This window comes from Octadecabacter sp. R77987, assembly GCF_042466115.1.
Taxonomy (GTDB): domain Bacteria; phylum Pseudomonadota; class Alphaproteobacteria; order Rhodobacterales; family Rhodobacteraceae; genus SW4.
Window position 1 is genome coordinate 452,685 of record NZ_JAXHBQ010000001.1, and the last position, 55,181, is coordinate 507,865.

The 55,181-nt window shown below is 61.2% G+C and carries 59 protein-coding genes and 1 tRNA gene (2 of these 60 cut by a window edge); 28 read left to right on the forward strand and 32 right to left on the reverse strand.

Features of this window, described 5'->3' with window-relative positions:
* The 4 genes from SJY21_RS02250 to SJY21_RS02265 form a co-directional block, all read left to right on the forward strand.
* Positions 1-200 carry the final stretch of a porin gene (locus tag SJY21_RS02250; RefSeq protein WP_377505580.1) on the forward strand. 706 nt of this gene lie to the left of the window's left edge, so 200 of the gene's 906 nt are visible here — the last part of the coding sequence; its start codon lies beyond the left edge, outside the window; its stop codon occupies positions 198-200.
* A gap of 111 nt (positions 201-311) precedes the next feature.
* Positions 312-467: a hypothetical protein gene (locus SJY21_RS02255; RefSeq protein ID WP_377505583.1), complete on the forward strand. Its 156-nt coding sequence runs from the start codon at positions 312-314 to the stop codon at positions 465-467.
* Positions 468-577: 110 nt separating this feature from the next.
* Positions 578-1,048, forward strand: coding sequence for a c-type cytochrome (locus SJY21_RS02260; protein WP_377505586.1), 471 nt, complete (start codon positions 578-580; stop codon positions 1,046-1,048).
* Between the two features lie 3 nt (positions 1,049-1,051).
* Positions 1,052-1,942 (forward strand): c-type cytochrome, encoded by an 891-nt coding sequence (locus SJY21_RS02265; RefSeq protein WP_377505588.1) that lies wholly within the window; start codon positions 1,052-1,054, stop codon positions 1,940-1,942.
* Here the strand turns inward: SJY21_RS02265 and lipA are convergent, their stop codons facing one another.
* Positions 1,943-2,893, reverse strand: a complete 951-nt coding sequence (lipA, locus tag SJY21_RS02270) for a lipoyl synthase (RefSeq protein ID WP_377505591.1) — start codon at positions 2,891-2,893, stop codon at positions 1,943-1,945. It lies immediately after the preceding gene.
* 147 nt (positions 2,894-3,040) lie between these two features.
* Between lipA and SJY21_RS02275 the strand changes: the two genes are divergently transcribed.
* Entirely contained in the window at positions 3,041-3,772 is a 732-nt protein-coding gene (locus tag SJY21_RS02275) for a VIT1/CCC1 transporter family protein (protein WP_377505594.1), read from the forward strand.
* On the opposite strand, the gene SJY21_RS02280 is transcribed toward SJY21_RS02275, so the two are convergent.
* The gene (locus tag SJY21_RS02280) at positions 3,769-4,824 is read right to left on the reverse strand and encodes a DUF6456 domain-containing protein (protein ID WP_377505597.1); all 1,056 of its coding nucleotides are present in this window, start codon (positions 4,822-4,824) and stop codon (positions 3,769-3,771) included. The two genes, SJY21_RS02275 and SJY21_RS02280, sit on opposite strands and share 4 nt — an antisense overlap.
* Before the next feature lie 221 nt (positions 4,825-5,045).
* On the opposite strand from SJY21_RS02280, the gene SJY21_RS02285 reads away from it, so the two are divergent.
* Positions 5,046-5,351, forward strand: coding sequence for a DUF6477 family protein (locus tag SJY21_RS02285; RefSeq protein ID WP_377505600.1), 306 nt, complete (start codon positions 5,046-5,048; stop codon positions 5,349-5,351).
* On the opposite strand, the gene SJY21_RS02290 is transcribed toward SJY21_RS02285, so the two are convergent.
* Positions 5,344-6,903: a trimethylamine methyltransferase family protein gene (locus SJY21_RS02290; RefSeq protein WP_377505603.1), complete on the reverse strand. Its 1,560-nt coding sequence runs from the start codon at positions 6,901-6,903 to the stop codon at positions 5,344-5,346. The two genes, SJY21_RS02285 and SJY21_RS02290, sit on opposite strands and share 8 nt — an antisense overlap.
* Before the next feature lie 150 nt (positions 6,904-7,053).
* Between SJY21_RS02290 and guaA the strand changes: the two genes are divergently transcribed.
* The 9 genes from guaA to SJY21_RS02335 all read left to right on the forward strand — a co-directional run bounded on the left by guaA (position 7,054) and on the right by SJY21_RS02335 (position 15,829).
* A complete protein-coding gene (guaA, locus tag SJY21_RS02295) occupies positions 7,054-8,619 on the forward strand; it encodes a glutamine-hydrolyzing GMP synthase (RefSeq protein ID WP_377505605.1) in 1,566 nt (521 codons plus the stop codon).
* Entirely contained in the window at positions 8,610-9,290 is a 681-nt protein-coding gene (locus SJY21_RS02300; RefSeq protein WP_377505608.1) for a YdcF family protein, read from the forward strand. The genes guaA and SJY21_RS02300 overlap by 10 nt, the downstream gene beginning before the upstream one ends.
* 129 nt (positions 9,291-9,419) lie before the next feature.
* Positions 9,420-10,298, forward strand: coding sequence for a DMT family transporter (locus SJY21_RS02305; RefSeq protein ID WP_377505610.1), 879 nt, complete (start codon positions 9,420-9,422; stop codon positions 10,296-10,298).
* A 124-nt stretch (positions 10,299-10,422) separates the two neighbouring features.
* On the forward strand, positions 10,423-11,451 hold the full coding sequence (locus SJY21_RS02310) for a transporter (protein WP_377505613.1): 1,029 nt from the start codon (positions 10,423-10,425) through the stop codon (positions 11,449-11,451).
* A 91-nt stretch (positions 11,452-11,542) separates the two neighbouring features.
* Complete coding sequence (locus tag SJY21_RS02315; RefSeq protein ID WP_377505616.1) at positions 11,543-12,385, forward strand: ATPase; 843 nt, start codon at positions 11,543-11,545, stop codon at positions 12,383-12,385.
* A 30-nt stretch (positions 12,386-12,415) separates the two neighbouring features.
* Entirely contained in the window at positions 12,416-13,333 is a 918-nt protein-coding gene (metA, locus tag SJY21_RS02320; protein WP_377505619.1) for a homoserine O-succinyltransferase, read from the forward strand.
* Positions 13,317-14,300 carry an alpha/beta fold hydrolase gene (locus SJY21_RS02325; protein WP_377505622.1) on the forward strand — a complete coding sequence of 328 codons (984 nt, stop codon included), beginning with the start codon at positions 13,317-13,319 and terminating at the stop codon, positions 14,298-14,300. The genes metA and SJY21_RS02325 overlap by 17 nt, the downstream gene beginning before the upstream one ends.
* Before the next feature lie 42 nt (positions 14,301-14,342).
* A complete protein-coding gene (ppk2, locus tag SJY21_RS02330; protein WP_377505625.1) occupies positions 14,343-15,215 on the forward strand; it encodes a polyphosphate kinase 2 in 873 nt (290 codons plus the stop codon).
* On the forward strand, positions 15,212-15,829 hold the full coding sequence (locus SJY21_RS02335) for a TetR/AcrR family transcriptional regulator (RefSeq protein WP_377505628.1): 618 nt from the start codon (positions 15,212-15,214) through the stop codon (positions 15,827-15,829). Before ppk2 ends, SJY21_RS02335 begins: the two co-directional genes overlap by 4 nt.
* Positions 15,830-15,964: 135 nt before the next feature.
* On the opposite strand, the gene rpsI is transcribed toward SJY21_RS02335, so the two are convergent.
* The 4 genes from rpsI to SJY21_RS02355 all read right to left on the reverse strand — a co-directional run bounded on the left by rpsI (position 15,965) and on the right by SJY21_RS02355 (position 18,479).
* Positions 15,965-16,456: a 30S ribosomal protein S9 gene (rpsI, locus tag SJY21_RS02340; RefSeq protein WP_377505631.1), complete on the reverse strand. Its 492-nt coding sequence runs from the start codon at positions 16,454-16,456 to the stop codon at positions 15,965-15,967.
* Entirely contained in the window at positions 16,456-16,917 is a 462-nt protein-coding gene (gene rplM, locus SJY21_RS02345) for a 50S ribosomal protein L13 (protein WP_377505634.1), read from the reverse strand. The genes rpsI and rplM overlap by 1 nt, the downstream gene beginning before the upstream one ends.
* A 145-nt stretch (positions 16,918-17,062) precedes the next feature.
* Positions 17,063-18,019, reverse strand: a complete 957-nt coding sequence (locus SJY21_RS02350) for an SLAC1 anion channel family protein (RefSeq protein WP_377505637.1) — start codon at positions 18,017-18,019, stop codon at positions 17,063-17,065.
* 40 nt (positions 18,020-18,059) lie between these two features.
* Complete coding sequence (locus SJY21_RS02355) at positions 18,060-18,479, reverse strand: PaaI family thioesterase (protein ID WP_377505640.1); 420 nt, start codon at positions 18,477-18,479, stop codon at positions 18,060-18,062.
* Between the two features lie 50 nt (positions 18,480-18,529).
* Between SJY21_RS02355 and SJY21_RS02360 the strand changes: the two genes are divergently transcribed.
* Entirely contained in the window at positions 18,530-19,330 is an 801-nt protein-coding gene (locus tag SJY21_RS02360; RefSeq protein WP_377513116.1) for an enoyl-CoA hydratase, read from the forward strand.
* 18 nt (positions 19,331-19,348) lie between these two features.
* On the opposite strand, the gene SJY21_RS02365 is transcribed toward SJY21_RS02360, so the two are convergent.
* From SJY21_RS02365 to SJY21_RS02380, 4 genes are all read right to left on the reverse strand, one after another.
* The gene (locus tag SJY21_RS02365; RefSeq protein ID WP_377505643.1) at positions 19,349-20,539 is read right to left on the reverse strand and encodes an MFS transporter; all 1,191 of its coding nucleotides are present in this window, start codon (positions 20,537-20,539) and stop codon (positions 19,349-19,351) included.
* Entirely contained in the window at positions 20,536-22,005 is a 1,470-nt protein-coding gene (locus SJY21_RS02370; RefSeq protein WP_377505646.1) for a carboxypeptidase M32, read from the reverse strand. The genes SJY21_RS02365 and SJY21_RS02370 overlap by 4 nt, the downstream gene beginning before the upstream one ends.
* A 2-nt stretch (positions 22,006-22,007) precedes the next feature.
* The gene (ctaA, locus tag SJY21_RS02375; RefSeq protein ID WP_377505650.1) at positions 22,008-23,147 is read right to left on the reverse strand and encodes a heme A synthase; all 1,140 of its coding nucleotides are present in this window, start codon (positions 23,145-23,147) and stop codon (positions 22,008-22,010) included.
* Positions 23,148-23,263: 116 nt separating this feature from the next.
* Positions 23,264-24,010: an RNA methyltransferase gene (locus SJY21_RS02380; protein ID WP_377505653.1), complete on the reverse strand. Its 747-nt coding sequence runs from the start codon at positions 24,008-24,010 to the stop codon at positions 23,264-23,266.
* Between the two features lie 115 nt (positions 24,011-24,125).
* On the opposite strand from SJY21_RS02380, the gene SJY21_RS02385 reads away from it, so the two are divergent.
* Positions 24,126-24,752, forward strand: coding sequence for a thiamine phosphate synthase (locus tag SJY21_RS02385; RefSeq protein WP_377505656.1), 627 nt, complete (start codon positions 24,126-24,128; stop codon positions 24,750-24,752).
* On the opposite strand, the gene SJY21_RS02390 is transcribed toward SJY21_RS02385, so the two are convergent.
* The 3 genes from SJY21_RS02390 to SJY21_RS02400 all read right to left on the reverse strand — a co-directional run bounded on the left by SJY21_RS02390 (position 24,733) and on the right by SJY21_RS02400 (position 26,638).
* On the reverse strand, positions 24,733-25,563 hold the full coding sequence (locus SJY21_RS02390; RefSeq protein ID WP_377505659.1) for a lysophospholipid acyltransferase family protein: 831 nt from the start codon (positions 25,561-25,563) through the stop codon (positions 24,733-24,735). The genes SJY21_RS02385 and SJY21_RS02390 overlap by 20 nt on opposite strands.
* Positions 25,560-26,330: a GNAT family N-acetyltransferase gene (locus SJY21_RS02395; RefSeq protein WP_377505662.1), complete on the reverse strand. Its 771-nt coding sequence runs from the start codon at positions 26,328-26,330 to the stop codon at positions 25,560-25,562. The genes SJY21_RS02390 and SJY21_RS02395 overlap by 4 nt, the downstream gene beginning before the upstream one ends.
* Before the next feature lie 110 nt (positions 26,331-26,440).
* Positions 26,441-26,638, reverse strand: coding sequence for a DUF3553 domain-containing protein (locus SJY21_RS02400; protein WP_377505665.1), 198 nt, complete (start codon positions 26,636-26,638; stop codon positions 26,441-26,443).
* A gap of 21 nt (positions 26,639-26,659) precedes the next feature.
* Here SJY21_RS02400 and SJY21_RS02405 point away from each other — a divergent pair, with 21 nt between their 5' ends.
* On the forward strand, positions 26,660-27,256 hold the full coding sequence (locus tag SJY21_RS02405; protein WP_377505668.1) for a histidine phosphotransferase family protein: 597 nt from the start codon (positions 26,660-26,662) through the stop codon (positions 27,254-27,256).
* Here SJY21_RS02405 and SJY21_RS02410 read toward each other — a convergent pair.
* The 9 genes from SJY21_RS02410 to SJY21_RS02450 all read right to left on the reverse strand — a co-directional run bounded on the left by SJY21_RS02410 (position 27,253) and on the right by SJY21_RS02450 (position 33,892).
* Positions 27,253-28,494: a glutamate-5-semialdehyde dehydrogenase gene (locus SJY21_RS02410; RefSeq protein ID WP_377505671.1), complete on the reverse strand. Its 1,242-nt coding sequence runs from the start codon at positions 28,492-28,494 to the stop codon at positions 27,253-27,255. The two genes, SJY21_RS02405 and SJY21_RS02410, sit on opposite strands and share 4 nt — an antisense overlap.
* The gene (gene proB / locus SJY21_RS02415) at positions 28,495-29,601 is read right to left on the reverse strand and encodes a glutamate 5-kinase (protein WP_377505674.1); all 1,107 of its coding nucleotides are present in this window, start codon (positions 29,599-29,601) and stop codon (positions 28,495-28,497) included.
* Positions 29,589-30,635, reverse strand: a complete 1,047-nt coding sequence (gene obgE, locus SJY21_RS02420; RefSeq protein WP_377505676.1) for a GTPase ObgE — start codon at positions 30,633-30,635, stop codon at positions 29,589-29,591. Before obgE ends, proB begins: the two co-directional genes overlap by 13 nt.
* A gap of 3 nt (positions 30,636-30,638) precedes the next feature.
* Complete coding sequence (locus tag SJY21_RS02425) at positions 30,639-31,181, reverse strand: GNAT family N-acetyltransferase (protein ID WP_377505679.1); 543 nt, start codon at positions 31,179-31,181, stop codon at positions 30,639-30,641.
* Complete coding sequence (locus tag SJY21_RS02430; RefSeq protein WP_377505682.1) at positions 31,178-31,669, reverse strand: GNAT family N-acetyltransferase; 492 nt, start codon at positions 31,667-31,669, stop codon at positions 31,178-31,180. Before SJY21_RS02430 ends, SJY21_RS02425 begins: the two co-directional genes overlap by 4 nt.
* Positions 31,666-32,208, reverse strand: a complete 543-nt coding sequence (locus SJY21_RS02435) for a GNAT family N-acetyltransferase (RefSeq protein ID WP_377505685.1) — start codon at positions 32,206-32,208, stop codon at positions 31,666-31,668. The genes SJY21_RS02430 and SJY21_RS02435 overlap by 4 nt, the downstream gene beginning before the upstream one ends.
* On the reverse strand, positions 32,205-32,813 hold the full coding sequence (locus SJY21_RS02440) for a LysE family translocator (RefSeq protein WP_377505688.1): 609 nt from the start codon (positions 32,811-32,813) through the stop codon (positions 32,205-32,207). The genes SJY21_RS02435 and SJY21_RS02440 overlap by 4 nt, the downstream gene beginning before the upstream one ends.
* Before the next feature lie 74 nt (positions 32,814-32,887).
* Positions 32,888-33,157, reverse strand: coding sequence for a 50S ribosomal protein L27 (rpmA, locus tag SJY21_RS02445; protein ID WP_148055458.1), 270 nt, complete (start codon positions 33,155-33,157; stop codon positions 32,888-32,890).
* A gap of 12 nt (positions 33,158-33,169) precedes the next feature.
* Entirely contained in the window at positions 33,170-33,892 is a 723-nt protein-coding gene (locus SJY21_RS02450; protein WP_377505691.1) for a 50S ribosomal protein L21, read from the reverse strand.
* A 183-nt stretch (positions 33,893-34,075) separates the two neighbouring features.
* On the opposite strand from SJY21_RS02450, the gene SJY21_RS02455 reads away from it, so the two are divergent.
* A complete protein-coding gene (locus tag SJY21_RS02455; RefSeq protein ID WP_377505694.1) occupies positions 34,076-34,426 on the forward strand; it encodes a hypothetical protein in 351 nt (116 codons plus the stop codon).
* A 302-nt stretch (positions 34,427-34,728) separates the two neighbouring features.
* On the opposite strand, the gene SJY21_RS02460 is transcribed toward SJY21_RS02455, so the two are convergent.
* Positions 34,729-35,553 carry a hypothetical protein gene (locus SJY21_RS02460; RefSeq protein ID WP_377505697.1) on the reverse strand — a complete coding sequence of 275 codons (825 nt, stop codon included), beginning with the start codon at positions 35,551-35,553 and terminating at the stop codon, positions 34,729-34,731.
* A gap of 157 nt (positions 35,554-35,710) precedes the next feature.
* Between SJY21_RS02460 and SJY21_RS02465 the strand changes: the two genes are divergently transcribed.
* Positions 35,711-35,801 (forward strand) — tRNA-Ser (locus tag SJY21_RS02465).
* A 69-nt stretch (positions 35,802-35,870) separates the two neighbouring features.
* Here SJY21_RS02465 and SJY21_RS02470 read toward each other — a convergent pair.
* Positions 35,871-37,499, reverse strand: a complete 1,629-nt coding sequence (locus SJY21_RS02470; protein ID WP_377505699.1) for a beta strand repeat-containing protein — start codon at positions 37,497-37,499, stop codon at positions 35,871-35,873.
* A 284-nt stretch (positions 37,500-37,783) separates the two neighbouring features.
* Here SJY21_RS02470 and SJY21_RS02475 point away from each other — a divergent pair, with 284 nt between their 5' ends.
* The 3 genes from SJY21_RS02475 to SJY21_RS02485 all read left to right on the forward strand — a co-directional run bounded on the left by SJY21_RS02475 (position 37,784) and on the right by SJY21_RS02485 (position 39,772).
* Positions 37,784-39,097, forward strand: a complete 1,314-nt coding sequence (locus SJY21_RS02475; protein WP_377505701.1) for an NAD(P)/FAD-dependent oxidoreductase — start codon at positions 37,784-37,786, stop codon at positions 39,095-39,097.
* Positions 39,098-39,109: 12 nt separating this feature from the next.
* On the forward strand, positions 39,110-39,460 hold the full coding sequence (locus SJY21_RS02480; RefSeq protein ID WP_377505704.1) for a DUF5368 domain-containing protein: 351 nt from the start codon (positions 39,110-39,112) through the stop codon (positions 39,458-39,460).
* A 114-nt stretch (positions 39,461-39,574) separates the two neighbouring features.
* Positions 39,575-39,772 carry a hypothetical protein gene (locus SJY21_RS02485; RefSeq protein WP_377505707.1) on the forward strand — a complete coding sequence of 66 codons (198 nt, stop codon included), beginning with the start codon at positions 39,575-39,577 and terminating at the stop codon, positions 39,770-39,772.
* On the opposite strand, the gene glpK is transcribed toward SJY21_RS02485, so the two are convergent.
* Both glpK and glpD read right to left on the reverse strand, forming a co-directional pair.
* The gene (gene glpK / locus SJY21_RS02490; protein WP_377505710.1) at positions 39,769-41,256 is read right to left on the reverse strand and encodes a glycerol kinase GlpK; all 1,488 of its coding nucleotides are present in this window, start codon (positions 41,254-41,256) and stop codon (positions 39,769-39,771) included. The genes SJY21_RS02485 and glpK overlap by 4 nt on opposite strands.
* Positions 41,253-42,815 (reverse strand): glycerol-3-phosphate dehydrogenase, encoded by a 1,563-nt coding sequence (gene glpD, locus SJY21_RS02495; RefSeq protein WP_377505713.1) that lies wholly within the window; start codon positions 42,813-42,815, stop codon positions 41,253-41,255. The genes glpK and glpD overlap by 4 nt, the downstream gene beginning before the upstream one ends.
* 151 nt (positions 42,816-42,966) lie before the next feature.
* On the opposite strand from glpD, the gene SJY21_RS02500 reads away from it, so the two are divergent.
* Positions 42,967-43,731, forward strand: a complete 765-nt coding sequence (locus tag SJY21_RS02500; RefSeq protein WP_377505716.1) for a DeoR/GlpR family DNA-binding transcription regulator — start codon at positions 42,967-42,969, stop codon at positions 43,729-43,731.
* Here SJY21_RS02500 and SJY21_RS02505 read toward each other — a convergent pair.
* Together SJY21_RS02505 and SJY21_RS02510 are read right to left on the reverse strand one after the other, a co-directional pair.
* A complete protein-coding gene (locus tag SJY21_RS02505; RefSeq protein ID WP_377505719.1) occupies positions 43,728-44,453 on the reverse strand; it encodes a DUF805 domain-containing protein in 726 nt (241 codons plus the stop codon). The genes SJY21_RS02500 and SJY21_RS02505 overlap by 4 nt on opposite strands.
* Before the next feature lie 61 nt (positions 44,454-44,514).
* Entirely contained in the window at positions 44,515-45,228 is a 714-nt protein-coding gene (locus tag SJY21_RS02510; protein WP_377513118.1) for an RlmE family RNA methyltransferase, read from the reverse strand.
* 159 nt (positions 45,229-45,387) lie between these two features.
* Between SJY21_RS02510 and SJY21_RS02515 the strand changes: the two genes are divergently transcribed.
* Entirely contained in the window at positions 45,388-46,362 is a 975-nt protein-coding gene (locus tag SJY21_RS02515) for a glucokinase (protein ID WP_377505722.1), read from the forward strand.
* Positions 46,363-46,628: 266 nt separating this feature from the next.
* Here the strand turns inward: SJY21_RS02515 and SJY21_RS02520 are convergent, their stop codons facing one another.
* The 3 genes from SJY21_RS02520 to guaB all read right to left on the reverse strand — a co-directional run bounded on the left by SJY21_RS02520 (position 46,629) and on the right by guaB (position 51,732).
* The gene (locus tag SJY21_RS02520) at positions 46,629-48,869 is read right to left on the reverse strand and encodes an ATP-binding protein (RefSeq protein ID WP_377513120.1); all 2,241 of its coding nucleotides are present in this window, start codon (positions 48,867-48,869) and stop codon (positions 46,629-46,631) included.
* Positions 48,870-49,077: 208 nt separating this feature from the next.
* Positions 49,078-50,244: an RsmB/NOP family class I SAM-dependent RNA methyltransferase gene (locus tag SJY21_RS02525; RefSeq protein ID WP_377505724.1), complete on the reverse strand. Its 1,167-nt coding sequence runs from the start codon at positions 50,242-50,244 to the stop codon at positions 49,078-49,080.
* Between the two features lie 39 nt (positions 50,245-50,283).
* Positions 50,284-51,732, reverse strand: a complete 1,449-nt coding sequence (guaB, locus tag SJY21_RS02530) for an IMP dehydrogenase (RefSeq protein ID WP_377505727.1) — start codon at positions 51,730-51,732, stop codon at positions 50,284-50,286.
* A gap of 161 nt (positions 51,733-51,893) precedes the next feature.
* Here guaB and SJY21_RS02535 point away from each other — a divergent pair, with 161 nt between their 5' ends.
* The 3 genes in view from SJY21_RS02535 to SJY21_RS02545 are tightly spaced (each overlapping or abutting the next) and all read left to right on the forward strand, a layout consistent with a single transcriptional unit that may run on beyond the window.
* The gene (locus tag SJY21_RS02535) at positions 51,894-53,924 is read left to right on the forward strand and encodes an ASKHA domain-containing protein (RefSeq protein WP_377505730.1); all 2,031 of its coding nucleotides are present in this window, start codon (positions 51,894-51,896) and stop codon (positions 53,922-53,924) included.
* Entirely contained in the window at positions 53,924-54,451 is a 528-nt protein-coding gene (locus SJY21_RS02540) for a GNAT family N-acetyltransferase (protein WP_377505733.1), read from the forward strand. Before SJY21_RS02535 ends, SJY21_RS02540 begins: the two co-directional genes overlap by 1 nt.
* Positions 54,448-55,181, forward strand: partial view of an urea carboxylase-associated family protein gene (locus tag SJY21_RS02545; RefSeq protein ID WP_377505736.1) — the 5' portion only. 133 nt of this gene lie beyond the right edge of the window; 734 of the gene's 867 nt are visible here — the first part of the coding sequence; the start codon lies at positions 54,448-54,450; the stop codon falls past the right edge of the window. Before SJY21_RS02540 ends, SJY21_RS02545 begins: the two co-directional genes overlap by 4 nt.

The following is a 55,181-nucleotide window of genomic DNA, read 5'->3' on the forward strand; positions in this document are numbered from 1 at the left end:
CAGGCGAATATCAGGTGAACGACGAATTCGCGGCTGGTCTGACCTATCTGCACATTGGCGACGGTGTTACCTCGCAAGAGGTTTACGGGATCGGCGGGCAATACACCTTTGATGTCGGTGCCTTCGTGCGGGCCGATATCACGCAGTTCAGTGGTGGCGGCGATCCGCTTTACAACTTTGAAGTCGGTTACACCTTCTAGGACGCGACGCACCCGTTTTGGATGACTGGGCGCAGGGCAACTTGCGCCCTTTTGCTTTGTGCCCGTGTCTGCCATTCTGCCCACATGCGTGAAGTCCGCCACCTTTTGCGAATGGCCCGCTGGGCCAAACGCCCGCCCAGCCAGCAACGTGTGATCCTAGTGATCGCAGTGATCGTGATCTGCCTTGTGATCGCGGGGATTGAACGCTGGATCGGCTTTCCCGACTGGATGGCGGTGGAAAGCAGCCGTCCTAGGGTCGTGCGCTAGGCCGACCATCTGCGTTTTTGTGCGTCCATGCACCAAACCTGTTCGCAAATACTTGATTGGTTGGGTTAGGCCTGTGTTACGCTGGGTCACGTTCAACCAAGGAGGCTGCCATGACCAGATTTTCGCTGTTCCTTGCCACATCGACGCTTGCGCTTGCGGGCTTTGCGGTGGCCGAGAGCCATATCGCCCCCGAAGTCGCAAGTGCGATGAAGGCGCGACAGGCGCATATGACCTTGTATTCCCACAACCTTGGCACGCTGGGTGGCATGGCACAGGACAAGATCCGCTATGACGCCGAGGCGGCGATGATCGCGGCCAGCAACCTGGTGGCGCTCGCCGGCGTGAACAACGCGGGCTATTGGGTGGACGGGTCCGACACGTCTGTCGAAGGCAGCCGCGCCCTGCCCGCGATCTGGGATGACATGGATGGGTTCATGGCCGATCAGGCTGATCTGCTGGCCGCCGCGCAGGGGTTGGAAGGAGTCGCCGGTGATGGGCTGGACGCGCTCAAGGCGGCGTTCGGGCCGGTTGGTGGTGCCTGTGGTGCCTGCCACCGCGAATACCGCCAGCGCAACGAATAGACCATGCGGCGGTTGATCCGCACCGGTGTGGTGCTTGCGGTTCTGGGCGGTGTGGTCGCGTGGTTCCTGACGCGCCCCACCCCGCTTGATCCCGCCGTGATTGCGGGGCGTGAGGGGGACGCCGCGCACGGCGCGCTGGTCTTTGCCGCGGCCGGTTGCGCATCCTGCCACACCGCACCCGACAGTGAACCAACTGACATGCCCGTCCTGTCCGGTGGTCGTGCGTTCCCCAGCGACTTTGGCAGTTTTATCGCCCCAAATATTTCGCCCGATCCGGCGGCAGGTATCGGCGGGTGGAGCGATTATGATCTGGCAAATGCCATCATGCGCGGCGTCAGCCCTGCTGGCGCGCATTACTATCCGGCCTTTCCCTATACCGCCTATGCCAAGGCCGATCCGCAGGACATCGTTGATTTGATCGCCCATCTGCGCAGCCTGCCCGCAAGTGATGTGGCCAGCCAGCCGCATGATGTGGGGTTCCCGTTCAATATCCGGCGGTCGTTGGGAGGATGGAAACTGCTGTTCGCATCTGATGCATGGGTCTTGGCGGGTGAGCAGACAGCAGAGGTGACGCGCGGCCGCTATCTGGTCGAAGCCTTGGGCCATTGCGGCGAATGTCACACGCCGCGCAACGCCTTGGGCGGATTGCAGCGCGGGCAATGGCTGGCCGGTGCGCCCCACCCCGGCGGCGAAGGCACCATTCCCAACATCACCGCGGGTGAACTGGCATGGAGCGAGGGCGAGATTGTGGAATACCTGACCAGCGGCTTCACCCCAGACTTTGACACAGCGGGCGGTGAAATGGTCGATGTCATCGCCAACACGTCCCGCCTGCCCGAAAGCGACCGCGCGGCGATTGCCGCCTACCTCAAGGCCGTGCCTGCGGTGGAGTGATCACGCCCCCAGTTTCGCTATCCGCGCCGCGCGAAGGCGCGCAAAATCATCGCCCGCGTGATAGCTGGAGCGCGTCAGCGGCGTGGCCGAAACCATCAAGAACCCCTTGTTATAGGCAGTCTTTTCATAAGACTTGAATTCGTCAGGCGTCACGAACCGGTCAACCGCGTGGTGTTTCGGGGTCGGTTGCAGGTATTGGCCGATGGTCAGGAAGTCGATGTCGGCGGCGCGCATGTCTTCCATGACTTGCACAACGGCCTGCTTGTCCTCGCCCAAGCCCACCATGATACCCGATTTGGTGAACATCGTCGGGTCCAGTTCCTTGACCCGCTGCAACAGGCGCAGCGAATGGAAATAGCGCGCGCCGGGGCGCACTTCGGGGTAAAGGCCGGGCACGGTTTCAAGGTTGTGGTTGAATACGTCCGGGCGCGCCTCGACGACGATTTCCAGCACCGAAGGATCGCAGCGAATAAAGTCCGGCGTCAGGATTTCGATCGTGGTGTCGGGCGCTTGTTTGCGAATGGCGCGGATCGTCTGGGCGAAATGCTCGGCCCCGCCGTCCTCGATATCGTCGCGGTCCACGGAGGTGATCACAACGTGGTTCAGCCCCAGCTTTTTCACGGCATCAGCCACGCGACCGGGTTCAAAGATATCCAGATCCTCGGGCGGCTTGCCCGTGGCGATATTGCAGAAGGTGCAGGCGCGGGTGCAAACCTCGCCCATGATCATCATCGTGGCATGGCCCTGGGACCAGCATTCGCCCACATTGGGACAGCCCGCTTCCTCGCAGACGGTTGTCAGCTTGTTGTCGCGCATGATGCGCGCGGTATCGGCATAGCCCGCACCACCGGGTGCTTTCACGCGAATCCAGTCAGGTTTCTTGGGCTGGGCACTATCGGGGCGGCGCTGCTTTTCAGGGTGGCGCTGTGCCGGAATTTTCAGATCGCGCATCTTGTGGCTCCTCCCACACGTGAACGTTCGCTTTGATTTACACTAGGGGATTTGCGCGGCAAGCCCAAGAGGGACATTGCCGCCATGCGCCATGTGCATTCGTCGCGCGCCACGCTATAATTGGCGCACTATAAAAGGATGCCACGAATGGCCATCAACTGGACGACCCACCGCCGCGATATCCATCGCCAAACAGCTGTGCAGGAATATCTGCGCCAGATCGTCTATGGCGGCAATGACGGGATCGTCACGACCTTTGCGATTGTCGCGGGTTTTGCCGGGGCCGCCGCCGAAGGCGTTGCGCAGATCGGTGGGCTGGCGGTGCTGGTCTTTGGGCTTGCCAACCTTTTTGCCGATGGGGTGTCGATGGGGCTTGGTGAATTTTTGTCAGGGCGCGCGGCGCGCGATATGTATCACGCGCGCCGCAGCGCCGAAATGCGCGCATTGCAGGACGACCCGGAACAGGAACTGCGCGAATTGCAACAGATATTGCAGGAACGCGGCTTACCCGAACACACTGCCGCGCAAACTGCCTCTGCCCTTGGCGACCACCCCGAAGCCGTGGCGGACCTGATGATGACCTATGAGTTTGGCCAAGCCGATCCGCGTGACGATACCCCTGCCATTAATGGCAGCTTCACATTTGTCGCGTTTCTTGCCTTTGGTGTGATCCCGCTTGTGCCCTATTTCGTGCTGCCTCCGACAGATACCACGTTCTGGATATCGGTCGGGGCAACGCTGTCGGCCCTTGCCGCCCTTGGCCTGCTACGGTGGAGCGCGACGGGCGAACGCCTTGCCCGCACCATGGGGGAAACCATGCTGGTCGGGATCATCTGTGCGGCAGTGGCCTACGGTGTGGGCTGGCTGGTGGGGGGTTAACCGATCATTTTGCCCGCCTGCCCCAGACTGTCATAGTGCAGGCGCAGACGTTGCAAGGCGATGCGCAGCACGATCTTGCCTGATCGCGCCGACCAGCCCATGTGCTTTTCGGTGGTTTCCATCCCTTCAAGGAAACAGCAGCAGCGCAGGGCGATATCCGCCAGTCCCGGGCCAAGATCGGCAAGGGCCGCCTTGACGCGCGCATCGGCAGCGGCAGGCGAATTGCCCGATGCGCCGCTGTGTGTCCGCGTTGTGCCAGCAGTCAGGAAACTGTCCCAGTCCTGCGTGACGCGCGGCCCCATCTGCGCCAGTTCAAAATCCTCGCGCAGGCGTTCGCCCGCCCGCACCAAGGCGCTGCTGAGAAAGGGTTTGCCATCCTTGTCGCGCCGCCGCGCCAACCCGTTAAGCGGGCTTTCGGCGGGGGCGGCAACACGCGCATGGTCGAAACTGGCGGGCGCTTCGGCCATGCCGGTGGCACGGTTTTCATCATTGGCCATGAAGGCGCGCAACTGGTTGCGCCCTGCCGCTGTCACGCGATATTTCACGATCCGTGCATCGGGGTCGTCTGTCGCGATCCAGTCGTTCAGCGCCAGCGCCTGCGCCACGTCCTGTCCGACCACGGCGGTGCGTGTGGTGCTGCCATCGGGGGCATCGCGCACCACCACGGCCATTTCCATGTCCTTTGCCACAGCCAGCACCGCACCGGTTTCCATCAGACGGCGCAGGGCGCGGCTGCATTCGGCCGCAATGCGTTGCTGTTCTTCACGGGCGGTCGTGCGGGGGGTCTTTGTCATGCATGGCTCCTGTTGCGAAAGCGAAGCTGCATCAGAGTGTTCGGAAAGCCGGCGCAGGGCTGCATCAACCAGCGGATCGTCACGGCGGTTTTCGATCCGGCGCACCTGTCGCAGAATCGTGCTTGCGTGAACGTCCGCAGCACGGGCCAAGGCGCGAATGGATGTGCCCGCCGCGGTGTGATCAAGATAGTGACGCACCGCTTTTGGCACGAAATCAGGCCGCACCCGCGCAACCCTTAAGCGTGGTTCAGTCCGCATGTTGTCCCCATTTTATGCGCAGGTCCCTCTGCGCACTCCAGCAAGTTATCCACAAGCTAAGGTTGAAAAAGTTTCCGATTTGTTAACAATGAGCAGTATGTTCATCATTGTTTCTAAATGATAAACATTCTTAACCGCAGCGTTCTTAACCTTTAGCCCTCGCGCAACACCCGTATAGGTTGTGCGATTGTCCACAGGCTGGAAACAAAAGGATGCTGCAAATGTTGGATGTCTTGGGGATGGTTGGCGCACTGGAGCGCCCGAAACTGCTGGTCAACGCTGCCCGGTTCGGGGTTGACGAATACGATCGCGAACGGCACCTGCGCCGTGTCTTGCGCACCGATCACCTGCCCCGTTCGGCGCAGGCGCTGATGATGCTTTTGGAACTGGAAGCGGTGATGGACGGGCAACGCGTGGCCAAACAGGCCGAATACGGCATCGCCCGCCATCTGGACCTTTTGATCGCCATCATGGGCGAGGCGCGGATCTTGCGCGCCACGACCCGCCCGACGCTGGTGCCTACATAAAGCTGTCGGGCATGCTGGCCTTTTTCGCCTCGACATAGGCGGTCAGGGCGGCATGGATTTCAGGATCAAGCGGCGGCTGGACGTAGGTATCGACCATTTTTTGCACGCGAATGCTGGCAAGGGCCTGGGTGTCGCGCGCGCCTTCCTCGTCCCATGTCTCGAAGGGTTTGTAATCAAACAGGTCACTGCGCCAGAACGCGGTCTTGAAGTTCGCTTGCGTATGCGCACAGCCCAGATAGTGCCCGCCCGGCCCCACTTCGCGGATCGCGTCAAGGGCTTGGGCATTCTCGTCCATCTCGACACCCTTGGCCAGGTGGTGCAGCGTGCCCAGCTGGTCGGCGTCCATGACGAATTTCTCGAAGCTGGCGACAAGCCCGCCTTCAAGCCAGCCGCAGGAATGCAGCATGAAGTTCACCCCTGCCAGCAGCCCCATGTTCAGGCTGTTGGCGGTTTCATAGGCGGCCTGCGCATCAGGCAGCTTTGATCCGCAGAACGACCCTGCACTGCGATAGGGCAACCCCATGCGCCGTGCCAACTGCCCTGCCCCATAGGTGATATGCGCCGCTTCGGGTGTGCCGAAGGTGGGCGCGCCGCTGTTCATGTCGATCGAGGTCACGAAGGCCCCCATGATCACAGGCGCACCGGCGCGGATCAACTGCGAATAGGCCACACCGGCCAGCACTTCGGCAAAGACCTGCGTCAGGGTGCCGGCAACCGACACGGGCGCCATGGCCCCGCCAACGATGAAGGGCGAAATGATGCAGGCCTGATTGTGGGCGGCGTAAACCTCCAAAGCACCCATCATCGTTGCGTCAAACGTCATCGGCGAGTTGATGTTGATCAGGTTCACCATCACGGTGTTGTCGGCTACAAATTCCTTGCCAAACAGGATCTCGCACATCTCGATGCTGTCCTGGGCGCGTTCGGGTTCGGTCACGGACCCCATAAAGGGTTTATCGGACAAGGTCATATGCGCCAGCAACATATCCAGATGGCGCTTGTTCACCGGCACATCGGTGGGTTCGCAGACGGTGCCGCCGGAATGATGCAGCCACTTTGACATATAGCCCAGCTTCACGAATTTCTGGAAATCGGCGATCGTGGCATAGCGCCGCCCGCCAGCGGCATCACGCACGAACGGCGGGCCATAGACAGGGGCCAGCACAAGGTTCTTACCGCCGATTTCAACGTTGCGTTCGGGATTGCGGGCGTGCTGGGTAAAGGTCGACGGTGCGGTTTCACACAACTTGCGCGCCAACCCCTTTGGGATGCGCACGCGCTCGCCATTCACGTCAGCGCCCGCAGCCTTCCAGCGCTCAAGCGCGGCGGGGTTGTCAACAAAAGCCACGCCGATTTCTTCCAGGATCTGTTCGGCGTTGGCCTGGATGATGTCCAGCGCCGCCTCGTCAAGGATTTCAAAATTGGGAATCTTGCGCTGGATATACTTGGCGGTTTCCACCGAAACGGCCGTGCGTTCGGCGCGCCGCGCGGCCCCGCCGCCCCCGCGTCCACGGCGGCCTGCGCGTGCTGGTTCTGCTGCTGCTTCGGTCATGGCGATCATCCCAATAGAATCTGTTTGGACAAAACCTACACCCGCGCCCCCCGCACCTTGCACGGATTTGCGGCGCATGGGGTGTAAAAGCGACATCGCGCGTGCGCGCCGCATCTTGCGCCCGTGCCGTGGGCGATTTACGAGGGCGTCATGGATATTCAAGCCCAACACGACCGCCTTTTGATCATCGACTTTGGCTCTCAGGTGACGCAGCTGATTGCGCGCCGTCTGCGTGAACTCAACGTCTATTGCGAAATTCACCCCTATCAGAACGTGACGGATGATTTTCTGGCCGATTTCGCCCCCAAGGCGGTGATCCTGTCGGGTGGTCCGGCCAGTGTAATCGACGACGGATCACCGCGCCCGCCCGCGCGCGTCTTTGATCTGGGCGTGCCGGTGCTGGGGATTTGTTATGGCCAGCAGGTCATGATGCACATGCTGGGCGGCAAGGTGGAACGGGGCCACGGCACCGCCGAATTCGGCCGCGCCTATGTCACGCCCGATGATCAGCGCATTGATCTGCTGAACGGCTGGTTCCTTGACGGACGCGAACAGGTCTGGATGAGCCACGGCGACCATGTCTCGGCCATCGCGCCGGGGTTTGCGGTTTACGGCACCTCGCCCAACGCGCCTTTTGCGATCACCGCCGATCTGGAACGCCGGTTTTACGCAGTGCAGTTCCACCCCGAGGTGCACCACACCCCCAACGGCAAGACACTGTATGAAAACTTTGTCCGGGACGCAGGGTTCACCGGTGACTGGACCATGGATGCTTACCGCGACGAGGCGATCCGCAAAATCCGCGAGGAAGTGGGCGACAAGAAGGTGATCTGCGGCCTGTCGGGTGGTGTGGACAGTTCGGTTGCCGCCGTGCTGCTGCACGAAGCGATCGGTGATCAGCTGACCTGCGTCTTCGTCGATCACGGGTTGCTGCGCCAGAACGAGGCGGATGAAGTCGTCACCATGTTCCGCGACCACTATAACATGCCACTGATACACGCCGACGAGCAGGACTTGTTTCTGGGCGAACTTGACGGCCAAAGCGACCCGGAAACCAAGCGCAAGATCATTGGCCGCCTGTTCATCGACGTGTTCCAGAAATACGCCAATGACATCGAAGGCGCCGAATTCCTCGCCCAGGGCACGCTTTACCCCGATGTGATTGAATCCGTGTCGTTTTCCGGTGGCCCGTCCGTCACGATCAAGAGCCACCACAACGTTGGCGGGTTGCCCGAAAAGATGGGGCTGAAACTGGTCGAACCCCTGCGCGAGCTGTTCAAGGACGAGGTGCGCGCGTTGGGCCACGAACTGGGCCTGCCTGCGTCATTCATTGGCCGTCACCCCTTCCCCGGACCGGGCCTTGCGATCCGCTGCCCCGGCGAGATCACCCGCGAAAAGCTCGACATCCTGCGCAAGGCCGATGCGGTCTATATCGACCAGATCCGCCGCCACGGGCTATATGACGACATCTGGCAGGCCTTTGTTGCGATCCTGCCCGTGCGCACGGTTGGCGTGATGGGTGACGGGCGCACCTATGATTTCGCCTGTGCCCTGCGCGCGGTCACGTCTGTCGATGGCATGACCGCGGATTACTACCCCTTCACTCATGATTTCCTTGGTGAAACCGCCACGCGGATCATCAACGAAGTGCAGGGCATCAACCGCGTGACCTATGACATCACCAGCAAACCGCCCGGCACGATCGAGTGGGAGTAACCCGCCTGCTGCGCAGGTTGCTGTTGTGGGGTGGCGCCATCTGGGGGCTGACCTATGGGTTTGTGTTTGCCTGGGTGCTTTTCTGGCCCGAAACAGACAGCGCCAACCTTGCGCCCGCCGATGTGATCATCTGTTTCGGCGCGGGGATGACGGGTGACGGCACCCTTGCCCCCGCAACCATCGACCGTGTCGCAAGATGCGCTGAACTTTATGCCGCCGGTGTCGCACCCAAGGTGCTGACGACAGGCGGTGTGGCCGCACCCGATGGCCCTAGTGCGGGAGGTCAGATGGCCGCACTGGCCCAAGCGTTCGGTGTGCCAGCCGCTGACCTGATCATAGAATCCCGCGCGCAATCAACATTGCAAAACGGCCTCTTTTCCCTGCCGCTTACGGATGCAGGCCGCATCATCATCGTTTCCGAAGGCTTCCACCTGCCCCGCTGCTGGGCCTCGATCCGCTGGGCGGCGTGGCAGTTGGGGCTGGCCCAGCCCGACATCACGCTGGTCATGTCAAATCCGGTGCGCCGCGACCCTGCATCGGGGCGGATCAACCAGGGGATCATCCTGCGCGAAACGCTTGCCCTGTGGTTCAACGGCGCGCGCGCGGCGGCCTATTCACTGGGTGGGGCCCTTGGCATCCCGCCTGACGACCGTATCGACTGGCTGCACTGACCTGCTTCTTTTGTTCAAAAATACCTCCGGGGGAGTCCGCAAGGACGGGGGCAGCGCCCCTTGCATCCGAACGGGCTTTCCTAAACGCGCGCGCCGTGGCACATCGTTGCAAACAGTTTGGGTTCCCACATGTCACCACCCCTGCAAGCCGCGCTCTGGATGACAGGCGCCATCGCGTCCTTTACGGCGATGGCGATCGCGGGGCGTGTGGTCAGCTTTGATCTGGATACCTTTGAAATCATGACCTATCGCAGCCTGTTCGGGCTGTGCATCGTCTTGATCGTCGCCGGTGCGGCCGGCACCCTGCCCCAGATCAGCCGCCGCAACCTTGGCCTGCACCTGATCCGCAACATGGCGCATTTTTCGGGGCAGAACCTGTGGTTCTTTGCGATCACGGTGATCCCGCTGGCGCAGGTCTTTGCGCTGGAATTCACCACACCACTCTGGGTGATCATGCTATCGCCACTGATCCTGGGCGAACGGCTGACGCGGGTCGGCGTGATATCCGCAATGATCGGCTTTGTTGGGATCCTGATCGTCGCACAGCCGGGGGCGACACCGCTGAATGCGGGGTTGATCGCAGCGGCCTTGTGTGCCGTTGGGTTCGGGATCACGGCTATCCTGACGCGGCGGCTGACCCGCACGGAAACGATCACCTGCATCCTGTTTTACCTCACTGCGATGCAGGCGGTGTTCGGGCTGGTCTGTGCCGGATATGACGGGGATATGGCCCTGCCAAGCGCGCAAACCCTGCCGTGGCTGGTGCTGATCGGCTGCGCGGGGTTGCTGGCGCATTTCTGCCTTACATCGGCTCTGAAAATCGCACCGGCCAGCGTCGTGATGCCGATGGATTTCGTGCGCCTGCCGGTGATTGCCGTGGTCGGCGCGCTGTTTTACGCCGAAGCACTTGATCCACTGGTCTTCGTTGGTGCGGCGCTGATATTTGCGGGCAATTACGTCAATATCCGGTTCGGTCACGGGCCGATGGCCCCCGTCACCCAAAAGTAACGCTACGGCGCGATTACAACTCTGACGTTGCGTAAAGAATTGACCGAAACGTCATTCACACCCTAGCACTTGGTCAGGGACGAGGAATTGCGCGCCCACACGCGCAGCAAACAGGGAAGAGACCATGAACAAGTTTTTGACAACCGGCGCAGCACTGCTGCTGACCACAACTTCCGCATTCGCCGCAGGGCTTGACCGCTCCGGTCAAAGCATCGGCGTCATTTTCGAAGAGGGCAATTATGCCGAGCTGAGCTTTGGTTCAGTGACGCCCAGCGTGTCGTCAGCGGCGCTTGGCGGGGCGAATATGGCACCGTCCTACACCCAGTTCGGGTTCGCCTATAAGCATCAGTTCGACGAAAACCTGTCGCTTTCGTTGATCGTGGATCAGCCATACGGTGCCGATGTTGCCTACGTTGGTCTGCCCATCGCCGGCGTTATCGACAGCCTGGGCATTACTGCGGTCGGTCGCTATGAAGTGAACGAGAACATTTCGTTCCATGCCGGTCTTCGCTTCCTTCAAACCAGTGGTGAACTGACACTTGGTGGCTTTTCGAACACCTATGACCCCGCGAGCGGAACGGGATACCTCATCGGTGCCGCCTACGAACGGCCCGACATCGCGCTGCGGGTTGCGCTGACATACTCCAGTGCGATTGAAATTACGCACGACGGTGTCTTGGCTCCAACCACGCTTGTCGCTGCGTTTCCCCAGTCCGTGAACCTTGATTTCCAGACGGGTGTTGCGGCGGACACTTTGGTGTTCGGCTCAATTCGCTGGGCTGAATGGTCCGCGGCCTCGTTGACAGAGAGCTTCCCTGCAGTAGGGCAGTTCTACGCACCCAGCAACGATGGCATGACTTACAATATCGGCGTGGGTCGTCGTTTTTCCGATAACCTTTCGGGTTCGATCACCATTGGTTACGAAGCAGCACAGGGTGGCATCGCTTCGCCTTTCGCGCCAACTGACGGCAATCTCAGCCTTCAGGTCGGGGCGGCCTACACGCTCGACAGCGGCGTAGAAGTTTCAGGTGGTGTCCGCTACATTCACATCGGTGACGCGACTGCCGATTTCACGCCATTTGGCGGCGGACCGGCTGATTTCACCGACAACTCGGCGGTGGCTGTCGGCCTCAAGGTCGCCTACAACTACTAAAGCGCCACCAATACCACACCGGATTCAGCCCCGCCCCAACAGGCGGGGCTTTTTCGTTGCAGGGCTGGGGCACGCGCGCTACCTAACTGGCATGATTTATGAAACCGCATCAGACTGGCTGAACGCCCCGCAAAAGCGGGTGCTGTTCTTTGGCATGTCCGGCCTTGGCAAAACCCATGTATCCAACATGCTGCGCGCGCAAGGCGACTGGTTTCACTATTCCATCGATTACCGCATCGGTACGCGCTATATGGGCGAGTTGATCGCTGACAATGCCAAACGGCAGGCGATGCAGGTGCCGTTCCTGCGCGATATGCTGCTGTCGGACAGTATCTATATCGGGTCAAATATCACCTTTGATAACCTGACGCCGGTGTCCACATATCTGGGCAAACCGGGCAAGGGCGGCCTGCCGATGGCCGAATTCAAGCGCCGTCAGGCCCAGTTTCAGGCCGCCGAGATTGCCGCCCTGAACGACACGCCGCATTTCATCGAACGCGCGCAGGCACTTTATGGCTACCCGCATTTCATTTGCGATACCGGCGGGTCGATCTGTGAATGGGTCGATGGCACGGATGATGATCCGCTGATGCGGATGCTGTCGCAGAACTGCCTGATGGTCTGGATCAAGGGCAGCGACGCCCACACCGCCGAACTGGTGCGACGCTTTGACAAGGCACCCAAGCCGATGGCCTATCGCCCTGATTTTCTGGCTGACTGCTGGGAAAAATACCTGAATGAAAACAGCATGAAAGAAGATGAAGTTAATCCAGATGACTTCATTCGCTGGACCTATGCCAGCGCCTTGGCGCACCGTCAGCCATTGTATGAGCGAATGTCGCGCTGGGGTGTCACCGTCACGGCCGAAGACATCGCTGATGTGCAAAGCCCCGCGGATTTTGACGCCCTGATCGCCCGCGCCCTGCCGGCCTAACGCCCTGACACTTTCGCCGAAAGCACCGATATGCCCATCAAGATTCCCTCCGACCTCCCCGCCTTTGATGTCCTCACCCGCGAGGGCGTGAATGTCATGTCCGAAGATCAGGCCGCGCGTCAGGATATCCGCCCGCTGCGGATTGCCCTTCTCAATCTGATGCCCAAGAAAATCCAAACAGAAACCCAGTTCGCCCGTCTGATCGGCGCCACGGCCCTGCAAATCGAACTGACCCTGATCCGGATGAGCGATCACGAGGTCAAGACGACCGCCGCCGAGCATATGGAAGAATTCTACCGCCCGTTTTCCCAAGTAAAGGGCGAGCGTTTCGACGGGCTGATCATCACCGGCGCACCGATCGAACACCTGCCCTTTGATCAGGTCACCTATTGGGACGAATTGCGCGAGGTGTTTGCCTGGACCCAGACCAACGTGCATTCCACATTCGGTGTGTGCTGGGGTGGCATGGCGATGATCAATCACTTTCGTGGCGTCAAGAAACACATGCTGGATCACAAGGCGTTCGGCTGTTTCCGCCATCATGTGACCGATGCGTCATCGCCGTATTTGCGTGGCTTTTCAGACGATTGCGTGATCCCCGTCAGCCGATGGACCGAAATGCGTCAGGATGAAATCGCGGCCGCCACCGGCCTGCGCACCCTGATCACCAGCCCTGATGCGGGTCCCTGTCTGGTCGAAGACCCCGCGCATCGTGCGCTCTATATCTTTAACCACTTTGAATATGACAGCGGCACCTTGAAGGAAGAATATGATCGCGATGTTGCCTCGGGCACGCCGATCAACGTGCCGCAAAACTATTATCCCGGCGATGACCCGACGAAACCGCCGCAAAACCGGTGGAGAAGTCACGCGCACCTCCTATATGGTAATTGGCTGACCGAAGTTTATCAGTCCACACCTTATGATTTGAATGAAATTGGCAACTAAACTCACCCTCGCCGCCCTTGCCCTGCTGACAGCAGGTGGCACCTTTGTGAACAAGCGTGCCGCGCAGCACGAAGCACAGGCCGAGGTCGATTACCCGCCCGAGGGCGATTTTGTGACCGTCGACGGGCGGCGCGTGCATTACGTTATGGCTGGCCAAGGCCCCGATCTGGTGTTGATCCATGGGGCAAGCGGCAATACCCGCGACTTCACCTTTGCCTTTGTCGATCAGGTCAAGGACGACTACCGCGTCATTGTCTTTGACCGCCCCGGACTGGGCTATACCGACCGCGCGAGCGATGAATTCGGCGGGCCGTTCAACACCGCCGCCGAAAGCCCCGCCGACCAGGCGATCATGCTTCAGGCCGCAGCTGCACAACTGGGCGCGGACAAGCCTATCGTCTTGGGCCATTCTTACGGCGGCACGATTGCGCTGGCTTGGGCGCTGGAACGGCCCGACAGTATCGCCGCCGTGATCAATGTGGCCGCCCCCTCGAACCCTTGGCCCGGCAGGCTGGGCGCACTTTACCGGATCAATGGCACGGCCCTTGGTGGCGCGATGTTGCCGCCGCTGATCACCGCCTTCGCCAGCCAGCAGCGGATCGAGGACAATATCGCCTCCATCTTTGACCCGCAAGTCGCCCCCGAAGGCTATGCCCATTATGTCGGTGCGACCCTGACAACGCGGCGCGCGGCGTTTCGCGCCAACGGGCGGCAGGTAAACAGCCTGCGCCCGCATGTGGTTGAAATGTCCAAACGCTACGGCGACATCACGATTCCCGTCGAAATCATCCACGGTGACGCCGACACGATTGTCCCGCTTGAAATCCACTCGATCCCGCTGTCGCGGCAGGTGCCCCATGCGACCCTTACCGTGCTTGATGGGGTCGGGCATATGCCGCACCATGTCTCATCGGATGTGGTGATTGCAGCGATCGACCGCGCCGCCGTGGCGTCCGGATTGCGCTAGCCGCCCGTCCCCCCCATACTGCCCAAAACACCGGAGTATCTTATGGACTTGCCATTTGACGGCGCGATCAGCGCGTTTTTCAAAGACACCGCCCCAGACGCCGTGCGCGCCGAAATCAAAGGCGCAAAAAAGGGCGAAATCCTTTCCACCGATTACCCCTACGATGAACGCTGGGACAAAGGTGACTACGAGGATGCGCTTGAGGCGCTGCAAATCGAACTGGTCAAGATGCAGGCCTGGGCGCGCGAAACCGGCGCACGCATCGCCATCGTGTTCGAGGGGCGTGATGCGGCGGGCAAGGGTGGCACGATCAAGCGGTTTCGCGAAAACCTGAATCCGCGTGGCGCGCGGGCCGTGGCCCTGTCCAAACCCACCGAAGAAGAAGCCGGCCAGTGGTATTTCCAGCGCTACATCGAACATCTGCCATCGGCGGGCGAAATCGTGTTCTTCGACCGCTCGTGGTATAATCGTGGCGTGGTCGAACATGTGTTCGATTTCTGCACGCCCAAACAGCGCGACCACTGGTTCACGCAGGTCGTGCCCTTTGAACAGATGCTGGTGGACGAAGGCATCATGGTTTTCAAGATCTGGCTGAACGTGGATCGTGCAGCACAGTTGCAACGCTTTCTGGACCGCGAGAAAGACCCGTTGAAACAGTGGAAGCTTAGCTGGATCGACGTGGAAGGGTTGAAACGCTGGGATGCTTATACCGATGCGATTGGTGAAACGCTGACCCGCACCCACACCGGCACGACCCCGTGGATTGTTGTGCGCAGCGATGACAAGCGCCGCGCCCGCGTCAACGCGATCCGCGCCGTGCTGACCCAGATCGACTATGCCCGCAAGAATGCGAATGCCCTTGGCGCGGTCGATCCCTTGGTCGCCGGCGGCCCCGAATTGTGGACCGGCAAGTGAGCAAGCGGGGCTATCATCACGGTAACCTGCGCGAGGCGCTGGTCACGGCGGCCCTGCGGCTGATCGAAACCAAAGGGCCAACAGGGTTTACCCTGTCCGAGGCCGCGCGCGAGGCTGGCGTAACTCCTGCCGCCGTTTACCGCCACTTTGAAGGCCGCGAAGATCTGATTGCCGAAGCCGCGCGGCAAGGTTACGAGATTTTCGCCGATCTGCTGGATCACGCCTATGACAAGGGCCAGCCCTCGGCGCTGGCCGCGTTTGAATCCACGGGCCGCGCCTATCTGGCCTTTGCACGCCGTTTTCCCGGGCATTACGTGGCGATGTTTGAAAGCGGCATTTCGATCCAGCGCACCCCTGCCCTGAACGCCGCCGCCACCCGCGCGCTGGGTGTGCTGGAAAAAGCCGCCGAAGATCTGAGCGAACACATCCCCGCCGACAAACGCCCGCCGCCGCAGATGTTTTCAGCACATATCTGGGCGATGTCGCACGGCGTTGTGGAACTCTTCGCGCGCGGCAGCCCCGGCACCAAAAGCCCCTTCCCCCCCGAAGACCTGCTGGAAAGCGGCATCGGGATCTACCTGCGCGGGTTAGGGCTGATCAAGGGGGATGAGTAGCGGTTAAACATGGCCCGGAATCAAGCCGCAGGCGCCGGGCCAGCGACGGCCCGCCCCACGGGCCGCCGCTGCCCCTTTCTCATACAAAAAGGGCGCCCCAGCGGAGCGCCCTTTCCGAAAACCATGTCGCCAAACTTAACGCTTGGAGAACTGGAAGCTCTTGCGGGCTTTGGCCTTGCCGTATTTCTTACGTTCCACAACGCGGCTGTCGCGTGTCAGGAAGCCAGCGGCCTTCAGTGCGCCACGCAAGCTTGGATCATAAAGCTGCAACGCTTTGGAGATACCGTGCTTAACCGCACCGGCCTGACCGGACAGACCGCCGCCTTTGACGGTGGCTTGGACGTCGAACTGGTCAGCGACACCGGCTACCGAGAACGGCTGGCGCAGGATCATTTGCAGCACGGGGCGTGCAAAATAGACCTTCATTTCGCGACCATTGACAGTCACCTTGCCGGAACCGGGCTTGATCCAGACGCGGGCGACCGCATCCTTGCGCTTGCCGGTGGCATAGGCACGGCCCAGATCGTCGCGAACGGGTTCGCGGGTGATGGTTTCAACGACAGGAGCCGCCTCAACAGTTTCAGCCACGGCGCCCAGCTCTTCGAGGGAGTTCACTTGATCGGCCATTATGCAGTCCTCGTGTTCTTTTTGTTCATGGATTTCACGTCCAGAACTTCGGGCTTTTGGGCTTCCATGCCGTGCTCGCTACCTGCAAAGACGCGCAGGTGTGTCATCTGCTGACGCGACAGGCGGTTGCCGGGCAACATGCGCTTGACGGCCTGCATCACCACACGCTCGGGGTGTGCACCTTCAAGGATTTCGCCGGTTGTTTTCGACTTGATCCCGCCGGGGTGGCCGGTGTGCCAGTAGTTCGGCTTGTCACGCTTGTTGCCGGTCAGCTGCACCTTGTCGGCGTTGATGACGATAACGTTGTCGCCCATATCCATGTGCGGTGTGAAAGACGGCTTGTGCTTGCCGCGCAGGCGGGTCGCAATCACAACGGCAAGACGGCCCAGAACAACGCCTTCGGCGTCGATCAGGATCCATTTCTTGTCGATGTCTGCCGGAGTAGCAGAGAAGGTTTTCATCGGTATGCCCTTAAAGCTTGGGAGAATAAGATTGGGGTGTTCTATAGGGTTCGCGCGCGCAGTCAAGTGGCGTGTGCCGCTAAAAACCGTTACAAAACAGCGGGTTAAAAATGCGGTATTATTTTACCCCATTATTATCGCCTGATTATTCCGGTTGGCAAATCTCACCGCGCATAATCGCGCGCACTGTGCGCAGAATCAGGCCCGCAACTGTGATGACCAGGACACCGCAAACCACCGCCCCGATCCATTGATGCGCCGCAACACCCGTCAACGCGCCATAGCGCGCCGCGGCAATCGACAGGGCGGCCAGCGGAAATGACAGCGCCCAGAACGACAGCGCAAAGGGCAAGCGCAGAATTTTCGGCACTTGCACGACCATCAGCGCGGCAAAGAGATAACCAAGGTTCATCAGGATACGCGCAAATGGATCAACCTGCCCGACCAGCGCGATATAACCGACAAAGCCCACGGCGGGTGGCGCGATCAGGATCATCATCGTGGGAAATAGACGCGCCGGAATCGGATCGTGAAACATCAGCCGGTTCATCACCAGCGTCAGCAGCACCACCCAGAACATGATGCCGGTGGAAAAGAACAACCACGACAGTTCGGGAAAGCCCAAAGACACCCCCGCGATCGGCACGATCACATTGCCAACCGCGGGAATGAACCACGCCGGTGTCAGGTGCCCCACTTGGAATGACCGATGGCTGATCCAGTTCGACACCACCGCCAGCGTCAGCCCGCCTTGCAGCGCCGCGCCCGCAATCCAGAACGCGGTTGCCAGCATGGTGCTGCCTTCGCGCAAGGCCACCGCCAGCAACAACAGCGAAATCGACACGGTCGGAAAGAACGCCAGCTTGACCGGATGGTTCCATTCGCCGTGCACGGCGGCGGGGTGACGCATCCACTTCACCACGTAAAACACTGCAATCACGGCAAAAACGGCCATCGCAAGGATCAGCGCAAAAGGCGCGACAGTTCCTGCCAGCGGCACCATCGGCGCAGTCGCATGCAGCGCCAGTGCCAGCCCCAAAAGGCCCATCACCACGGCAAAGAACGTGATCGGGAAATGCGCAAGGCGTTGGGATTCGGACATGGCGGCCTCCTGAGTCTTTAATACATCAGGGTAATGGCATCTATTGTGGCGGAATGGAATAGGTCAAAGCGGCGCGGGCCACAGGCGCTGCCTGTCCTTCGCCAAAGATCAGCGCATCCCCCACGGCCAGGACGCGCCCCAGCTTGAGCACCCTTGCGGTGCACAGCAGATCAACACCCGCCGCTGGTTTGCGCATGAAATCAATGTTGCCGTTGGTGGTGACGGTCAGCGCCGCCGGACCGATCATCGCCAGAATCGCAAGATACGTGGCCACATCCGCAAGCCCGAACATTGTCGGGCCTGATATTGTGCCGCCCGGGCGCAGGTGTTGCTCGGCGGCAATCAGGCGCAGGGTCAAGGTCATCTCGCCCACGTCCTCGACGGCGAACTGGCTGGCGACCTGCGGGAATTCCTGCACCAGAAAGGCGTCAAGCGCCGCTTTGTCCATCTTTGATGCCATGTCTTCCCTCTGCCCTGTTGCGCGCCTAGACTTGCCCGCAAACGCCCGCAATCACAAGGAGCCGCGCAATGCTGGACAGAACCGATACCAACGGCGTGGCGCATCTGCGGATGAACGCGCCTGACCGGCTGAATGCGCTGAGTGACGCCATGCTGGCCGCACTCCATGGCGCGCTGGATGACATCGCCGATGACACTGCCGTGCGCGCGGTGATCCTGTCGGGCGCAGGCAAGGCGTTTTGCGCAGGCCACGATCTGAAGGAAATGCAGGCCGGGCGCGCAGCAGATGACGGCGGGGCGGCCTATTTTGCCGATCTGTTCGACCGATGTGCCGCCCTGATGCTGCGTATCCAGTCGATCCCCCAGCCCGTCATTGCCATGCCCCACGGCATCGCCACTGCGGCGGGTTGTCAACTGGTTGCCACCTGCGACATGGCGGTGGCGGCGCAAGGGACACGCTTTGGCGTCAATGGCGTCAATATCGGGCTGTTCTGTTCCACGCCCATGGTTGCGCTCACCCGCAATATCGGGCGCAAGGCTGCGTTTGAAATGCTGACCACGGGGCGGTTCATCGACACCGACGAAGCGCTGCACCTTGGGTTGATCAACCGCGCCGTGCCACACGACGACCTTGCCGCAACCACACAAGGTCTGGCCGAAACAGTTGCCGGCAAACTGGCCAAGGCCGTGCGGATCGGCAAACAGGCGTTTTATGCGCAGGCGCAGATGGACACGGCGGATGCCTATGCTTATGCGGCACAAGTGATGGTCACGAACATGATGGAACGTGACACCGACGAGGGGATCACCGCCTTCCTTGAAAAGCGCGCACCCGATTGGCCGAACGGGTAACGTGGGTTTCAACCCACCTTACCCGACAATCCGCAAACCCCGCACCAAAAGGAATGCAGCCCCCGACAGGAACAGGCTGAACGCGAACACGCCCATGATCCCCGGACCTGCCAGCAAGACCGCGCCCAGGATCGGCGCAGCCGCCCCCGCCAGCAGCGGCCCGATCTGGATGAACCCGGCAATCGCGCCATACCCCGCCTGCCCCAACACCGCCTGAATGACCACAGGGCGCAGGATCGTCATCGACCCGATTGCGCCACCGTGCATGATCCCGAAGACCACCGCCAGCCACGGGGCCACGCCCGCGAAAATCAACAGGCCGGTGGCCAGGAACAACCCTGCCAGCGCAATCAGCATGGCGCGCCCTGTGGACAGCGACTTTTCTATCGTCAACAACAACAGCCGCCCTGCCACCTGCGCCGGACCAATCAGCGCGGCAATCCCCACCGCAAACCCGTGGCTGTGCCCCTGTTCCACCAGAATGGGCACCATGAATTGCACCAGCAACCAGTGATCCAGCGCAATCGCCGCCAATGCAGCCCCCAGCGCCCAGAATGCCGGACGGCGCAGGGCGGTTGCCGTGGCGGCCATGTCAGCGGCAGCACTTTCAACCGTTGGCACAGGTGCATCACGGCGCAGCCGGAACACCGCCCAGCCCTGCACGGGCATCAAGATAAACAGCATCACGAGGGCCGCCACCGTCACTGCCCCGCGCCAGCCAAAGGCGTCTGACAGCAATGCCCCCGCCGGAAAGGCCAGCGTGCCGGCAAAGCCGGCAATCAGGGTGATGCGCACGATTGCCGCACGGGCAGAAGGCCCCAACCGACGCACCAGAAAGGCGAATGACACCTCGTAAAGGCAGGCCGCCTGCGCCACGCCAATCATTGCCCAGGCGGCCAGATACTGTGCCTGCGTTTCAATCCGTCCCAGCGTGAAAAGCGCCAGCGCGCCAAAGGCAGCGCCCCCTGTCAACAACCATGCACCAACCCCGCGATCAACCAATCGGCCCATCACCGGGGCCAGCACCGCAGCAATCAGAATGGCAACGGTCGGGCCAAGGGCCAGCGCGGATTTGCTCCACCCCAGATCGGCCTGCCACGCAATGATCAGCGCGCCAAAGACATAGTAAAGACAGGCATAACCAAGGGTCTGCCCCAGGGCGAGACCCCAAACAGCCCCGCTGCGCGCCAGACGGTCAGGCGCGATCACAGCCCGTAGATCGCGCCGAATTTCCCTTCCAGATAGGACAGCAATGGCCCCTCGCTGGGGGCGGCCCCGCTGGCCATCTCGATCACCGTGCGGGGTTCATGCAGGCCGCCGTGGCGCTGCACGTTCTGGCGCAGCCAGCCCGTGGCGCGCGCCGTATCCCCTTGGGCCAGTTGATCATCCAGATCAGGCACAGCCGCGCGTAACGCATCATGCAGACAGCCCGCATAGACGTTGCCCAGCGTGTAGGTCGGGAAATAGCCAAACAGCCCGACCGACCAATGCACATCCTGCAAGACCCCGTTGCTGGGCTTGTCCACGGCAAAGCCGAAATCGGCGGCAAAGCGGTCGTTCCACGCCGCCTCAAGATCATCAACCTCAAGGTCACGGCTAACCAGCGCGCGTTCAAGATCATAGCGCAGCAGCACATGCAGATTATACTGCACCTCGTCGGCTTCGGTGCGGATATATCCGTTGGTGACACGGTTCACGACGGCATAAAACGCATCTTCATCGGCAATCCCGAAATCGCCAAAGGCATCGCGCATCTGCCCGTAAAGCCAGCCTGTGAACGCGCGGCTGCGCCCCAACTGGTTTTCGTAAATCCGCGACTGGCTTTCATGCACACCCATCGACACCCCCGCCCCCAAAGGCGTCAGCAGGTAATCAGGGTCGATGTTTTGCTCGTATGCGCCATGGCCGACCTCGTGAATGGTCGAATAGATGCAATTGAACGGGTCGAGGGGATTGGTGCGCGTGGTAATGCGCACATCCGTCCCCGACCCGCTGGAAAACGGATGCACGGCCTTGTCCACGCGCCCCTTGGACATGTCGTAACCAAAGGTCTTGGCGATCATGCGCGACAGTTTCATCTGCGCGCCTTCGTCAAATTCGCCACTTACCCCCGCAGGCGCGGGCCGGTCGAGAATGGCGGCGCGCAACGCCACCAGACGCGGGCGCAGGGCATCGAACATAGCGGACAGTTCGGCGGCCGTGGCACCCGGTTCGTAGTCATCCAGCATCGCATCATAGACATCGCCATCCGCGGCCAGCGCGGCGCCTTCCTCGCGTTTGAGCGCCAGCACCTCGCGCAGGGTCGGGGCGAAGGCGGCAAAGTCATCCGCAGCGCGGGCCTCGGCCCAGATGCCTTGGGCCGCACTGGTCACGCGGGCGATTTCGGCGGCCAGACGGGCGGGCACCTTGCTGGTGCGCTCGAACTGGCGGCGGATGTGGCGCAGATTGGCCACCTCGACCTCGCCGCTGGTTTCGGCCGCGGCCAGCCAGTCACCCACGCGCGGATCAGTGCGCCGCGCATGCAGCACGCTTTCGATCGCGGCCATTTCCTCGGCCCGTTGCGCGGCAGCGGCGCGGGGCATCATGGTTTCCTGATCCCAGCCAAGACGGCCCGCAATCTGCCCCAAGGCTTCGGTCTCGCGCTGGAATTCCATCAAGTCTTTGTAGGCGGTCATGGTTATCCCCTCACGGATTGTGGCAACGGATAGCGCGCCAGATAACGGCCACGCATGATCAGCACCCACAGGGCCACGGCCCCGATCTGGTGCACGATCGCGATATGAACCGGCGCGGAATAAAGGACCGTGACGATCCCAAGAACCATCTGCAAGGACAACATCGCGAGCACGGCATTGAACGCGAAACGGGACGCGCCATTGGCCGATTTGCGCCCGCGCAGCCAGACGACGATGCCAAAGGCAAACAACAGATAGCCCGCCATCCGGTGGATGAACTGCACCAGCCCCGCATCCTCGAAAAAGGCGCGCAGCACAGTGGTGTTGGCAAAAGGATCAGGCGGCAAAAACCCGTCCCCCATCAAGGGCCATGTGGGGAAATTGCGCCCCGCATCAATGCCCGCAACCAGCGCGCCCAGCAGGATTTGCAAGAATGCAAAATGCATCAGCCCGGTGGACATGGAAAACAAACGCGCCTCGCCCGCACGGCGCGCCTGCATCAGATCGGCCTCGCGCCGGCCCAGCAACATGGCATACCATGCAAGGAAGCCTAGAATGACAAAGGCGAGCCCCAGATGGATCGCCAGCCGGTATGATGCAACATCCAGCATGCCGGGGCGCAACCCGCTGGAAACCATCCACCAGCCCACAGCGCCCTGCAATCCGCCAAGCGCGCCGACAAAGACTAGTCGTCCTGTCCAGCCGGTCGGGATTTGCCCCCGCGCCCAGAACCAAACGAACCCGATGGCCCAGACCAGACCGATAAAGCGGCCCAACTGGCGATGGCCCCATTCCCACCAATAGATCACCTTGAATTCGGCCAGCGACATTCCGGCGTTCTGTTCGGTATATTCGGGGATCAGCTTGTAGGCGGCAAATTCGGCCTCCCAATCGGTCGCGCTCAAGGGGGGCACCGACCCTGACAGGGGCTTCCATTCGGTGATCGACAAGCCACTGTCGGTCAGACGGGTCAGCCCGCCCACGGCGATCATCACAACAACCAGCGCAAACAGCACCATCAGCCAGCGCCGGATCGCGCTGCGCGCACCCTGCCCGCCGCGATCAATACTGCCCTTGGCCACAGGCGCGACTTTCTCGCTGCTTGCGACCTCTTCAAAAATGCTGCGTGGTTTCTGCGCCATCGGCCTCTCCGTCTTTGGGGCAAGCTATTGCGCACCCCTGACCAAGGCAAGCGCAACACCCTGCTTCTTTTGTTCAAAAATACCTCCCGCCGGAGGCCCGACACCAGCCAAAGGCGCTAGTCGCGGTCCTTCCAGCGCACCATCTGCCGCATCACCCCGTGCAGCATCTGCACATCGGCGCGCGACAGCGGCATCCGGCTCCAGAGATTGCGCAGGTTCATCTTCATGCTATCGGCCTTGGTCTCGGGCCAGAAGAAACCCGCCTTTTCCAGCGTGTCCTCGTAATGATCGGCCAGCTTTTCGATCTCGACGTTTTCGGCCCAGGCCCCATCACGGGCCATGTCAACGCGCGATGCCACGACCTGCGCGCTGGCGCGGCGCCATTCATAGCCCGTCAGTAGCACGCATTGCGCCAGATTCAGGCTGGGGAAATCGGGGTTCACGGGGACCGAGATAATCGCGTTGGCCCGCGCGATGTCCTCGTTTTCCATACCCGCGCGTTCGGGGCCGAACAGCACCGCGATCTTGCCACCGGCGGCGATCTTGGCCGCGGCCTCCTGCATCGCCGCCTCTGGCGACAACACAGGTTTGGTCAGTCCGCGCGGCCGCGCCGTGGTGGCATAGACATAGGTGCAATCGGCCAGTGCTGCGGGCGTGTCGGCGCAGATCACCGCCGCGTCCAGCAACCTGCCCGCACCGCTGGCCATGGCTGTTGCATTCGGGTTCGGCCAGCCGTCGCGCGGGGCGACAATGCGCATCCGGTCCAGCCCGAAATTCCACATGGCACGGGCCGCAGCACCGATGTTTTCCCCCATTTGCGGGCGGATCAGCACGAATGCGGGTTGGGGCGTATCGGTCGGCATGGGGTGTCCTTGCTGGGGTCGGCGCGTGATACGCGCCCCGCCCCTGCAACGCAAGATAGCCAAACCCGTGTGCGCCCGTTAGAACGGCACAAATCAATGCAGCGGAATCACGCGAATGACCGACGAAACACCCGAATTGCCGCAGATCTATCTGATCACGCCCCCCGCGTTCGAACTGTCCACCTTTCCTGACCGGCTGGCCGCCTGTCTGGATTCGGTTGATGTGGCCTGCGTGCGCCTGTCACTGGCCAGCCGCGACGAAGACCGGATCGCCAAGGCGGCAGACGCCCTGCGCGCCCTGACCCATGACCGCGACATCGCGCTGGTGATCGACAGCCACATCATGCTGGTGGAACGGCTTGGGCTGGACGGTGTGCACCTGACCGATCATGCCCGCTCTGTGCGGCAGGTCCGCAAGGATCTGGGCGAGGACGCGATCGTCGGCACCTATTGTGCCGCCTCGCGCCATGACGGCATGACCGCAGGCGAATTGGGTGCCGATTACGTCAGCTTTGGCCCCGTAGGGGACACGCCGCTGGGAGACGGCACCCGCGCCGGGCTTGAGCTGTTCGAATGGTGGTCGCAGATGATCGAGGTGCCCGTTGTCGCCGAAGGCGCGTTGGACACGGACCTGATCCGCGCGCTGGCCCCGCACACGGATTTCTTTGGCATTGGCGATGAAATCTGGCACGGTGACGATCCCGCTGCCGCCCTGCGCGCGTTCAGGGATGCAATGACCTGACAACCCCGTCGCGGACAGAGGTTTCCAAGGCACGGGCCAGCGCCTTGCGATCGGCAAAATCTGCAACCTGCACGGGTGCGTGATAGATCACCGTGACGCTGCCCTGACGGCGCGCCGCCAGTGTGGCCAAAAGATGCGGGCCAAAATCCATATCCCCCCACCAGCCGTAAAACCGCGCGTCACACCCGTCAGGCGCGTGGTAAACAACCGAGACAGGCTGGATCATCAGGGTTTCGCGCAAACCCGCGGCGAAAAAGGCCGCAAACAAGGTCGGTTTGAACGCCAAGACCCGCTGACCGTCCGTTGATGTTCCTTCGGGGAAAAACAACAGCTTGTGCCCAAGCGCCAGACGATCCTGAAAAATGGCGACCTGCGCCGCCGCCTCGCGCCGATCACGCTGGATGAACACCGTGCCTGTCGCACGCGCCAGCCAGCCGATACCGGGCCATTTGGCCACCTCGGCCTTTGAGACGAAGTAGATCCGCTTGCGCGCATTCAACGCAAAGATATCAAGCCAGGACGAATGGTTTGCAACCACGGCACCGGGGCCATCCATGACCGCGCCTTCGGTGCGGTAGGTGATCCCCATCAGGGCAAAGGCGCTGCGACAGACGAATTGCGTGATATAGGGCGTCACGGGGCGGCGCTGGCCGAAAAACGGGCGCTCAATCAGCCGCACAAGCAGCAGGATCAGCAGGCAGCCGAACACGAGCACCGCCAGCGGCAGACCGCGCGCAATCGCGCGCAACCAGCCGCCCGGCCCCGGCGTCAGTTCGGGGGGATGGGTGGCGCTGTCCCAAGGCGCACTCATCCGCGCGCGCCCTTGGCATAAAGCGCAGTTTGGCGTGCATTCATTTGGGCTGTGTCCATCACCAGACAAACGTCGGTCGTGTTGAAGGCATGATCCACGAACGCCCCCTCGCCCACGCAACCGCCCAAGCGCAAGTAGGCCTTGATCAACGCGGGCGTGTCGCGCAGGGCTTGCGGGCGGTCGATGGCATCGGCGGGTATCAGGTCCATCGGCTGGAAGGCGCGCGCGCGCACCCGCAGCGCAGCCGGTGCAAGGTGGCGGTGATGCAGCAGTGACAGGGCTTGCGCCAGCGCCGCGATGTCGGTGCCGTGAAAACTGGCGACACCGAACAGGATGTCGATGTCATGGGCCGCGACATAGCGGGCCAACGCGCTCCAGAGTTCAAACATCGCCGTGCCGCCGCGATAGTCGCGATGCAGACAGGACCGGCCCAGTTCAAGCAGCCTGCGATTTGCGGTGCGCAACGGCGTCAGGTCATATTCATCCTCGCAGTAAAACTGGCCCGCCCGCGCCGCGCCGCCCGCTTGCATCAACCGGTAAACACCGACGACGTGATCACCCTGCGGGCGCGTTTCATCGACCAGCACAAGGTGGTCATAAAACGGATCGAACCGGTCCCGCTCGAGCTGCGCATCATGATCGACCAACGGACCATCCCCGCCCAATTCGCGCACAAACACATCATAGCGCAGACGCAACGCCGCCATCAGATCGGCATCATCACGGGCCAGACGCGTTTGGAAAACAGGCATATGGGGCTTGGTCATCGCATTTTTGCCATTGGGAAGGGAATTTCTAGGAGCGCGTTAACGCTTTGGCAACCATCACGCGCCAGTTTGAATGCAACTTGATTGACAGGGGTGGCATCCTTGCTACCTTAAGTTGAATCGTCATCCTTGGGGGACACTATGGACAGGCTTACACGCGTGCCATCAATAACAACTTTGCCCACTTCGCGAAAATTGACGGTTATGCGGGTGCCGATGTTGGATTGCACCTGCCCGACACCCCAATCGGGCTGGGCGGGATGGCGCACAAGCATCCCCGGTTCCAGTATCGCATTGATCCCCTCCATCTCGTCCTTTCCGGTGCCCGCATGAGGACACGCGCAGATATTTCCGCGCTGGTTTCATCGCGCATCTGTCACGACCTTGTCAGCCCTTTGGGCGCGATTGGCAACGGTGTTGAACTGCTGGGCATGTCCGGCGCCCCCGAAGGGCCGGAATTGCAACTGATCAACGAAAGCGTGGAAAACGCCAATGCGCGGCTGCGGTTCTTTCGCATCGCGTTCGGGGCCGCCAGCGCGGATCAGGTGATTTCGCGTGCGGAAATCCTTGCGACACTTTCGGCCGCGTCCCGTGGCGGGCGTCTGGCCTATGAATGGCGCGCGCAGGGTGATTTGCCGCGCCGCGCGGTGCGTGCGGCGTTTCTGCTGATCCAGTGCATCGAATCGGCCATGGCCTTTGGCGGGCAAATCACAGTTGAATTGCAGGGCGATGACTGGTTGATCACCGGTGAAAGCGACCGGATGAACATTGATACCGATCTATGGGACAGCCTGACAAACACGCGGGCGCGCGTTCCACTGTCCTCGGCGCTGGTGCAATTCGCGCTGGTCCCAGAAGTGATGGACGACATGAAACGCAGCCTGTCGCTGACCTATGACACAGGCCGGATCACCGCAAGTTTCTAGGGGCGCACCGCGCCATCACCGCTGACCAGATATTTGAAGCTGGTCAGCTGCGCCGCGCCCACCGGCCCGCGCGCATGCATCTTGCCCGTGGCGATGCCAATCTCGCCGCCCATGCCAAATTCACCCCCGTCCGCAAACTGGGTCGAGGCATTGTGCATCAGGATCGCGCTGTCGAGCCGCCCAAAAAACTGCGCGACCGCCTGCGCGTCTTCGGTGATGATGCAATCGGTGTGGTTTGATCCGAAGGTGCGGATATGCGCAATCGCTTCGTCAATGTTATCAACGGTTTTCGCGGCGATCTTCATGTCAAGGTATTCCATACCCCAATCATCATCGCTTGCTTGAACGGACCCATTCAGCCCCTGCGCATGCACTTCGACCCCGGCCGCCATCAGATCATCAACGATCTGCTGACCCAATGCCGCGGCATCGCGATGCACCAGCAGGCATTCGGCCGCGCCGCAAATCCCGGTGCGCCGCGTCTTGGCGTTCATGACGACCTTGCGGGCCATGGCGGCATCGGCATTCTTGTCGATGTAGATATGCACGATCCCTTCCAGATGGGCAAAGACCGGCACCCGCGCCTCGCGCTGCACCAGCCCGACCAACCCCTTGCCACCGCGCGGCACGATCACGTCAATCGTGTCGGTCATGGTCAGCATGGCGCTGACGGCGGCGCGGTCACGGGTTGGCACCAGCTGCACCGCATCCGCAGGCAAGCCCGCATCAACCAGCCCCTTGACCATCGCGGCGTGGATCGTGTCGCTGGAATGCAGGCTTTCCGACCCGCCCCGCAGGATCACCGCATTGCCAGCCTTCAGGCACAGCGCACCGGCATCCGCCGTCACGTTGGGCCGGCTTTCATATATCACACCAATTACGCCCAACGGCGTGCGCACGCGCTTGATGTGCAGCCCGCTCGCCATGTCCCACTCGGCCAGCGTTTCACCCACGGGATCGGGCTGTTCGGCCACCGCGCGCAGGGCATCAACGATCCCGCGAATGCGATCCTCGTCCAACATCAAGCGGTCCAGCATCGCTGGGCTGAGGCCCTTTTCGCGTGCAAAGTCCATGTCCTTGGCGTTGGCGGCGATGATCACCGCGCGGTCGGCCCAGACGTGTTCGGCCGCACCGATCAGGGCGGCGTGCTTGCGTTCGGCACTGGCATGGGTCAGATCGGCCGCTGCCGCCTTGGCGCGGGTGCCAATGTCTTTCATAAGTGCTGCAATATCAGTCATTTAGGTCACCATATCATCGCGGTGGATCAGCACCGCGCGGCCCGCATACCCCAGTAGCGTTTCAATGTCAGCCGTGCGCCGCCCCATGATCTGGCGCGCCTCGTCGCCGGTGTAGCGCGCAAGGCCAAGGCCCAGATGCGCCCCATCGCCCCCAAGAATTTCAACCGGATCGCCGCGCCCGAAATCTCCACTGACGGCCGTGACACCGGCAGGCAGCAGGCTCTTGCCCGATGCCAGCGCCCCCCTTGCACCGGCATCCACCGTCACCGTGCCGCGCGATTTCATTGCGCCGATCCAGCGTTTGCGTGCGGCCTGCGGGTCGGTTTGCGCTGTGAACCATGTCGAGTTCGCACCATTTTCAAGCACTTTCAAAGGGTTCAGGGGCGATCCTAATGTAATCGCCATGGCGCAGCCTGCATCCGTTGCCACCCGCGCCGCCATCAGTTTCGTTTTCATCCCGCCCTTGGACAGACCGGACCCGGCATCACCCGCTTGCAACTCAATTTCCGTCGTTATCTTTTCAATGATATCATAGCGTTGCGCGGCGCTATTGACCTGGGGGTTGCCGTTGTAAAACCCGTCCACATCCGACAAAAGCACAAGCATGTCAGCCCCGACCGTCACCGCGACCTGCGCCGCCAGACGGTCATTGTCACCATAACGGATTTCGTCGGTTGCGATGGTGTCATTTTCGTTGACGATGGGCGTCACCCCAAGTGACAGCAGGGTTTCCATTGTTGCGCGGCTGTTCAGATAGCGCCGCCGGTCACTGGAATCTTCAAGCGTGACAAGAACTTGCGCGGTGACAATGCCATGGGGCGCAAGGGCATCTTCATAGGCGCGCGCCAGCCTGATCTGGCCAACGGCCGCCGCCGCCTGCGATTGTTCCAGCGGCAGGTCGCTCGCAGGGAGGCCAAGAACACCGCGCCCCAGCGCGATGGACCCCGACGACACCAGCACCACATCAATGCCGCGCTTGCGCAGGTCGGCCACATCGGCCGCCAGTGACAGCAACCAATCGACGCGCAACGCCCCTGTCGCGCGGTCCACCAACAGCGCCGAGCCGATCTTGACGACCAGCCGTTTTGCAGTGCCTAGGGACGCCATTCTTCGTCCTCTTTGGGACCATCTGCCGCGATCTTGGCGCGCAGGCGGTCCTTGTCGATTTTGTCCCGCAGGGCGCGCAAGACCTCCGTCGTGCCCTCGCGGCTGACGCCCGACATCAGCAGGCATTCAACACCGGTTGCCGCCTTGATTTCATCGCGGATAAAGGCGCGTTCTTCGGCGTCCAGCGCATCAACCTTGTTGAGCACCGTGACGCGCGGTTTGTCGGCCAGCGCGCCGCCATAGGCCTCGAGCTCGGTGATGATGGTGGTGTAATCGCCCACCGGATCGCCCGATGTGCCGTCAATCAGATGCAGCAGCACCGCACAGCGTTCCACATGGCCAAGGAACAGATCACCCAAACCCCGCCCTTCGCTGGCCCCTTCGATCAGGCCGGGGATATCGGCGACGACAAATTCAACGCCGTCCACCCCGACCACACCAAGGTTCGGCACAAGGGTCGTGAACGGATAATCGGCGATTTTGGGGCGCGCGTTGGATGTGGCGGCCAGAAACGTCGATTTGCCCGCATTGGGCAGGCCCAAAAGCCCCGCATCGGCAATCAGTTTCAGGCGCAGCCAGATCGTGCGCTCGATCCCCGGCAATCCGGGATTGGCGCGGCGCGGCGCCTGATTGGTTGCGGATTTGAAATGCAGGTTGCCAAAACCGCCGTTGCCGCCCTTGGCCAACACCACCCGTTGGCCCACTTCGGTGAGGTCAGCAATCACTGTTTCCTGATCTTCATCCAGAATTTCCGTGCCGACCGGCACCTTTAGGATGATATCGTCACCATCCGCACCGGTGCGCTGGCTGCCCATGCCGGGCACGCCGTTCTTGGCAAAGAAATGCTGTTGGTAGCGGAAATCAATCAGCGTGTTCAGGCCTTCAACGGCCTCGGCGATCACATCGCCACCGCGCCCGCCATCACCGCCATCGGGGCCACCGTATTCGATGAACTTCTCGCGCCGGAATGACACGCAGCCGCCACCGCCGCCGCCGGACCGGATATAGACTTTGCACAGGTCGAGGAATTTCATCGGTCAGGCTTTCGGGTTGGGTCGTTGCAGGCGATACGCTATTGCGCCCCGGCCCTCAAGCCACGCAGCGCGCGACAGGGTGAATTTCCGGCACAGGGTCGCCGCATCCCGCGCCAGGGCGTGCTGTGTTTCGGGGGTGCCTTCGACAAATCCCAACTTTTGCAACACCTGGACCGAGGCATCGTTGTCGCCCCAGGCCGAGGCCGTGATCACGCTGCAATCGGCATCGGTGAATGCCTTGTCCAGCGCGGCAATGCTGGCTTCGCGCGCATAGCCCTGCCCCCAATGGCCCTGCGCAAAACAATATCCCAGGTCGGCCTTGTGGGTGCCCACCGTCCCGATCAGTGCGCCATTCAGGTGGACACCATAAATGTCGCGCTGTTTGGTCGCGTTATCGTCACAGCGCATACGGGTGAACGCGGGGTCCGGCGGCCACGGCCACCCGCCCAACTGACGCACGACCTGCCAGTCGGACATGATTGCGTGCAACGCATCCGCGTCATTGCCCGACAACCGGCGCAGGGTCAAACGGGCCGTTTTCATCATGCGCGCCACTGATCCGCCGCCAGCGCCATGCGCTGCATCTGCACATTTTCGCCCAGGGGTTCGGCAAATTCCACGGCGACATGGGTGTCGGTGAACCCCAGTTTCAGCAGCACCGCACGCGAGGCGTGATTGCCGATCATGTGGCCGGATATCACCGTGTCGTCGCTGCGCGCGAAATGCCATTTCAACACGGCGCGCGCGGCTTCGCTCATGTATCCGCGGCCCTGATGGGCCTGCGCCAGCCAAAAACCCAAAGCGGGCATCCCGATCACCCCCAGAAAGGCATCGTTGGTGGTAATCGCCCAGTTCACACCATCCCCCTGATTGTCGATGAACCACTTGGCATCGGCGAGCCTGTAGGGATGCGGCGGCGCGGACAGCCATTTGATCACCCCCCAAGGCGCGATCTTGCGCGCAATCTCGGGCGCGTCTGATTTGCGCAGGGCACGCAGGGTCAGACGCGGAGTGATCAGGGTGGGCGCTTTCATCTGTCCATTTTCAGCACATAGGTCCATGTGGGCACGGTGGCCTCGCGCGCGACACTAAAGGCTTCGGCGTCACCCAGATAGTCAAAACCGCAGTTCGTCAGCACGCGGGCCGATCCGGGGTTGTCCTGAAACACCTCGGCATAGATCTGGCGGGCGTTTTGCGGGTTGGCGGCGATGAGCGTGCGCACAGCTTCAGACGCAATGCCGGTATTCCAGAAGGCTGGCGCGACCCAATAGCCGATCTCTGATTGCTGGCGGTCCATGGCCTCGAGGGTGATCAGGCCCATCACCTCGGCATGGTCGCGCTGGCTGCCGTCAATCACCCAGACCTGCTCGTCAGTGTCTGGCGTCATCGCCATTTTCACAAAGGCATCTGTCGCGCCAGGGGGAAGCGGGTGGGGAATAATGCGCGTCATCCGTGCGACCCGTTCATCGGCGCAGTAGAGTTCGATCAGACCCGCGTCGCTGCGCCGCACGGGGCGCAGATCAAAGCGGTCCGACGTGATGGTCGGTTGGGGTGGAATCTTGTCGATAATCATGCAGCTTTCCCTCCTCCGAAAAGCGCAAAGAGCACTGATAACACTGTGAGCGCGGCCAATGACCACATCAGGTAACGTTCGGACGCCGTTCCGGCGAGGCTTGCCGCGATCCGCTCGCCTGCGAAGGTCCAAAGCGGATGCAGGATGAATTGCAGCGATAACAGACAGATGGCGATGGTCGCGGTCGCTTGCAAGGTCGGGGTGCCGGCGCTGACATATGTGGTGAACCCTGTGGCGATCATCGCCCAGGCCTTGGGGTTCAGGGGATGCACAGCCAGTCCGGCGGCAAAACCGGGCGGCGCGTCAGATGCATTGCCAACACCCAGCCGCATGCCCGCCACGCGCCACGCCAGATATAGGATATAGGCAACACTGATCCATTTCAGCGCCGTGAACAACAGTGGCACCGTGTCTTGCAGGGTCATCAGCCCGAAGCCGATGGGCCAGATGATCAGCTGCTTGCCCAAGGCCACCCCCGCCACAAACGGCAAGGCACGGCGCAGACCAAAACGCGCGCCGGTGGCCAGCAAGACCATATTGGCCGGACCGGGCGTTGCCACCTGACTGGCGGCAAACAGCGTGAAATTGGCAATCGCAACGGGCAACACGCCCTCCTCAACAGGATAGGGGGACCGGTTTGCACCGATCCCCCTGAAATTTTTCAGCTTGCGAGGTTCGGTTACTCGGCGGCCTCCGCCACGGGGAGAACCGATACAAAGGTGCGACCTTTGAGGCCTTTGTGGAAGGTCACGTTGCCTTCGACGGTTGCAAAGATCGTGTGGTCACGGCCCATGCCAACACCTTCGCCCGGCCATTTGACCGTGCCGCGCTGACGCACGATGATGTTGCCGGGAATGACAGCTTCGCCGCCGTATTTTTTCACGCCAAGGCGACGCCCTGCGGAGTCGCGACCGTTACGGGATGAACCGCCTGCTTTTTTATGTGCCATTGGTGTCTCTCCTTATTTCGCGAGGTCAGCGGCTTGTTTCAACCACTCGTCGCGGTCGATGCGACCTTTGAAGTTCAGCTTCTCGTCCATATCAGCAACCTGTTCGGGCGTCCATGCTGCGATCTGGGCAAAGGTTGTCACGCCTTCGGCATGCAGCTTTTTGACGATAACCGGACCCACACCGCTGATCTGTGTCAGATCGTCAGCACCTGCGGATTTCTCAGCGGCCTTCTTTGGGGCGGCCTTTTTGGTTTCGGCTTTGGCTTCTGCCTTTTTGGCCTCGGCCTTGGGGGCTGCCTTTTTGGCGGCGGGCTTGGGCGCTGCGGCCTTTTCGGCTTTGGCAGGCTTGACGGATTTCTTGTTCGACTTGGCGATCACGGCTTCAAAGCCGGCCCCACCGATCGCCGCCTTGACGCCCGACTTGTCGGCCCCTTTTTCAAGGATGTCGGTCACGCGCACGATCGTCAGTTGCTGACGGTGGCCCTTGGTGCGCTGGCTGCCGTGCTTGCGGCGGCGCTTGACGAAGTTGATCGTCTTTTCGCCCTTGATCTGGTCGATCACCTCGGCCTGAACGCCTGCGTCCTTGACCAAAGGCGCGCCAACTGTCGTGCCAACCATCAGAATGTCGTTGAATTGAACCTTTTCGCCAGCCGCAGCGGCGATTTTTTCGACACGCAGAACGTCGCCCGAGGCAACTTTATACTGCTTGCCGCCGGTTTTGAGAACCGCAAACATATGTCTTTCCTTCATCTTCCGCGTCACTAAGGTTCCCCCAGCGGGGCATTTTTGGCCGGAATGGCCACCTGTGGACTGCGCGCCCAGCGGGCGGTTTTTCGCTATGCCCACACAAGTCACTTGTGCGGATGGCGGCTTATCTGCGTATCCTTGCCACAAGTCAACCCATAGAGGCGCACCAATATGCGTAAATCCGCCCTTCTTTGCATGCTTGCAATGGCCGCCTGCTCGGACGAGGCAAACCACCTTGGCAATCCGCTGATGTGGCCCGGTCAGGGGATCGGCACCGCGATTGAAAACGGCGTTTACAATGAACGGCGCGGGCGGGTCGAGGTATTTGTCAAAACCAACCACCCTGCCTTGATTGCCGATATCCGCGCCGGAGGTGGCGCCACATTGGAACAGGCCTTTGATATCGCGCGCGTGCCCCGTTCGATCCGGCCAGCCCATACGCTGCAACTGCAATCCGATCTGGCGCTTTATGAAACCAACATCGACGCGCTGATCGTCGCGATCATGGTCGTAAGCACCTGACACGGCGTGCGATTGTTTGGTGACGTGATGGATCGCGGCAGTTTCGGGCGCCCATTGGGGACACAGGCGCGGATACGCCAAGCCCGACCTCGGGAGGGCCTCGCACATCAGCGCGGCAGATGCTTCGAGTCACGTCTTTCGCATCACCTGCAACGGCCGTTCACTGAAAGCCCTCCCAGAGGGGAGGTCGGGCTTGGCGCATGCGCGCCGGATGCGATCGTTGTTTGCTATTACGTAAACACGCTCAAGTTCACTCTCTCCGCGTTGCGTGATATGGCAAGGCGAATAAAAAAATTCCCGCCCTACAGCTCTTGCGACACCATGTAGCGCGCCGAGGCCCGCCCAAGCGCAAAGCTGATATCCTCGAACACCCCGTCAAAGGCGGCAAACAGCGCGCGGTTCAAGTCCTGCCCCGCCGGGCTTTCGCTAAAGGCAATATAGGCGTCCAGATCATCGTCACTTAGCGGCTGATAGGCCAGAAGCGAGAACGCATAGACCCATTCCATCGTGTTCTGGCGTATCTCGGCCTCTTGCGACCATACATCCGTCAGGATCTGTTCCTCGCTGATATCACCGTTCAGCGCGCCGCCCTCCATCAGCCCCATGTAAAAGGCAAAGTTGGAATTCATCCCGCCAACCACATTGGATTCGATCAGGTCATTGGCCTCGGCAAATCGTTCAACTTGCAAAAAGCGCGGCGTCTCCTGCGCGCTTGCAATGGCGGCGGCATCCTTGCTGGCATCCTCGACCACGTCATCAAGAAAAGCGCGGCGCGCGCTGATCTCAAGGCTGATGATGTCCTGCCCCAGATCAGAGGTGAAGAATTCCAGCATCGGCGCGACATCCATGCCGTAAAGCGCGCTGGTCAGTTCCGCCCCCACAGCGGCCTTCATCCGCTCGGCGTCATAGATCGTTTCGACACTTGCGCGCCAGTCGCTGCCCCCCGATCCACCCAGCATGTCCTGATCAATCTGCAAACCGTAGGCGATGCCTTCCTCGCGCATGATTTCCAGAATATCGCCCATGCCGATGGCATCGAACAACTGCGCCTCGGGCGTCTGGTCCTGGGCGATTACGGGGAAAGCGAATGCAGTCAGGGCGGCGGCGGTGATCAGGCGGGTGAACATGGCGAACCTTCCGGTTGGGGTTGCCTCTAGTGATATGGTGCGCGGGCGGGCTTTCCAAGGGGCCGCACGCAAATGTCAGAAGTTAGGGCCCGATCACGCCTTTTTGCTTGCGCGTCGTGGGGCGGCGCAGTAAGTCCGCCCCCGTTGACCCCAGCGCGGAGAGGTGCCGGAGTGGTCGAACGGGACGGTTTCGAAAACCGTTGAGCCTCTAAAGGGTTCCCAGGGTTCGAATCCCTGTCTCTCCGCCAATTATCCGTGCCCCAAACCAAAAAGCCCGCGCAGAGATGCACGGGCTTTGGCCTGTTTATCAGGGTGTATCAGGCGATCAGCTGCGCGAAGGGGTCGGTGACCAGATCACCGATGCTGTTGATTGATCCGGTGCCCATTCCCACGAACTTGATCAGGGTTCCGCTCGCGAAAGTGACGGTGACGTCGCTGCCGTTGTCGGCGAACGTGGCCAGTGCGTCGATATCATCGACCAGGCCAGGTGCGCCGCCATCGGCCAGCCCGACGAATTGCAGGATATCCTGCGTGTCCGACCAGTCGCCAATATCGCTGACGCTTTGGTTCACCGACAGATCAAACACAAAGGTATCGGCCCCTGTCCCGCCATACATCACGGCATTTGTGTGCCCAATGCCCAGCAAGGATTGCGATGCGATCAGCGTGTCGTTGCCGGAATCGCCAAACAGATCGTCAATCCCGTCGCCGCCCGTCAGCGTATCATTTCCGTTCCCGCCGTGCAGTTCGTGGATCTCGGAACCGTCGAACGCGGCCCCGCTGATCGACGTAATGGAGTCGTTGCCAATCCCGCCATAAAGGTGGTTCTCGCCCTGTCCCAAAATCTCGCCGACAATCACGTCATGGCCATTGCCGCCATCAATCGAGTTGGTGCCCGTATTGCCCGCGCCGGTGTTGGTGATCTGCACGAGGCCATAGATATCATCCGCGCCAATCCCACCCTGAATTTCCTGAAAGGCCGTGGCCGTGCCGGTGCTGCCAAGGACCGACAGAATACTGTCGATGTCATCCGCACCACCACCACCGTCAATGAAGGTCGAACCATTGGCATCGCCGATCGCATTGGCGCTGACGTTGGAATTGATTGTATCCAGGCCCAAGCCGCCATTCAGGTTGGCATCATAGGAAATCGAACCTGCGGTGCCGCTTGCCGTCATATTGTTGGTCAGTTGGTCATTGGCACCGCCACCGTCAGCAAAGACAGAACCTGTCACATCCGCATTCGCGCCAAAAGGCGTGTTGGAATTGATCGACGTGGTCAGCGTATCAAGACCAAAACCGCCAAACATCTGCACGACCCCGCTAACATCGCTCGCAGCGGCGCTATTGCCCGCCAACAGGCCGACCGCGCCTGTCATCTGGTCATTGCCCGCCCCGCCATCAATGACGAGGACGTTCGTGCTGTCGCCGGTGTAATCGCTATCCGAAGCCGTTGCATAGATCGTGTCACTGCCGCGTCCGCCTGTGACGGCGACGTCGATCGTGCCGGTGCTGGTGGCACCGGAACCGGCACTGATGGTCATATTGTCATCACCATTTCCGCCATCCACAACGGCCTGGACAGCGACAGTTGCCGGGGCCCCGCCCGTGGCCGTGCCGGCAATGGTAATATCCATCGTGTCATCGCCGCCATCGCCGTAAAAAATGCCGTTGACGGTATTGCCTTCGACCGTATCGACTTTGACGTCGACAAAGTGGTCATCATCGCCTTCGCCCCCGAACTGGCCGAAACTGTGTTGCAAGTCGCCCGTGCCGCCCGCAAAGACAAAAAGACCGGATGAATCCAGAATGTCGTCGCCTTCACCGGCGAACAGGTTCGTGTTCAGATGCGTGCTGCTGATATCGTCATCGCCCGTATAGGAAAAAATGATGTCGCCGCCCGCGGATGTGGTCAGTGTGTCGCCAAGAAGTGATCCAAAAATCATTGTGTTACCCCTGTTTTCAAAAAAGAATTATGATGCAGCAAATGGGTTGCCGCTTGGAATGTGCAGGAAACCTGCGTCTTTAGGATGGAGGCGAGTATGGCGTTTACCTTGCGTTAAGCAATGTTAATCCCATGACAAGCGGGTCAGGTTTTCCTGACCAGCCTGTTTATCGGCCGGGTTTGGCACGGCGAAACACCGGCCAATCGCCGCGCAGCTTTGATCCACATCAATATATCCTCATTTACTTATGTTATAATCGCACGACTGGCATAAGGGGGATCACCATGTCCAAATCACCGTTGAAACTGGATCGCCGCGCGTTCATGGGGCTGGCCGCTGGTGGTCTTGCGCTTGGGTCCGTGTCGCCAACGCAGGCCGCGCCGATCGCGACCAATGCACGGATCGTGATCATCGGTGCGGGTGCGGGCGGCACATCATTGGCAAACCGGCTGGTGAAACGGCTTGAGGGTGCCGATATTACCCTGCTCGATCCCCGCCCCCAGCACCTGTATCAACCGGGCCTGTCACTGGTCGCCACCGGATTGAAACCGGCCAACTATGTGGTCTCGCAAACAACCGACTGGCTGCCATCCGGCGTCACGCTGGTGGCCGAAAAGGCCGCCGCGATTGACCCTGACGCCAAAACCGTCACCACCGACAGCGGCACCTCCCTTACTTACGACTATCTGGTCGTCGCGCCTGGCTTGATCCTTGACCATGACGCGATTGACGGCTTTTCGCTTGAAATGGTCGGGCAGAACGGGATCGGCGCGCTTTACGCCGGACCCGACTACGCCGCCCGCACATGGGAGGCCGCGGCCAAATTTACCGAGGAAGGCGGCATCGGGCTGTTCACCCGCCCCGAAACGGAAATGAAATGCGCCGGTGCGCCGCTGAAACACACCTTCCTGATTGATGACATCACGCGCCGCGCAGGCAACCGTGGCAAGGCGGAATTCATCTATGCCGCGCCGCAAGGATCGCTGTTTGGCGTGCCGATCGTGGCGGAAAAGGTGCGGATGCTGTTTGGTGATCGCGGGATTGACACGCAGATGCAGCACACCCTGAAATCCATCGACGCGGGCGCAAAACGCGCGACATTCGCCGACAAGGACGGGTTCGATGTGGACATGGATTACGACTATATCCACGTGATCCCGCCCCAACGCGCGCCCGACGTTATCCGCCAGTCGGGCTTGTCTTGGGCCGACAAATGGGCCGATCAAGGCTGGGTTGAATGTGACCAATACAGCCTGCGTCACCTGCGCTATGACGACATCTGGGCGCTAGGTGATGTGGCAGGTGTGCCCAAGGGCAAAACTGCCGCATCCGTGAAATGGCAGGTGCCCGTGGTCGAGGACGGGATCGTCAGCGCCATCGCAGGCACCGACCCGACGCAAACCTACAACGGCTATACGTCCTGCCCGATGATCACCAAGGTGGGGCGCGCGATGCTAGTCGAGTTTGACTACAACAACGACCTGACCCCGTCCTTCCCCGGCCTGATTGCCCCGCTTGAAGAACTGTGGATTTCCTGGCTGATGAAGGAAGTCGCCCTGAAAGCCACCTATAACGCCATGCTGCGCGGCCGCGCGTAAAGGAGCAGATCAATGAAAGACATGACATTTTCCACCCTGATCGCGGTCTTCGAGGAAATCTTTGGCCGTGGATTGTTCTGGGCGATGGTTGTCGCCGCCGTGCTGGTGACAGGTGCCTACCTGTTTGTTCTGGTGCGTGACCGTGCCGTCAGCTGGCACAAGTTCCTGTGGGCGCAATTATCGATGCCCGTGGGCGCGGTGCTGGCGGTCTGGTTGGTGCTGGCGATGACCCATTCGCGCCTGTCGGACATGGGCGGGCCGATTGATGTGATCGTCTTGCTGCTGGTTGCGGCGGGCGGGGCGGTTGGTATGGCGATCCTTGTCTATACCGGCCAGTCCCTGCTGCGCGGCCCCGAAGAATAGCGCCACATTCGCGTCCGAAATGACCCTTTGTCTGCCCCAATCACGCTGAATTGCGAACATGAAGTCTGTGCACAGTCCCCGTCAGGAAGCGTAATTGGTAACGGAGACTGAACAATGCACTTTACAGCAAACAACCCGATGATCATCGCACAGGTGCGCGATTTTGTGATGGCCGAGCGCAGATCCTGCGTGTCCGACCGCGAATGGCAGCACCGCCTCAAGGGCTATGGCTATGACCTGCGCAAGACGGCTGCAGGCACCGTGCTGACAACCTTGCCCCACGGGCGCGAGGTTTGCACACTGGCGATCTAGCGCGTCAGGGTGCGGCCAACCGCATCCTTCCAGCCGGCGTAGCGTCTTTCGCGCGTGGCACTGTCCATCTGCGGTTCAAACCGCCGTTGCAGCGCCCATGATTGCGCAAAGCCCGCCTGATCGGGGTAAACACCCGCGCGCATGCCCGCCAGCCACGCGGCCCCCAAGGCCGTCGTTTCCAGCACTTCGGGGCGATCCACCGGCGCGCCGATGATGTCGGACAGAAACTGCATGGACCAGTCCGACGCACTCATCCCGCCATCGACACGCAGCACACCTGCATCGCCCGCATCGGGCCAGTCGGCATGCATGGCTTCCAGCAAATCGCGGGTCTGGAACCCGACACTTTCCAACGCCGCACGGGCAAATTCCGCAGGCCCCGAATTGCGCGTCAGCCCGTAAATCGCGCCGCGCGCATTTGCGTCCCAATGGGGCGCACCCAGACCTGTAAAGGCCGGCACCAGATACAATTCCTGTGACGGATCGGCCTTTTCGGCCAGCGCTTGGGTTTCGCCCGCCGCACGGATCACCCGCAGCCCGTCACGCAGCCATTGCACCACGGCCCCTGCGATAAAGATCGACCCTTCCAGCGCATAGGTCGGTTTCCCGTCAAACTGATAGGCAATCGTGCCCAGCATCCGGTTCCGGCTTTCCACCAGCGTGTCGCCGGTGTTGAGCAGCGCAAAACAGCCCGTGCCATAGGTGGATTTCAACATGCCCGCACTGAAACACGCCTGCCCGATGGTCGCGGCCTGCTGATCGCCCGCAACACCTGTGATCGGGATTGGCGCGCCAAACAGATCGGCGCGGGTTTCGCCGAAATCCGCCGCGCAATCGCGCACCTCGGGGAGCATGGATTGCGGAATATTCAGACGCTTGCAGATCGTGTCGTCCCAGCGCCCCTCGCGGATATTGTAAAGCATCGTGCGCGCCGCATTGGTCGCATCCGTGGCGTGGACCTTGCCGCCCGTCAGCTTCCAGATGAGGTAACTATCGACTGTGCCGAACAGCAATTCACCCCTGTCCGCACGCGCCTGCGCGCCCGTAACGGTGTTCAGGATATAATGCACCTTGGTGCCGGAAAAGTACGGATCGGCCAGCAGACCCGTGCGCTTGGTGATTTCGGCCTCGAACCCTTCTGCCTTGAGCGTGTCGCAAAAATCAGCCGTGCGCCTGTCTTGCCAGACGATGGCGTTGTGCACGGGTGCGCCCGTCTTGCGATCCCAGACAAGGGTGGTTTCGCGCTGGTTGGTGATGCCAATCGCGGCGATATCACCCGTGCGCAGACCTGCCTTTTCGATGGCCCCGCGACAGGTCGCAGCCACAGTTGACCAGATTTCACTGACATCATGTTCGACCCAGCCGCTTTGGGGAAAATGTTGGGTGAATTCCTCTTGGGCGGTCGCGACAATGGCCATATCCGCATCAAAGATGATCGCGCGGCTGGATGTCGTGCCTTGATCAATTGCCAGAATATGGGTCATTGCTTGCCCTCCTTTTTCAGCGTGGCCGTGATGAATCTTTCCAGTTTCGCGACCTGTTTTTCGTCCAGCCTAAGGCCCAGTTTGCTGCGGCGCCAGATCACATCCTCGGCGGTGCGGGCATATTCACGGGTGATCAGCCAGCGCGCTTCGGTCGCGGTAAGTGTCGCACCAAAATCAGCGCCCAGATCGGCCATGGATTTCGCCGCGCCCAGCACGGCCCAAGCATCGGTGCCATAGGCGCGGATCAGGCGTTTCGCCCAAGGTAGCGTCAGGAAAGGGTAATCACCCTGCAAGCGGGTGATCAGCGCAGGCTTGTCCGCCACCTTGAAATCGCCACCGGGCAGCGGCACGCCCGCTGTCCACACGCCCGTCCCGCCGATCAGCGGCGTCAGTTTCTTCAACGCGTTTTCCGCTAACTTGCGATAGGTCGTGATCTTGCCGCCGAATACGTTCAGCAGGGGCGCGCCATTGTCATCAAGCGACAGCACATAATCGCGCGTGGCCGCCGTGGCCGATTTCGCCCCGTCATCATAAAGCGGGCGCACGCCCGAATAGGTCCAGACCACATCAGCCCGCGTAACCGCGCGTTCAAAATACTGGGATGCAAAGGCACAAAGATAATCCTGTTCTTCATCCGTTGCATGAGGAACGACACCCAAGTCACTGTGTTCCTTGTCAGTTGTGCCGATCAGGGTAAAGTCGGTTTCATAGGGAATGGCAAAAATGATCCGGCCATCCTCGCCCTGAAAGAAGTAGCTTTTGTCGTGGTCAAACAGGCGTTTCGTGACGATATGGCTGCCCCGCACAAGGCGCACGCCTTCGGATGTGTTCAGCCGCGCAACGCCGCGCACCACATCCTCGACCCATGGGCCGGCGGCATTGACCAGCGCGCGTGCCGTCAGGGTTTTTCCGCCCTCCAAGGTGATCTGCCACAGCCCGTCAACACGGGTTGCGCTGGTCACTTTGGTGCGGGTCATGATGGTTGCGCCGCGATCCTCGGCATCACGCGCATTCAATATCACAAGGCGCGAATCCTCGATCCAGCAATCGGAATACTCCCAGGCGCGGCGGAATTTTTCCTTGATCGGCACGCCCGCCGGATCAACGGCCAGATCAAGCGTGCGAGTGCCCGGCAATATCTCGCGCCCGCCCAGATTGTCATATAGAAACAGCCCCAGCCGGATCAGCCATGCGGGCCTGCGCCCCTTCATCCATGGCATGACCAGTGACAACAGCTTTGATGTGGGCGTGTCCCCCTCAAAGCGCATGTCCTTGTGAAACGGCAGCACAAACCGCATCGGCCAGCTGATATGGGGCATGGCGCGCAGCAGCACCTCGCGTTCGATCAGCGCCTTGCGCACCAGCCCGAATTCAAAGAACTCCAGATAGCGCAGACCACCATGAAACAACTTGGTCGACGCGCTTGAAGTGGCGCTGGCCAAATCGTTCATTTCCGCCAGCCCGACGCGCAGGCCCCGCCCCGCCGCGTCACGGGCGATGCCGACACCGTTAATGCCGCCACCAATGACGACAAGATCAAAATCAGCCTGCGTTGTCATATTGCGCGCCTCCTGCAACGGTGATGGGCATCGGGTGCGCGGGACGCAAGGGCGTGTGACGGGTAAGGTTCGTGTTTCCAAAACCGAAAACCAAACGAACCACGATAAAGGCAGTGTTGTAGCGAATACCACAGTATGGCATGTTCGCTTTATGGATGAAACGAACATGTCCCGCCACGCCGCAATTCTTGCGCAAACCCGCGCGAGCGGCAAAGTAAGCGCCACAGCCCTTGCCGCCCAACTGGGCGTGACGGTGCAAACGATCCGCCGCGATCTGCGCACCCTTGTCGAAAGCGGCGCGCTTGAACGCATTCATGGCGGCGCTGTGCCTGCCTCGGGCGTTGGCAATATCGGCTATGGCGACCGGCGCGCGTTGCACCGCGAGGCCAAGGCGCGCATCGCTGCCGCCACGGCCCGCCTGATCCCGCATCGCGCCTCGCTGTTTCTCAATATCGGCACAACCACCAAATCCGTGGCCCATGCCCTGCGCAATCATAGCGACCTGATGGTCGTCACCAATAACCTGAACGTGGCCAACATTCTGGCACAAAACCTACGCTGCGATGTGATCGTCGCGGGGGGGCAGTTGCGCCGCGCCGATGGCGGTTTGGTCGGGGATCTGGCGACCATGGCCATTGAGCGCTTCAAGGTCGATTACGCCGTGATCGGTGCTTCTGCGATCGACGCCGAAGGCGATCTGCTGGATTTCGACGCCCAGGAGGTGCATGTCAGCCGCGCCATTCTGGCCCAGGCGCGGCAATCCATCGTGGTTGCGGATGCATCGAAATTCACCCGCAAGGCGCCCGTGCGCATCGGCTCGCTGATGCAGGCCGACATCCTTGTGACGGATGCCGCCCCGTCAGAACGGCTGGTCAATGCCTGCGCCGATTGGGGCACCCGTATCACACTGGCCTAGCCATAGTGATTTGGCCCCGGATCGCCGCGCAGGCAGAAAAACACCAGCAAGGTGATGGTAAAGCCGAGGATGGCAATCGCGCCGATTCCGATGAAGGCAAGAATACCACCGCTGGGATCATCATAAGTCGAGGTTCCAATGACAACCCCGACAATCACCGCATATATCAGAATGCCAAGGTAATATCCGCCGATCCACCAGCCACTGCGGTTGGTGTCGTGCAGGCGGCGCATGGCCACGGCCAGCGCCGGTAAGAACAGCGCCAGCGAGACCAGCGAATTGAGCGGCGAAACAGCATTGCCAGGAAAAAGCAGCCCATCCAGCAGCCCAGTGACGAACCCAAGAATAAAGGTGAACAGGACGAAATACCAATATTCGGACCGGCTCGCCCGGCCTTTGAAATCGACGTATTTGTTCAGACAGACATTGATCGCCTCGCCGAACCCGCGTGCGGGGGCGCCCTCGTAAAGCGGCTGTTGCACGCCGGGGCGGCTGTGGGGAATGGCGGCCTGCGGGGGTGCAGTGTCCGGCATGGGCGGCGGCGACCCGGCGGCCGCAATGTTGAAATGATCAGACGCAGGCACCCAGCCATCCAGTCCTTCGCGCCACACAAGGGTATTCGCAGTGATCGTGCCGGCCTGCACCAGCCGCGTGATTTCGGTTTCTTCAACTGGACCGACCCGCGCGCCGTCGACCACATAATACCAGCTGTGATTGCTCATGAATTCACCCTTGATTGCCTTGCGCCGACCATAGAAACCCCTTGCCCGTCCGACAAGGCACCTAGCCGCGAAAACCCGTGGCAATCACGAATTTTTCCGAACTGTCGGACCGTGATGCCGGCGGTTTCACATGCACGACCTTGGTGAATTTCTGCTTGAGCAGCTTTTGCAAATCACCCTCGGCCCCGCCTGCCAGCACCTTGGCGACGAATGTGCCGCCTTCGCTCAGCACGTCAAAGGCGAAATGCGCCGCCGCTTCGCACAGGGCCATGATCCGGTTGTGATCGGTCTGTTTGTGGCCCGATGCGCTGGCGGCCATGTCCGACATGACAACATCCGCCTGCCCGCCCAGCCAGTCCTTGACCTTGATGTCGGCGTCATCTTCCATGAAATCAAGCTGGTGCAAGTCGCATCCGGCGATCGGCTCCATTTCTTGCAGGTCGACCCCAAGGATCGTGCCAACCGCTTTGCCTGATTTCTCACCCAGCGCATTGACACGCGGCACGGCGACCTGACACCAGCCACCGGGCGCCGCGCCTAGGTCGACAACCCGCGCGCCGGGCACCAGAAAACGGAATTTGTCGTCCAGTTCCAGTATCTTGTAGGCTGCGCGCCCGCGATACCCGTCCGCCTGCGCGCGTTTCACATAGGGGTCGTTCAACTGGCGCTGCAACCACAGCGTTGAACTCAGCTTGCGGCCGCGCGCGGTCTTGACCTTGACGGTCAGGTCGCGCTGGCCACGGCCGCTGGTGTTTTTGGTCGGCTTCTTGGCCATCTCGCTCTCGTGCATTGTTTTGACACACATAGGCCAAGTGGCGCGCGCGCAAAAGGCTTGGCCGCGTTATTTGTGTGCACAAGGCGGGCGCAAGGCTTGAGCGTGTCCGATTTCCCCCGTATCAGGCGGCCATCACCACGCCGCACAGGATTCAGGACCATGCCCCACCCCGCCAACGCCTTCGCCCTTGTTGCCGATATTGGTGGCACGAACACCCGTGTGGCTCTTGCGGACGGGCGGCGCGTTTTGCCTGACACGATCCGGCGCTATCGCAACAGCGATTTTGCCGGGCTGGAAACCGTGCTGCACCAATACGTGGCTGACGAAGGTGGCGTTGACGCCAGGGCGGCCTGTGTTGCGGTGGCGGGGCCAGTGCGTGACGGGCGCGCGACGATGACAAATCTGGACTGGGCGATCGACAAGGACACGCTTGCGCGCGCGACCAAGGCGGAAACGGTCGCGATTTTGAACGATTTGCAGGCGCAGGGCCATGCCCTGGGGCATCTGGACGCGGCCAATATCCGCACGATCATTCCCGGACCCAAGGCCAAGGCGGCGGCGGCCAAACTGGTCATCGGTGTCGGCACCGGTTTCAACGCAGCACCCGTATTCGAGGGCAACGGCGTGCGCCTTGTGCCCCCTTCCGAGTGCGGCCATGCCAACCTGCCGATCCGCACGCCACGCGAACTTGCGCTGTGCGAGTATGTGTCCACGGCGCACGGGTTTCCGGCGGTCGAAGACGTGCTGTCAGGGCGCGGGCTTGAGAGGGTCTATGCATTTCTGGGCGCCGAAGCGAATGACCCGCGCGAGGCCAAGGCGCAAGACATCATGCAAAGCTGTGCCAGCGGCGATGACCCGCGCGCAACCGAGGCCGCGCAGCTGTTCACCCGCATCCTTGGCACGGTCGCGGGGAACCTGTCGCTGATCCAGCTGCCTTTTGGGGGCGTTTACCTTGTGGGCGGTGTGGCGCGGGCCTTTGCGCCTTACTTGCAGGACTTCGGGTTTTCGGATGCGTTTCGCGACAAGGGCCGTTTTGCCGGTTTCATGGGCAATTTCGGTGTGCATGTGATCGAGGATGATTACGCAGCCCTGACCGGATCGGCCTGCCATCTTGTGGCGCTGCAAGGCGCGTAACCGGGCGCGGGCGATGCCACACTGATTTCCAGCGCCGCAATTTGTCAGATAACGCCCCGCGCGATACCGCCTTGCCGGTCCATGCGGGATTGGCGCGCATAGCGGTGGCGCAGCACCCTGATCGCGCCCGCGCACCCTGATCGCACCGGCCGCGATGATCCGGCGCCATTTGTCCGGCCTGCCACTGATTTTTTTGGATTGTTGGCGACCCATTTTCGCGCTCTGCAACTGCGTTCGCGCGCCCCGTGACGCCGCGCGGTGCGCCATCAATGCAACTGTTGCGACACCGTGGTGGTAAGATCACTTAACGAAAACGGCTTTGGCAAGAATACCGAATTGGGAATTTGCGCCTGGTTTTCGCCAAAGGCATCCTCGGCGTAGCCGGATACGAAAACAACCTTGGTATCGGGGCGGGTGGTCAGCGCCTCGCGCACCCATGTGGGGCCATCCTTGCCCGGCATGATCACATCGGTGACGAAAATATCCACCTGCAGATCGGGATCATCCAGCATATGCAGGGCCATTTCGGCGCAGTCAGCCTCGAGCACGGTATAGCCGCGCAAACGCAGGGCGCGGCTGGCAAAGGCGCGCACCGGCGCTTCATCCTCGACCAACAGCACCACACCTTCGGCGCGGGCCTGGGGCGCTTGCGCCTCGATCACGGGGGTTTGCACCGGCACTTCCAGAGGCTTTTCATGGCTTGGGAAATAAAGACTGAAGGTCGTGCCAACGCCAGCCTCGCTATCGGCAAAGATAAACCCGCCGGTCTGTTTGACGATCCCGTAGGCGGTCGACAGACCAAGGCCCGTCCCCTCGCCCGTGCGTTTGGTCGTATAGAACGGCTCGAAAATCTTGGGCAGGGTTTCGGGTGGAATTCCCGTGCCCGCATCAATCACCCGCACCACAACATAGCTGCCCGGCGGCACCGTGGCACGATCCCGTGACAGCGGCATGTCCAGAACTGCGTTTTCGGTTTCAACACGGATTTCACCGCCCTGCGGCAAGGCATCACGGGCGTTGACCACAAGGTTCATCAGCACCTGTTCAAGCTGGCGTTTGTCGGCACGGATCGGCAACAGGCTTGGGTCGTGATCCAGGGTCAGGCGCACCTTTTCACCCACAAGCCGGTTCAGCAGATGGGTCATTTCCGACAGCGTATCGCGCAGATCCAACACTTCGGGGCGCAGGTTCTGTTTGCGCGAGAACGCCAGCAACTGCCCCACAAGTGACGCGGCGCGGTTCGCGTTCTGATGGATCTGCACCAGATCGCTGTAATCCTGATCACCTTGATCATGGCGCAGCAACAGCAGGTCGCAATGCCCGGAAATCGCTGTCAGGAGGTTGTTGAAATCATGGGCGACACCCCCCGCCAATTGGCCGATCGCCTGCATTTTCTGGCTTTGGACGAACTGCTTTTCCAGGGTCTTGAGTTCGGTCACATCGTTAAGCACGGCGATCAGATGCGTGTCATCGCTTTCGCCTGCGGGGTTCAGCGAGACCTGCACGAATGTGTCCTGATGCGCGCCGGTGCCGCGCAGGAACTGCGGGGTCAGGCTTCCGCGTCCTTCGGCGGCTTCCTGAAGCCAGTCGATAATCGGACGCCCCAGCCCTTCAAGCAGGTCGGACAGGCGGGTCTGCGCCGTGATCGGGGATTGCAGCAACACCCGCGCCTCGCGGTTGGACGCGATCACCTCGCCAGATGCGGCGACCTTGAGAAGCGGAACCGGCAGTTCTTCGATCGCGTCCCAGGCATTGCCCACAAGGGCCGGCATCAGGGTTTCTTCGGTCGACCCGCCGCCGGGCAGAAGATAGATTTCGCGCCGTCCACCGCTGCCGCTCACCTCGGCTACAAGGCTTTCGATCGGACCATCGGCCGCATCAACGCGGTGCACCTGCCCCGACACCAAAGGCAGCTGCGGAAATATCTTGTCAAGCGATTTGGCCCGCCCGCCCAAAAGCCTGCGAAACGCCTCGTTCATGAACAGGATCGTGCCGGACGGTCCGGCCGTCAGCATCGGCAGGCTAAGGGAATCGGCGGCACGCCCGCCCCCCGCCTTGTCAGTCAGATCCTCAAGCCGCCAAAGATAGGCGGCGTCGTCAATCTGATGCACGGACAGGCGCACGTGGCCACGCCGCGTGACGATATCTTCGCGCGCGCTGCCAAGGGCATGTGCCTTGCTTTGCAAGCGAAACAGGACAGCACCCGGATTGGCAAACAGATCGCCAAACGCGAACCCAAGGGTATCCACCGCATGGGCGCGAAACCGTTCAGCGGCGGCGGGGTTGCGATAGCTGATTTCGCCGTCACTGTCGGTAACAAAACTGGGGGTTGTGTCATTTTCGACAAAACCGGATACGGTTTTTACCATCATGCTTTGGCGCGATTTACGACGCAGACCCTTCAGCGCAAACACAGCCGCCAAAGCAATCAGCGTTGCGCCGCAAACCTGCGCGCCCAGCCCGATCATGGGATCAGGCACAAGATAGGCCGCACCGACAAAGCCCATGCCAACCAGCGCAAGCACGCCGACACGCCAGGGCCCGATGCCCAGACTGCGTCGCGGTTTCTGATCAACCGTCAAAGTGGTGTCTGTTTGCGTCACGTCGTCCCGCCTCGAATCGCGTCGCCCTCATCACACTCCAGAAGTGTTAAGCGGCGCTTAAGATGCGACAAGACTATGGAAAACAATGCGATATGCAACCATTGGTTGCGAATTACCTACGGGTCAACACCGCAAGGTAGAAACCATCCTGTTCGGCACTCGGCAAGAGCTGCATTTCATCAACGACCTGCCAACCTGGCGTGCGCGCCAAAAAACTGTCGATCCGCGCGCGATTTTCAAGCGTGAGAAACGAACAGGTCGCGTAGATCAACTGCCCCTCTGGCGCGACCAGTCCGGCCGCCTGATCAAGCACGTCATCCTGCATGGTGTTCAAGGCTGCCAACCGGTCAGGCGTCAGCCGCCATTTTGCTTCGGGCGCACGCCGCCAGGTTCCGCTGCCAGAACAAGGGCTATCACAAAACACCATGTTAAACGGGCTGTTACGCGTCAAAGCTAATGTTTCAAGACAGGAAATATTAACGCCCGCACGCGCCGCGCGCACGGGAATGTCGGCCATCCGTTTTGGTTCGATATCATGGGCAAAGACCTGCGCGCCGCGATCCGCCATGGCCAGCGCCTTGCCACCGCCACCAGCGCAATAATCCAGCACCCGCATGTCGGACGTGATCGCGCAGCGCGCAACGGCCTGTTGCGAGGCACTGTCCTGCAGGTCAATCAACCCGTCAAGAAAGGGTGTCGAAAGCGCAACGCGTCGTTCGTTTTCAAGCACTTGCAATCCGGTCTTCACGTTGTTTAACGGCTGCGTCGCGATCCCTTCTTCGGCCAGTAGCCGGGCAACATGATCGCGGGGCGCGCGTGACAGGTTCACACGCAGATGCACCGCCGCGCGGTGGCGCAACAAGGCGCAAACCGTTTCAGCCTGATCACCAAGGTCTGCCACGATCTGGTCCATCAACCAATCGGGCATGTCGCCGCGCACCGCCAAGGGGGCCGCATCCAGCGGTTGACCGGCGTGATCGTCCGGGCCAAGGAGTGGCGGCGCATGGCCCTCACCGGTAAAAATGGTTGCAGGGTCGATACTTGCGGCGCGCAACGCACCCAACATGATCGCCCGCCCGCTATCACCGCCGCCCAGCCACGCAAAGGACCGCCAGCACCTGAGCGCACCAAAAACATGGTCGCGCACCGCCGCGCGATCCTTGGAACCGGCAAAGCGACTGCCGCGCGCCCATGTGGTCAGCGCGCGTTCGGCCGCGTCGCCGGAAATGACCTGATCAAGGATTTCAATCGCCGCAGAGACACGGGCAGCAGGTGTCATGACATGACCTGAACTTTGCCACGTAACATACTGAAACCCCTACCCGATCCGGTAGTTCGGTGACTCGCGCGTAATCTGCACGTCATGCACGTGGCTTTCTTTCAGACCCGCGCCGGTGATCTTGACGAATTTGCAGTCCTTGCGCATGGATTCGACCGTGGCACAGCCCGTATAGCCCATCGCCGCACGCAAACCGCCGACCAACTGGTGCACCACGGCGCCCGCCGATCCCTTGTATGGCACTTGCCCTTCGATCCCTTCCGGCACCAGTTTGTCGCTGGCCGCGTCTTTCTGGAAATACCGGTCAGCCGAGCCGCGCGCCATGGCACCAAGGCTGCCCATGCCACGATAAGACTTAAAGCTACGCCCTTGATAAAGAATAACTTCTCCGGGGGATTCATCGGTGCCGGCGATCATCGACCCGACCATCGCACAGGATGCGCCCGCCGCGATCGCCTTGGCGAAATCGCCCGAAAACTTGATACCGCCGTCAGCAATGACCGGCACATCGCCCGCCGCTGCCGCACAATCCATGATCGCCGTCAGCTGTGGCACGCCGACGCCCGCGACCATGCGCGTGGTGCAGATTGATCCGGGGCCAATCCCGACCTTGACCGCATCCGCGCCCGCGTCAATGAGAGCCTTGGTCGCGTCACCCGTGGCCACGTTTCCGGCGATGATCTGCACGTTGTTCGACAACGCCTTTACCCGTGCGACAGCCGCCAGGACCCCTTCGGAATGGCCATGCGCAGTGTCGACCACAACGATGTCAACGCCCGCGTCGATCAACGCTTCGCTGCGCTCGAACCCTGAATCACCCACAGAGGTCGCCGCCGCCACGCGCAAGCGGCCCAACGCATCCTTGCAAGCGGTCGGGTTCAGCACGGCCTGTTCGGTGTCTTTGAGGGTCAAAAGCCCCGTCAACACGCCCTTTTCATCGGTAATCAGCAGCTTTTCGATGCGTTTCGCCTTCATCAGGGAAATCGCTTCTTCGCGGTCGGCAGGTTCGCGCAGCACGGCCAGATCACTGCTGGTCATCATCGTCGACACGGGCTGGTCATCGGATGTGGCAAAGCGCATGTCGCGGTTGGTGACGATGCCCATGACGCGGCCCTTGTCATCGACCACGGGAAAGCCGGTAAAGTTATAACGTTCGACCAGCGCGCGCGCCTCGGCCAATGTCTGATCTGGGCGCAGGGTGACGGGGTTGTAAACAATCCCGGATTCAAACCGTTTGACGCGGCGGACCTCGCGGGCCTGTTCTTCGATGTTCAGGTTCTTGTGCACCACGCCGATGCCACCGGCCTGCGCCATGGCAATCGCCATGCGCGCCTCGGTCACGGTGTCCATGGCGGAACTGAGCAGCGGGATATTCATCGCAATGTCGCGCGTCACGCGGGTGCGCGTATCGGCGGTGCTGGGCAAAACGGCGGACGCGCCGGGCACAAGCAAAACATCATCAAAGGTGAGGGCCTCGCGAATCTCCATATCAGTGCTCCTATGGATGGCTTTGGCACGTGCCTATCGCACGGTTCCCCCCTGAACGAAAGGGCAATGCCGCGATAAGGCGACGAAATGACGGGATCGCCCTTTCCCCTGACGGTCGATGCACTATCGTGGGTCTGACACCTGCAAAAGGGCCAACAGGCATGACCAACGATCCCCTTGTTATCTTTACACCTTCGGGCAAGCGCGGGCATTTCCCCGTGGGCACCCCGATCCTGACGGCGGCGCGCCAGTTGGGTGTGGACCTTGACAGCGTCTGCGGCGGGCGCGGGATTTGCAGCAAATGCCAGATTACCCCGTCTTACGGCGAATTTTCCAAACACGGCGTCACCGTCCATGACAACGCCCTGTCGGAATGGAATGCGGTCGAAGCCCGCTATGACGAAAAGCGCGGGCTGAAAAAGGGCCGCCGTCTGGGCTGTCAGGCTTCGGTGCAGGGCGATGTGGTGATTGACGTGCCCCCCGAAAGCCAGGTCCACAAACAGGTCGTGCGCAAGCGGGCCGAGGCCCGCGATATCATCCTCGACCCCACGGTCAGCCTTTATTATGTGGTCGTGAACGAACCCGACATGCACGACCCCAGCGGCGATCTGGAACGCCTTGCCATGGCGCTCAAGGATCAGTGGGACATTGATGATGTCACGGCTGATCTGCACATTCTGGGCGTGATGCAACCGATCCTGCGCAAGGGCGAATGGAAGGTCACGGTCGCCCTGCATCAGGGCCGGACCGGCGATCCGCCGCGCATCATGCATCTTTGGCCCGGATTCTACGAAGGTTCGGTTTACGGGCTGGCTGTCGATCTGGGCTCGACCACGATCGCGGCGCATCTGTGCGATCTGCGCTCGGGCGAGGTGATTGCATCGTCGGGCATCATGAACCCGCAAATCCGCTTTGGCGAAGATCTGATGAGCAGGGTCAGCTATTCCATGATGAATGCCACAGGTGCCGCCGAAATGACGGACGCGGTGCGCGCGGGCATGAACGCCTTGTTTGACCAGATCGCCGCCGAGGGCGCGATTGACAAGACCCTGATCATGGACGCGGTGTTTGTTTGCAATCCGGTCATGCATCATCTGTTCCTTGGGATTGATCCGTTTGAATTGGGTCAGGCGCCCTTTGCATTGGCCACATCAGACGCGATCCGCCTCAATGCCCGCGATCTGGGTCTTGATATCCACCCCGCCGCGCGCGCCTACCTGTTACCCTGCATCGCGGGCCATGTGGGGGCCGACGCGGCGGCTGTTGCCCTAAGCGAGGCACCCGACAAATCCGACGATCTGGTGCTTGTTGTCGATGTTGGCACCAACGCCGAAATCCTGCTGGGCAACCGCGAAAAGGTGCTGGCCTGTTCTTCGCCCACCGGCCCTGCGTTCGAGGGCGCACAGATCAGCAGTGGCCAGCGCGCCGCACCCGGTGCGATTGAACGCTGCGAGATTGATCCCGTCACAAAGGAACCCCGCTTCAAGGTGATCGGCAGTGATCTGTGGTCCACCGAGGACGGGTTTAGCGATGCCATCGCCACCACCGGTGTCACCGGCATTTGCGGGTCCGGCATTATCGAAATTGTCGCGGAAATGCGCATGGCGGGGCTGCTGGATGCGCCCGGCCTGATCGGTTCACCCGAACAGACCGGCAGCGACCGCATTTTTGTTGATGGGCGCACCCATTCCTATCTGATCCATGACGGCAGCGCCGATGGCGGCCCCAAGATCACCGTCACCAACCGCGATATCCGCGAAATCCAGATGGCCAAGGCCGCGCTTTATTCCGGCGCGCGCCTTTTGATGGATAAGTTCGGCGTCGACAAGGTGGACCGGATCGTGCTTGCAGGCGCATTCGGCGCACATATCAGCACGAAACACGCGATGGTGCTGGGCATGATCCCCGACGCGCCTTTGGACAAGGTCACGTCCGCTGGCAACGCCGCAGGCACCGGCGCGCGCATCGCCCTGCTGAACCGCGCCGCACGGACCGAGATCGAAGGCACCGTGCGCGACATCCACAAGATCGAAACCGCGATCGAGCCGCGTTTCCAAGAGCATTTCGTGAACGCCAGCGCGATCCCCAATGCCGTGGAGCCCTTCCCGATCCTCAATTCCATCGTGACGCTTCCGACCACCACCTTTAACACGGGCGGTGGTGGCGAAGGCGGGCGGCGCAGGCGGCGCTGATGGGGTTTGATGCGCAACCGACCTTGACGGGTGACACGCTAACCTTGCGCCCCCTGACGGGTGATGATCATGACGGGCTGTATCGGGCTGCGTCTGCCCCCGAAACTTGGGCCGGCCACCCTGCCCGCGACCGCTACAAACCAGATGTGTTCCGCCCCTATTTCGAGCTGCTGCTGGCCAGCCGCGCGACGTTGGCGGTGATCGACACCGCCACAGGCGAGATCATCGGTTGTTCGCGCTATTACAGCGCCCCCGACAGGCCCGGCACGATTTCCATCGGCTTTACCTTCCTTGATCATCGCTACTGGGGTGGTGCTGTAAATCGCGCGATGAAGGGGCTGATGCTGGCCCATGCCTTTGCCGATTTCGACGCGGTCTGGTTCCACATCGACCCGACCAACATCCGCTCGCAAAAGGCGACGATGAAACTGGGCGCGCGCCATGCCTATGACGCGGAACTGGCGCTGGGGCCAGTGCCTGCGCCGTGGAAGGTATACCGGTTGGATCGCGGGGATTGGACACCATGAAGCTGACCAAACCAAACCACCCGCGCCCCGATGATGCCGACACGCGCAAGGCCGTGCAGCCCGTCATCTGCTATCCGCCCGAAACCCTGCCCGCGCCGGACCTGACCGCGCTGAAAGCCCTGCGCGCAACCGCAACCAAATCAGCCGAGATCACCGTGCCGCCCCGCGATGCGGCGTGTATCGATGTGCCTGCGGGCTGTTTCTTTCGGATCGTTTCAACGCAAGGTGCACAGGTGGGTGATCTGAACCTTTGGAACAGCGCCGATCTGTCGGAACGGTTTTATTCCGGCAAGACCCGCGCGCTGCATGGCACGCATCTGTCAACGGGGGATCGGATGTGGTCATCCTTTCCCACGTTGCGGCCCATGGCGACGATCACAGACGACACGCTGGATTGGTATGGATTCGACGCATTCGGCGGGTCCGTCCATGATGTGATCGGCACGCGCTGTGATCCTTACACGGGGGCGCTGTTGTCTGGCACACAGTATCACCATTGCTGCCATTCCAACCTCACACGCGCGCTGGCAGCGCACCTTGATCTGCCCCTGCACGCGGCCGAAACGCATGTGCACGATGTGCTGAATGTTTTCATGTGCACCGGCTTCACCCGCGACACAGGCCAGTATTTCATGAAGGCCAGCCCCGTGCGGCCCGGTGATTATCTTGAGTTTCTGGCCGAGATTGACCTGACCGTGGGGTTGTCCGCCTGTCCGGGCGGGGATTGTTC

What these genes read in the sequence shown, in the direction of transcription:
- SJY21_RS02255 (WP_377505583.1), top strand. Translation starts at nt 312, where the DNA reads ATGGCCCGCTGGGCCAAACGCCCGCCCAGCCAGCAACGTGTGATCCTA.
- SJY21_RS02260 (WP_377505586.1), top strand. Translation starts at nt 578, where the DNA reads ATGACCAGATTTTCGCTGTTCCTTGCCACATCGACGCTTGCGCTTGCG.
- SJY21_RS02265 (WP_377505588.1), top strand. Translation starts at nt 1,052, where the DNA reads ATGCGGCGGTTGATCCGCACCGGTGTGGTGCTTGCGGTTCTGGGCGGT.
- lipA (WP_377505591.1), bottom strand. Translation starts at nt 2,893, where the DNA reads ATGCGCGATCTGAAAATTCCGGCACAGCGCCACCCTGAAAAGCAGCGC.
- SJY21_RS02275 (WP_377505594.1), top strand. Translation starts at nt 3,041, where the DNA reads ATGGCCATCAACTGGACGACCCACCGCCGCGATATCCATCGCCAAACA.
- SJY21_RS02280 (WP_377505597.1), bottom strand. Translation starts at nt 4,824, where the DNA reads ATGCGGACTGAACCACGCTTAAGGGTTGCGCGGGTGCGGCCTGATTTC.
- SJY21_RS02285 (WP_377505600.1), top strand. Translation starts at nt 5,046, where the DNA reads ATGTTGGATGTCTTGGGGATGGTTGGCGCACTGGAGCGCCCGAAACTG.
- SJY21_RS02290 (WP_377505603.1), bottom strand. Translation starts at nt 6,903, where the DNA reads ATGACCGAAGCAGCAGCAGAACCAGCACGCGCAGGCCGCCGTGGACGC.
- guaA (WP_377505605.1), top strand. Translation starts at nt 7,054, where the DNA reads ATGGATATTCAAGCCCAACACGACCGCCTTTTGATCATCGACTTTGGC.
- SJY21_RS02305 (WP_377505610.1), top strand. Translation starts at nt 9,420, where the DNA reads ATGTCACCACCCCTGCAAGCCGCGCTCTGGATGACAGGCGCCATCGCG.
- SJY21_RS02310 (WP_377505613.1), top strand. Translation starts at nt 10,423, where the DNA reads ATGAACAAGTTTTTGACAACCGGCGCAGCACTGCTGCTGACCACAACT.
- SJY21_RS02315 (WP_377505616.1), top strand. Translation starts at nt 11,543, where the DNA reads ATGATTTATGAAACCGCATCAGACTGGCTGAACGCCCCGCAAAAGCGG.
- metA (WP_377505619.1), top strand. Translation starts at nt 12,416, where the DNA reads ATGCCCATCAAGATTCCCTCCGACCTCCCCGCCTTTGATGTCCTCACC.
- SJY21_RS02325 (WP_377505622.1), top strand. Translation starts at nt 13,317, where the DNA reads ATGAAATTGGCAACTAAACTCACCCTCGCCGCCCTTGCCCTGCTGACA.
- ppk2 (WP_377505625.1), top strand. Translation starts at nt 14,343, where the DNA reads ATGGACTTGCCATTTGACGGCGCGATCAGCGCGTTTTTCAAAGACACC.
- rpsI (WP_377505631.1), bottom strand. Translation starts at nt 16,456, where the DNA reads ATGGCCGATCAAGTGAACTCCCTCGAAGAGCTGGGCGCCGTGGCTGAA.
- rplM (WP_377505634.1), bottom strand. Translation starts at nt 16,917, where the DNA reads ATGAAAACCTTCTCTGCTACTCCGGCAGACATCGACAAGAAATGGATC.
- SJY21_RS02350 (WP_377505637.1), bottom strand. Translation starts at nt 18,019, where the DNA reads ATGTCCGAATCCCAACGCCTTGCGCATTTCCCGATCACGTTCTTTGCC.
- SJY21_RS02355 (WP_377505640.1), bottom strand. Translation starts at nt 18,479, where the DNA reads ATGGCATCAAAGATGGACAAAGCGGCGCTTGACGCCTTTCTGGTGCAG.
- SJY21_RS02370 (WP_377505646.1), bottom strand. Translation starts at nt 22,005, where the DNA reads ATGACCGCCTACAAAGACTTGATGGAATTCCAGCGCGAGACCGAAGCC.
- ctaA (WP_377505650.1), bottom strand. Translation starts at nt 23,147, where the DNA reads ATGGCGCAGAAACCACGCAGCATTTTTGAAGAGGTCGCAAGCAGCGAG.
- SJY21_RS02380 (WP_377505653.1), bottom strand. Translation starts at nt 24,010, where the DNA reads ATGCCGACCGATACGCCCCAACCCGCATTCGTGCTGATCCGCCCGCAA.
- SJY21_RS02385 (WP_377505656.1), top strand. Translation starts at nt 24,126, where the DNA reads ATGACCGACGAAACACCCGAATTGCCGCAGATCTATCTGATCACGCCC.
- SJY21_RS02390 (WP_377505659.1), bottom strand. Translation starts at nt 25,563, where the DNA reads ATGAGTGCGCCTTGGGACAGCGCCACCCATCCCCCCGAACTGACGCCG.
- SJY21_RS02395 (WP_377505662.1), bottom strand. Translation starts at nt 26,330, where the DNA reads ATGACCAAGCCCCATATGCCTGTTTTCCAAACGCGTCTGGCCCGTGAT.
- SJY21_RS02400 (WP_377505665.1), bottom strand. Translation starts at nt 26,638, where the DNA reads ATGGAGGGGATCAATGCGATACTGGAACCGGGGATGCTTGTGCGCCAT.
- SJY21_RS02405 (WP_377505668.1), top strand. Translation starts at nt 26,660, where the DNA reads ATGAGGACACGCGCAGATATTTCCGCGCTGGTTTCATCGCGCATCTGT.
- SJY21_RS02410 (WP_377505671.1), bottom strand. Translation starts at nt 28,494, where the DNA reads ATGACTGATATTGCAGCACTTATGAAAGACATTGGCACCCGCGCCAAG.
- proB (WP_377505674.1), bottom strand. Translation starts at nt 29,601, where the DNA reads ATGGCGTCCCTAGGCACTGCAAAACGGCTGGTCGTCAAGATCGGCTCG.
- obgE (WP_377505676.1), bottom strand. Translation starts at nt 30,635, where the DNA reads ATGAAATTCCTCGACCTGTGCAAAGTCTATATCCGGTCCGGCGGCGGC.
- SJY21_RS02425 (WP_377505679.1), bottom strand. Translation starts at nt 31,181, where the DNA reads ATGATGAAAACGGCCCGTTTGACCCTGCGCCGGTTGTCGGGCAATGAC.
- SJY21_RS02430 (WP_377505682.1), bottom strand. Translation starts at nt 31,669, where the DNA reads ATGAAAGCGCCCACCCTGATCACTCCGCGTCTGACCCTGCGTGCCCTG.
- SJY21_RS02435 (WP_377505685.1), bottom strand. Translation starts at nt 32,208, where the DNA reads ATGATTATCGACAAGATTCCACCCCAACCGACCATCACGTCGGACCGC.
- rpmA (WP_148055458.1), bottom strand. Translation starts at nt 33,157, where the DNA reads ATGGCACATAAAAAAGCAGGCGGTTCATCCCGTAACGGTCGCGACTCC.
- SJY21_RS02450 (WP_377505691.1), bottom strand. Translation starts at nt 33,892, where the DNA reads ATGTTTGCGGTTCTCAAAACCGGCGGCAAGCAGTATAAAGTTGCCTCG.
- SJY21_RS02455 (WP_377505694.1), top strand. Translation starts at nt 34,076, where the DNA reads ATGCGTAAATCCGCCCTTCTTTGCATGCTTGCAATGGCCGCCTGCTCG.
- SJY21_RS02460 (WP_377505697.1), bottom strand. Translation starts at nt 35,553, where the DNA reads ATGTTCACCCGCCTGATCACCGCCGCCGCCCTGACTGCATTCGCTTTC.
- SJY21_RS02470 (WP_377505699.1), bottom strand. Translation starts at nt 37,499, where the DNA reads ATGATTTTTGGATCACTTCTTGGCGACACACTGACCACATCCGCGGGC.
- SJY21_RS02475 (WP_377505701.1), top strand. Translation starts at nt 37,784, where the DNA reads ATGTCCAAATCACCGTTGAAACTGGATCGCCGCGCGTTCATGGGGCTG.
- SJY21_RS02480 (WP_377505704.1), top strand. Translation starts at nt 39,110, where the DNA reads ATGAAAGACATGACATTTTCCACCCTGATCGCGGTCTTCGAGGAAATC.
- SJY21_RS02485 (WP_377505707.1), top strand. Translation starts at nt 39,575, where the DNA reads ATGCACTTTACAGCAAACAACCCGATGATCATCGCACAGGTGCGCGAT.
- glpK (WP_377505710.1), bottom strand. Translation starts at nt 41,256, where the DNA reads ATGACCCATATTCTGGCAATTGATCAAGGCACGACATCCAGCCGCGCG.
- glpD (WP_377505713.1), bottom strand. Translation starts at nt 42,815, where the DNA reads ATGACAACGCAGGCTGATTTTGATCTTGTCGTCATTGGTGGCGGCATT.
- SJY21_RS02500 (WP_377505716.1), top strand. Translation starts at nt 42,967, where the DNA reads ATGGATGAAACGAACATGTCCCGCCACGCCGCAATTCTTGCGCAAACC.
- SJY21_RS02505 (WP_377505719.1), bottom strand. Translation starts at nt 44,453, where the DNA reads ATGAGCAATCACAGCTGGTATTATGTGGTCGACGGCGCGCGGGTCGGT.
- SJY21_RS02510 (WP_377513118.1), bottom strand. Translation starts at nt 45,228, where the DNA reads ATGGCCAAGAAGCCGACCAAAAACACCAGCGGCCGTGGCCAGCGCGAC.
- SJY21_RS02515 (WP_377505722.1), top strand. Translation starts at nt 45,388, where the DNA reads ATGCCCCACCCCGCCAACGCCTTCGCCCTTGTTGCCGATATTGGTGGC.
- SJY21_RS02520 (WP_377513120.1), bottom strand. Translation starts at nt 48,869, where the DNA reads ATGGGCTTTGTCGGTGCGGCCTATCTTGTGCCTGATCCCATGATCGGG.
- SJY21_RS02525 (WP_377505724.1), bottom strand. Translation starts at nt 50,244, where the DNA reads ATGACACCTGCTGCCCGTGTCTCTGCGGCGATTGAAATCCTTGATCAG.
- guaB (WP_377505727.1), bottom strand. Translation starts at nt 51,732, where the DNA reads ATGGAGATTCGCGAGGCCCTCACCTTTGATGATGTTTTGCTTGTGCCC.
- SJY21_RS02535 (WP_377505730.1), top strand. Translation starts at nt 51,894, where the DNA reads ATGACCAACGATCCCCTTGTTATCTTTACACCTTCGGGCAAGCGCGGG.
- SJY21_RS02540 (WP_377505733.1), top strand. Translation starts at nt 53,924, where the DNA reads ATGGGGTTTGATGCGCAACCGACCTTGACGGGTGACACGCTAACCTTG.